This window comes from Alteromonas sp. HB246098 (assembly GCF_054890645.1).
Genome location: NZ_JBTZUG010000006.1, coordinates 230,686 through 288,356, shown reverse-complemented (window position 1 = coordinate 288,356; position 57,671 = coordinate 230,686). Strand labels below are relative to the sequence as shown.

The 57,671-nt window shown below is 44.8% G+C and carries 47 protein-coding genes, 1 tRNA gene and 1 pseudogene (1 of these 49 running past the window's edge); 13 read left to right on the top strand and 36 right to left on the bottom strand.

Annotated elements, in window-relative coordinates; genetic code table 11:
- Positions 1-385 precede the first annotated feature (385 nt).
- From ACYTPF_RS14530 to ACYTPF_RS14445, 18 genes and pseudogenes are all read right to left on the bottom strand, one after another.
- On the bottom strand, positions 386-1,432 hold the full coding sequence (locus tag ACYTPF_RS14530; RefSeq protein ID WP_461852716.1) for a protein-glutamate methylesterase/protein-glutamine glutaminase: 1,047 nt from the start codon (positions 1,430-1,432) through the stop codon (positions 386-388).
- 2 nt (positions 1,433-1,434) lie between these two features.
- Positions 1,435-2,052 (bottom strand): chemoreceptor glutamine deamidase CheD, encoded by a 618-nt coding sequence (gene cheD, locus ACYTPF_RS14525; protein WP_461852715.1) that lies wholly within the window; start codon positions 2,050-2,052, stop codon positions 1,435-1,437.
- 8 nt (positions 2,053-2,060) lie between these two features.
- Positions 2,061-2,891: a CheR family methyltransferase gene (locus ACYTPF_RS14520; protein ID WP_461852714.1), complete on the bottom strand. Its 831-nt coding sequence runs from the start codon at positions 2,889-2,891 to the stop codon at positions 2,061-2,063.
- Entirely contained in the window at positions 2,891-5,803 is a 2,913-nt protein-coding gene (locus ACYTPF_RS14515; protein WP_461852713.1) for a methyl-accepting chemotaxis protein, read from the bottom strand. Before ACYTPF_RS14515 ends, ACYTPF_RS14520 begins: the two co-directional genes overlap by 1 nt.
- Before the next feature lie 104 nt (positions 5,804-5,907).
- Positions 5,908-8,214, bottom strand: a complete 2,307-nt coding sequence (locus tag ACYTPF_RS14510) for a methyl-accepting chemotaxis protein (RefSeq protein ID WP_461852712.1) — start codon at positions 8,212-8,214, stop codon at positions 5,908-5,910.
- A 4-nt stretch (positions 8,215-8,218) separates the two neighbouring features.
- The gene (locus tag ACYTPF_RS14505) at positions 8,219-8,722 is read right to left on the bottom strand and encodes a chemotaxis protein CheW (protein WP_179982088.1); all 504 of its coding nucleotides are present in this window, start codon (positions 8,720-8,722) and stop codon (positions 8,219-8,221) included.
- On the bottom strand, positions 8,719-10,662 hold the full coding sequence (locus ACYTPF_RS14500; protein ID WP_461852711.1) for a chemotaxis protein CheA: 1,944 nt from the start codon (positions 10,660-10,662) through the stop codon (positions 8,719-8,721). Before ACYTPF_RS14500 ends, ACYTPF_RS14505 begins: the two co-directional genes overlap by 4 nt.
- Before the next feature lie 38 nt (positions 10,663-10,700).
- Positions 10,701-11,066 carry a response regulator gene (locus tag ACYTPF_RS14495; protein WP_179982086.1) on the bottom strand — a complete coding sequence of 122 codons (366 nt, stop codon included), beginning with the start codon at positions 11,064-11,066 and terminating at the stop codon, positions 10,701-10,703.
- A gap of 65 nt (positions 11,067-11,131) precedes the next feature.
- A complete protein-coding gene (locus tag ACYTPF_RS14490) occupies positions 11,132-12,343 on the bottom strand; it encodes a methyl-accepting chemotaxis protein (RefSeq protein ID WP_461852710.1) in 1,212 nt (403 codons plus the stop codon).
- Positions 12,344-12,569: 226 nt separating this feature from the next.
- Entirely contained in the window at positions 12,570-13,616 is a 1,047-nt protein-coding gene (locus ACYTPF_RS14485; protein ID WP_179982084.1) for a protein-glutamate methylesterase/protein-glutamine glutaminase, read from the bottom strand.
- Positions 13,591-14,220: a chemoreceptor glutamine deamidase CheD gene (gene cheD, locus ACYTPF_RS14480; RefSeq protein WP_179982083.1), complete on the bottom strand. Its 630-nt coding sequence runs from the start codon at positions 14,218-14,220 to the stop codon at positions 13,591-13,593. The genes ACYTPF_RS14485 and cheD (ACYTPF_RS14480) overlap by 26 nt, the downstream gene beginning before the upstream one ends.
- A gap of 14 nt (positions 14,221-14,234) precedes the next feature.
- Positions 14,235-15,065, bottom strand: a complete 831-nt coding sequence (locus ACYTPF_RS14475) for a CheR family methyltransferase (protein ID WP_461852709.1) — start codon at positions 15,063-15,065, stop codon at positions 14,235-14,237.
- Between the two features lie 3 nt (positions 15,066-15,068).
- Positions 15,069-17,222, bottom strand: a complete 2,154-nt coding sequence (locus ACYTPF_RS14470) for a methyl-accepting chemotaxis protein (RefSeq protein ID WP_461852735.1) — start codon at positions 17,220-17,222, stop codon at positions 15,069-15,071.
- Positions 17,211-17,534, bottom strand: a pseudogene (locus tag ACYTPF_RS14465) (PAS domain-containing protein); the annotation flags it as partial. The pseudogene ACYTPF_RS14465 and the gene ACYTPF_RS14470, both read right to left, overlap by 12 nt.
- 489 nt (positions 17,535-18,023) lie before the next feature.
- On the bottom strand, positions 18,024-18,527 hold the full coding sequence (locus tag ACYTPF_RS14460; RefSeq protein WP_025256887.1) for a chemotaxis protein CheW: 504 nt from the start codon (positions 18,525-18,527) through the stop codon (positions 18,024-18,026).
- Positions 18,524-20,704, bottom strand: a complete 2,181-nt coding sequence (locus ACYTPF_RS14455) for a chemotaxis protein CheW (protein WP_461852708.1) — start codon at positions 20,702-20,704, stop codon at positions 18,524-18,526. The genes ACYTPF_RS14460 and ACYTPF_RS14455 overlap by 4 nt, the downstream gene beginning before the upstream one ends.
- 38 nt (positions 20,705-20,742) lie before the next feature.
- A complete protein-coding gene (locus ACYTPF_RS14450) occupies positions 20,743-21,108 on the bottom strand; it encodes a response regulator (RefSeq protein ID WP_461852707.1) in 366 nt (121 codons plus the stop codon).
- A gap of 56 nt (positions 21,109-21,164) precedes the next feature.
- The gene (locus tag ACYTPF_RS14445; protein WP_415858651.1) at positions 21,165-21,836 is read right to left on the bottom strand and encodes a methyl-accepting chemotaxis protein; all 672 of its coding nucleotides are present in this window, start codon (positions 21,834-21,836) and stop codon (positions 21,165-21,167) included.
- A 957-nt stretch (positions 21,837-22,793) separates the two neighbouring features.
- Here ACYTPF_RS14445 and ACYTPF_RS14440 point away from each other — a divergent pair.
- Positions 22,794-23,159 (top strand): hypothetical protein, encoded by a 366-nt coding sequence (locus tag ACYTPF_RS14440; RefSeq protein ID WP_461852706.1) that lies wholly within the window; start codon positions 22,794-22,796, stop codon positions 23,157-23,159.
- A gap of 33 nt (positions 23,160-23,192) precedes the next feature.
- Here ACYTPF_RS14440 and ACYTPF_RS14435 read toward each other — a convergent pair whose 3' ends face one another.
- The gene (locus ACYTPF_RS14435) at positions 23,193-23,702 is read right to left on the bottom strand and encodes a hypothetical protein (protein ID WP_461852705.1); all 510 of its coding nucleotides are present in this window, start codon (positions 23,700-23,702) and stop codon (positions 23,193-23,195) included.
- Between the two features lie 172 nt (positions 23,703-23,874).
- Here ACYTPF_RS14435 and ACYTPF_RS14430 point away from each other — a divergent pair, with 172 nt between their 5' ends.
- Complete coding sequence (locus tag ACYTPF_RS14430) at positions 23,875-24,168, top strand: discoidin domain-containing protein (RefSeq protein ID WP_461852704.1); 294 nt, start codon at positions 23,875-23,877, stop codon at positions 24,166-24,168.
- Here the strand turns inward: ACYTPF_RS14430 and ACYTPF_RS14425 are convergent.
- Positions 24,165-25,349, bottom strand: a complete 1,185-nt coding sequence (locus tag ACYTPF_RS14425) for an MFS transporter (protein WP_461852703.1) — start codon at positions 25,347-25,349, stop codon at positions 24,165-24,167. The genes ACYTPF_RS14430 and ACYTPF_RS14425 overlap by 4 nt on opposite strands.
- Positions 25,350-25,453: 104 nt before the next feature.
- Here ACYTPF_RS14425 and ACYTPF_RS14420 point away from each other — a divergent pair, with 104 nt between their 5' ends.
- From ACYTPF_RS14420 to ACYTPF_RS14410, 3 genes are all read left to right on the top strand, one after another.
- Positions 25,454-26,347 (top strand): LysR family transcriptional regulator, encoded by an 894-nt coding sequence (locus ACYTPF_RS14420; protein ID WP_461852702.1) that lies wholly within the window; start codon positions 25,454-25,456, stop codon positions 26,345-26,347.
- A gap of 104 nt (positions 26,348-26,451) precedes the next feature.
- Positions 26,452-27,606, top strand: a complete 1,155-nt coding sequence (locus ACYTPF_RS14415) for an MFS transporter (RefSeq protein WP_461852701.1) — start codon at positions 26,452-26,454, stop codon at positions 27,604-27,606.
- 213 nt (positions 27,607-27,819) lie between these two features.
- On the top strand, positions 27,820-29,613 hold the full coding sequence (locus ACYTPF_RS14410) for a polysaccharide lyase family 7 protein (RefSeq protein WP_461852700.1): 1,794 nt from the start codon (positions 27,820-27,822) through the stop codon (positions 29,611-29,613).
- 242 nt (positions 29,614-29,855) lie between these two features.
- Here ACYTPF_RS14410 and ACYTPF_RS14405 read toward each other — a convergent pair whose 3' ends face one another.
- From ACYTPF_RS14405 to mutY, 4 genes are all read right to left on the bottom strand, one after another.
- On the bottom strand, positions 29,856-30,035 hold the full coding sequence (locus ACYTPF_RS14405) for a DUF2986 domain-containing protein (protein WP_179982074.1): 180 nt from the start codon (positions 30,033-30,035) through the stop codon (positions 29,856-29,858).
- Between the two features lie 275 nt (positions 30,036-30,310).
- Positions 30,311-30,386, bottom strand: a tRNA-Phe gene (locus ACYTPF_RS14400).
- A 151-nt stretch (positions 30,387-30,537) separates the two neighbouring features.
- Positions 30,538-30,810, bottom strand: a complete 273-nt coding sequence (locus tag ACYTPF_RS14395) for an oxidative damage protection protein (protein WP_025256893.1) — start codon at positions 30,808-30,810, stop codon at positions 30,538-30,540.
- Between the two features lie 58 nt (positions 30,811-30,868).
- Positions 30,869-31,936: an A/G-specific adenine glycosylase gene (mutY, locus tag ACYTPF_RS14390; protein ID WP_461852699.1), complete on the bottom strand. Its 1,068-nt coding sequence runs from the start codon at positions 31,934-31,936 to the stop codon at positions 30,869-30,871.
- 132 nt (positions 31,937-32,068) lie between these two features.
- Between mutY and ACYTPF_RS14385 the strand changes: the two genes are divergently transcribed.
- From ACYTPF_RS14385 to arcA, 6 genes are all read left to right on the top strand, one after another.
- Positions 32,069-32,773 carry an alpha/beta fold hydrolase gene (locus ACYTPF_RS14385; protein ID WP_461852698.1) on the top strand — a complete coding sequence of 235 codons (705 nt, stop codon included), beginning with the start codon at positions 32,069-32,071 and terminating at the stop codon, positions 32,771-32,773.
- Positions 32,774-32,864: 91 nt separating this feature from the next.
- A complete protein-coding gene (gene trmB / locus ACYTPF_RS14380) occupies positions 32,865-33,584 on the top strand; it encodes a tRNA (guanosine(46)-N7)-methyltransferase TrmB (protein ID WP_461852697.1) in 720 nt (239 codons plus the stop codon).
- A complete protein-coding gene (locus tag ACYTPF_RS14375) occupies positions 33,584-34,666 on the top strand; it encodes a methyltransferase (protein WP_461852696.1) in 1,083 nt (360 codons plus the stop codon). The genes trmB and ACYTPF_RS14375 overlap by 1 nt, the downstream gene beginning before the upstream one ends.
- Before the next feature lie 146 nt (positions 34,667-34,812).
- Positions 34,813-36,237, top strand: coding sequence for a glycogen synthase GlgA (glgA, locus tag ACYTPF_RS14370; RefSeq protein ID WP_461852695.1), 1,425 nt, complete (start codon positions 34,813-34,815; stop codon positions 36,235-36,237).
- Positions 36,238-36,456: 219 nt separating this feature from the next.
- Positions 36,457-38,097, top strand: a complete 1,641-nt coding sequence (locus tag ACYTPF_RS14365; protein WP_461852694.1) for an ATP-binding protein — start codon at positions 36,457-36,459, stop codon at positions 38,095-38,097.
- A 160-nt stretch (positions 38,098-38,257) separates the two neighbouring features.
- Positions 38,258-38,965, top strand: coding sequence for a two-component system response regulator ArcA (gene arcA / locus ACYTPF_RS14360; protein ID WP_014996957.1), 708 nt, complete (start codon positions 38,258-38,260; stop codon positions 38,963-38,965).
- A 78-nt stretch (positions 38,966-39,043) separates the two neighbouring features.
- On the opposite strand, the gene ACYTPF_RS14355 is transcribed toward arcA, so the two are convergent.
- The gene (locus ACYTPF_RS14355; protein ID WP_461852693.1) at positions 39,044-42,154 is read right to left on the bottom strand and encodes a beta-galactosidase; all 3,111 of its coding nucleotides are present in this window, start codon (positions 42,152-42,154) and stop codon (positions 39,044-39,046) included.
- A gap of 104 nt (positions 42,155-42,258) precedes the next feature.
- On the opposite strand from ACYTPF_RS14355, the gene ACYTPF_RS14350 reads away from it, so the two are divergent.
- Positions 42,259-43,113: an AraC family transcriptional regulator gene (locus tag ACYTPF_RS14350; protein WP_461852692.1), complete on the top strand. Its 855-nt coding sequence runs from the start codon at positions 42,259-42,261 to the stop codon at positions 43,111-43,113.
- Here ACYTPF_RS14350 and pmbA read toward each other — a convergent pair.
- Positions 43,110-44,441 carry a metalloprotease PmbA gene (gene pmbA, locus ACYTPF_RS14345; RefSeq protein ID WP_461852691.1) on the bottom strand — a complete coding sequence of 444 codons (1,332 nt, stop codon included), beginning with the start codon at positions 44,439-44,441 and terminating at the stop codon, positions 43,110-43,112. The genes ACYTPF_RS14350 and pmbA overlap by 4 nt on opposite strands.
- A gap of 72 nt (positions 44,442-44,513) precedes the next feature.
- Between pmbA and yjgA the strand changes: the two genes are divergently transcribed.
- Complete coding sequence (gene yjgA / locus ACYTPF_RS14340; protein WP_269917653.1) at positions 44,514-45,071, top strand: ribosome biogenesis factor YjgA; 558 nt, start codon at positions 44,514-44,516, stop codon at positions 45,069-45,071.
- Positions 45,072-45,204: 133 nt separating this feature from the next.
- On the opposite strand, the gene ACYTPF_RS14335 is transcribed toward yjgA, so the two are convergent.
- The 10 genes from ACYTPF_RS14335 to ACYTPF_RS14290 form a co-directional block, all read right to left on the bottom strand.
- On the bottom strand, positions 45,205-46,122 hold the full coding sequence (locus ACYTPF_RS14335; RefSeq protein WP_461852690.1) for an acyl-CoA thioester hydrolase/BAAT C-terminal domain-containing protein: 918 nt from the start codon (positions 46,120-46,122) through the stop codon (positions 45,205-45,207).
- A 74-nt stretch (positions 46,123-46,196) separates the two neighbouring features.
- Positions 46,197-47,639, bottom strand: a complete 1,443-nt coding sequence (tldD, locus tag ACYTPF_RS14330) for a metalloprotease TldD (protein WP_461852689.1) — start codon at positions 47,637-47,639, stop codon at positions 46,197-46,199.
- Positions 47,632-48,450: a carbon-nitrogen hydrolase family protein gene (locus tag ACYTPF_RS14325; protein ID WP_179982061.1), complete on the bottom strand. Its 819-nt coding sequence runs from the start codon at positions 48,448-48,450 to the stop codon at positions 47,632-47,634. The genes tldD and ACYTPF_RS14325 overlap by 8 nt, the downstream gene beginning before the upstream one ends.
- Entirely contained in the window at positions 48,443-52,444 is a 4,002-nt protein-coding gene (locus tag ACYTPF_RS14320; protein WP_461852688.1) for a YhdP family protein, read from the bottom strand. The genes ACYTPF_RS14325 and ACYTPF_RS14320 overlap by 8 nt, the downstream gene beginning before the upstream one ends.
- Positions 52,445-52,470: 26 nt before the next feature.
- Positions 52,471-53,937, bottom strand: a complete 1,467-nt coding sequence (rng, locus tag ACYTPF_RS14315) for a ribonuclease G (RefSeq protein WP_179982059.1) — start codon at positions 53,935-53,937, stop codon at positions 52,471-52,473.
- Positions 53,934-54,524, bottom strand: a complete 591-nt coding sequence (locus tag ACYTPF_RS14310; protein WP_179982058.1) for a Maf family protein — start codon at positions 54,522-54,524, stop codon at positions 53,934-53,936. The genes rng and ACYTPF_RS14310 overlap by 4 nt, the downstream gene beginning before the upstream one ends.
- A 36-nt stretch (positions 54,525-54,560) precedes the next feature.
- Positions 54,561-55,037, bottom strand: coding sequence for a rod shape-determining protein MreD (gene mreD / locus ACYTPF_RS14305; RefSeq protein WP_118490591.1), 477 nt, complete (start codon positions 55,035-55,037; stop codon positions 54,561-54,563).
- A complete protein-coding gene (gene mreC, locus ACYTPF_RS14300) occupies positions 55,030-55,932 on the bottom strand; it encodes a rod shape-determining protein MreC (protein ID WP_461852687.1) in 903 nt (300 codons plus the stop codon). Before mreC ends, mreD begins: the two co-directional genes overlap by 8 nt.
- A gap of 37 nt (positions 55,933-55,969) precedes the next feature.
- Complete coding sequence (locus ACYTPF_RS14295; protein ID WP_118490596.1) at positions 55,970-57,013, bottom strand: rod shape-determining protein; 1,044 nt, start codon at positions 57,011-57,013, stop codon at positions 55,970-55,972.
- Between the two features lie 360 nt (positions 57,014-57,373).
- Positions 57,374-57,671 carry the 3' end of a DUF6701 domain-containing protein gene (locus ACYTPF_RS14290; protein ID WP_461852686.1) on the bottom strand. 3,425 nt of this gene lie beyond the right edge of the window, so only the last 298 of its 3,723 coding nucleotides appear in the window; the start codon falls outside the window, past its right edge — the gene reads right to left on this strand; its stop codon occupies positions 57,374-57,376.

Here is a 57,671-nt window from a genome sequence, read left to right as displayed (position 1 = left end):
GTAAGAATGAGCATATACTTGCTCTCAAATCTGTAAGGAATATAGCAGGCCTTTTTTTGTTATTAGGTACAGCAAAATATACGTAGTAATAAAACCTTGCATACTTTCCCGCCGCTATCACACATAAACCATTGTCTTTTATATTATTATGGCGACAATGCTTCACCTTACCATTCCACTTACGTATCGATTTTTATATTTTTACGCACTTCCAAGTAAGCCTATCCATAGTATCGGCTTCAGCAACAGCATTCTGAAGCAGCATTACCTACTTATTAAGCAATGCTATTAAAACACCTTAGCTTTTTAGGGACAAGGGAAGCATAACAATCCTTTTACATAAATAAGGGCTTAAGACACGTTTTATGCCCTATGCCTTGTAACACTACAAACGACTGCCGGCGGAAAGCTTTTCAACCGTTTGCATAACTGCGTTACCCATATCTTCAAGGCTAGTTATGTGCCTTGCCGCTCCCTTTTCGATGGCTACTTTTGGCATTCCAAAAACTATACAACTTGCTTCATCCTGACAAAACGTCTCACAGCCTGCGTTGAATAACTCATGAAGGCCGATAGCGCCATCACTCCCCATCCCCGTTAGCAATACGCCTATCGCGTTATTACCCGCGCTTTTACACAACGAATTAAACAATACATCAACAGAGGGTTTGTGACCCGAAACCCGCGCACCGTCAGTAAGCCTGATACGGTAATCTGCACCACTTCTTTCTATTTCCATGTGCTTGTCGCCTGGCGCTAAATACGCTTGTCCAGGAAGTAAGCGCTCGCCTCCCTTCGCCTCTTTCACCTGCATTTGACACACAGAGTCTAACCGCCGTGCATAGGTAGAGGTAAAGCCCGCCGGCATATGCTGCGTAATCACTGTTGCTGGGGCATTAGCAGGAAAGGTTCGCAGTACCTCTTTTATGGCTTCGGTGCCGCCTGTAGAAGCGCCTATTGCAATGAGCTTTTCTGTACCTGAGTAACTTATCTTATTTACAGAGGCTGCCTTGGCAGGCGACGCTTTTTTAACTTTTGAACGGGCGGCCGTTCGAATTTTATCAACGATTAACTCGTGATATTCTGCCATACCTTGTGCCACACCAATTTTTGGTTTAGCAACAAAATCAATCGCACCTAACTCAAGCGACCGCAAGGTGGCTTCCGCACCCTTTTCGGTCAGTGTAGAAATCATAACCACAGGGGTTGGCCTAGCATTCATTAGCACTTCGAGAAAGCGCAAACCATCTACTTTTGGCATTTCGATGTCCAGTGTTATGACATCGGGGGCCTTTTCAAGCACCAGCTTTTTTGCAACAAATGCGTCAGGCGCTGCGCCTACCAGCGTCATATCGGGTTCGCTTTTTATTATTTCGCTGAGTATTTGGCGGATAAGCGCTGAATCATCTACTACCAATACTTTTATTGTCATAACTAGTCCTCAAATAAATCTACGCTGCCGCTTGGCGCCTGCTTAGATAATTCCCAGCGGTGCTGACTTTCTCGCTCGATAATTGTTGCATTGTTAAGCTCGTGAATACGCTTCATCATCACGTGGCCGCTGCTTGGAAAAAAATACACCTTTCGCGCATAAACGTCGCACAAGTCGCTGGCTAAAATAGGTATGCCTTCGGTTTCTAAAAACTGAGTCACAAATTCTGCATTAAACTTACCTACATCGTTTTGAACAAAAGAAGGTACAACTTTACCGCCGCCAAAGACTTTTGCTTTTAGCCGGTTCTTTTGTGCGCCTACTTTAACGAGCTCATTAATCAAAATTTCCATGGCATGAACGCCGTATTTTGCCGCCATTCCTTGAACTTGCTCAAATTCACCTGCCGATTTGTTCACGGTAGGCAACATAAAGTGGTTCATGCCACCAAACCCCGTATAAGGGTCGAACAAGCAAGCCGCTACACAAGAGCCAAGCACCGTGACCAGCATTTTGTCTTTCGTGGTAACAAAATACTGACCGGGTAAAAGCTTTACCGCTTCTTTAGAAAAACGCTTGTCGTAATAAGTTATTGGCAGTTCAAAATTGGGTGACGCCACAATCTCTCCTAACCGACTGGGCGATAAATAGTTTTCCCCACCGGTCTAACAAGATTAGTATACATATTGAAATTTTCAGAATGTCCAGCCATGTATAACCCTGTTGGCTTTAACATACCCACCATTTTTTGTAGTACTTTTAGCTGCGTTGGTTTGTCAAAGTAGATCATTACATTTCTGCAAAATATAACGTCTAGCGGCCCCTTCACATCCCACTTTGTGTCGGTGAGGTTTAGTTTTTTAAACTGCACCATATTGCGAAGCTCATCGACCACTTTGACCTTTCCTTCATTAGTACCTTTGCCTTTGTGAAAGAACTGCTTTTGTCGATGTTGCGGTATTTTCGCTATCGAGGCTAAGGGATAAACACCGGCCCTGGCTTTAGTTAGCACTTTGCTGTCTATGTCTGAGGCAATGATCTTAACCGGTGTTTTAAAACTTCCGAAGGCTTCCGCTACTACCATCGCGATTGAATATGGCTCTTCACCAGTAGAACTGGCAGCACACCAAATATTGGTAACATTGTGCTGTCTTAGATAATCCGCCAACGCGGTAAAGTGGTGCGGCTCGCGAAAGAAGGACGTAAGGTTCGTGGTAAGCGCATTGATAAATTGCTCCAACTCCGATTCCGAGGTGTTCACTAAAGCAAGATATTCATTAAAACTACGCAAGTTTCTTGCCCTTATCCGACGGGCTAGCCTGCTGTAGACCATTGCTTCTTTGGCATCAGATAGATTTATTCCTGCCTTTCTAAACAACATCTTCTGCACGTTTTTGAAGTCCGCCTTTTCAAAGGCGAACTCCCTAGTGCTATCTTTTGTTGATACAGCCGCTGTCATTAGAATGACTCCCACTCGGCCTCGCTAGGCATAGCCGGTGTTAGCGCCTGGGCTTGAGACAATCGCTGAGCTGGCGCTGCAGATAAGCGCTGCTGTCGAGAGCTTCCGTGAGTAAGAGCCGCTATATGCTGTTGGTCACTGCTTAGCCCTTTTCTTACTTCAAATACTGAGACCCGTTCATTCAACTGCAGTGATTGCTGTTTAAGACTATCGGCCGCAGCTGCAGCTTCTTCCACTAGCGCAGCGTTCTGCTGGGTCATTTCATCCATCTGAACTACGGCTTTACTGACTTCCTCTATCCCCGCAGCTTGCTCTGCAGACGCCGCCGCAATTTCAGACATAATGTCGTTTACCCGTTTAATTGAAGTCACGACTTCCGCCATTGTCTCACCCGACTTCACGACTAACTGGTTGCCGCTCGCAATTTTACTCACCGAGTCAGAAATGAGCTCTTTAATATCTTTCGCAGCTTCGGCAGAACGCTGCGCTAGGTTACGCACTTCAGAGGCAACAACCGCGAAACCTCTCCCTTGCTCACCAGCGCGCGCTGCTTCAACCGCAGCATTTAATGCCAGTATGTTAGTTTGGAAGGCAATCCCATCGATAACGCCGATAATGTCTGATATCTCTTGGGCAGAATCATTAATCTGCGTCATGGTATCCACCACTTCGCCGATGACCTCCCCTCCTTGAGACGCTATTTTGCTTGCCTGCGCAGCAAGAGAGTTTGCCTGCTCGGCATTTTCGGCATTAAGCTTTACAGTACCGGTTAGCTCTTCCATGCTCGACGCAGTTTCTTCAAGACTTGACGCCTGTTGCTCAGTGCGGCTTGATAGGTCAGCATTGCCCGTTGCTATCTCGCCTGACGCTACATTAATAGTCTCAACCGCTTCATTAATATTGGTGATGGTGCCGCGCATTTCATTGATGAATTGATTTATTGCTTCGCCTAACACAGCAAAGTCACCATCTAATGCGTGGTCAATATTAACGGTAAGATCTCCTTCTGTAAGCCTAGTCATCACGTGCTTAATTTCATCAACTGCCTGAGTTCGGCCTGTAATGTCGGTAGCGAACTTCACGACGCGGAAGGGTTTACCGTTGTGATCTAAAATGGGGTTATAGGTAGCTTGTATAAAAATCTCTTTGCCGTTTTTGCCAACTCTGCGGTACTCACCAGAAGAATAGGTGCCACTGCGCAATGCATCCCAAAATGCCGCATACTCAGGGCTAGCCCGATATGACGGATCGACAAACATACTGTGATGCTTCCCTTGAATCTCCTCAAGGGTATAGCCCACTGTATTTAAGAAGTTTTCATTGGCATCTTGGATAATGCCGTCCATGTTAAACTCAATGACCGCCTGAGACTTTCCAATGGCGGCTAACTGCCCCTCAAAATACGCATTTTTAACCTTTTGTTCGGTAATGTTGCTGGCGTATTTCACCACTTTTACAACATTACCACTCATATCTAAAATGGGGTTATAAGTTGCCTGGATCCATACGTCAGACCCATCTTTAGCAATACGATGAAATTCCCCTGAAAAAAATTGCCCTTCAGCTAACTTTTTCCAAAAGGCCCGATACTCTTCAGATTCACGCTCTTGTTTGGTAACAAATATACGGTGATGTTTACCCTGGATCTCGTCTAGTGCATACCCAACCGTGGCCAAAAAGTTATCGTTAGCGCTCACAATGTTGCCATTAGGGTCAAACTCGATAACTGCTTGAGATTTACTTATTGCATCTATCTGCCCTGTGTTGAATGCATTCTGCAGCTTTTGTTCGGTAACGTCAGATGCATATTTCACCACTTTTGTTGGCTTGCCAAACTCGTCGAAGATAGGGTTATAGGACGCTTGGATCCAGAGCTCACTGCCATCTTTTTTTACGCGTTTAAATTCCCCTGACTTAAACTCACCCTTTTTCAAATCTCGCCAAAACGCCGCATATTCGGGGCTCATTTTATAATTCGGCTCGACAAACATACTGTGATGTTGCCCCTTTATTTCACTGAGGTCATAACCTGTTGTAGCACAGAAGTTTTCGTTGGCGTGTTGAATTACCCCTTCTAGGTCAAACTCGATGACAGCTAGCGATTTATCGATGGCGTTTATCTGGCCTTCATAGTCTACGTTTTTGCGCTTTTGCGCAGTGATGTCGGTGGCAAATTTAACAACGCGAACAATATTGCCCAACTTATCGTAGATAGGATTGTAAGAAGCTTGGATCCAAATTTTGTCACCGTTTTTCGCTACGCGACAATACTCTCCACTGCTGCGTTCTCCATTTCTCAGGTCTTCCCAAAATTGGTTATATTCTTCAGATACACCATAGTCTGGTAACACAAATAGACGGTGATGCTTACCTACAATATCTTCTTTTAAATAACCTGTTACTTTTAGAAAGTTGTCGTTAGCGTTTTCAACTATACCTTCTGGAGTAAAGGAAATAATAGCTTGGCAACGGTCAAGGCCCTCCAGCAAAGCTGACTTCTGCTGCAACTCCTGGTCGTTTATCCACTCCACCATTGTGCCAAGTTTCTCACCTTCTACGCTTTTGATTGTGGTGAGTTTTAGCGTAAACAACAGGTCGCCTATCGGCAGTAAAAAGGTGTCGCTACTATTACAGGTGCTGTATCGCTGGCTCAATTCTTTATTATTAGCAAAAAAGCTTGCGATAGAGGTGCCGGTCAATTCCTCAAGATTAATGTTAGGAAGTGAGCGAGAAAACTGTGCGCTATGCTCTGCTGCGAGCTGTCTAAATGCTTTGTTGGCAAAGGTTATCGTTCCCGATGCATCCACTAACATTAAACATGCTGTACTCTCACTCAACGCCTGCTCCTGAAAACGAGAAAGACTTTGAGCAGCCACCAACTCTTCATTGTGAAATATATTAAAAACACCCATAGCATCACCTATCATATTAGTAGCGCTACGTGTTTGAAGCGCTGAATAAAACTGCAAGTAATAAAAAAGGCGAACTCCCTTTTGAAGAATTCGCCTTTAATTAACTAAAAAGACTCCCATTCGTCGTTGTGCGGTACTTTAGGAGCTAACTTTTTATTCGTTTTTAGCATGGCTACGGAAGCCACTTTTTTCTCTGACACAGCCTGAGGCGCTTGTTGTGGTCTCGTTTCTGCAACAGCAGCTTTATCACCTATATTAAACGCCGACACACGCTCGGATAGATTACCGGATTGTTGTTGCAAGCTTTCAGCAGCTGCCGCGGCTTCTTCTACCAGCGCCGCATTTTGCTGCGTCATTTCATCCATTTGCACTACCGCTTTACTGACTTCTTCAATGCCTGAAGCTTGTTCAGAACTTGCTGCAGCAATCTCTGACATAATGTCGTTGACCCGCTTAATAGAGGTCACCACTTCTTCCATAGTATCGCCAGACTGATTGACGAGTTTATTCCCCCCGTCAATTTTGCTCACTGAGTCTGAAATAAGCTCTTTAATTTCTTTTGCCGCCTCTGCAGAGCGCTGGGCTAAGCTTCTTACTTCTGATGCAACTACTGCAAAGCCTCGGCCTTGCTCGCCTGCTCGAGCCGCCTCTACAGCAGCATTTAATGCAAGTATATTGGTTTGAAATGCAATGCCGTCGATAACACCGATGATGTCTGAAATTTCTTGGGCTGACTCGTTAATTGACGACATGGTATCCACCACCTGACGAATTAACTCACCGCCTTTTGTCGCAATATCGCAGCTCTGCGAAGCTAGGCTATTAGCTTGTTCCGCGTTTTCAGCATTGAGTTTCACTGTACCTGTAAGCTCTTCCATACTTGACGCGGTTTCCTCAAGACTAGACGCTTGTTGCTCGGTACGGCTTGAAAGGTCAGAGTTACCTGTGGCTATTTCAGACGAAGCAGTATTAATGGTTTCTACTGCTTGGTAGATAGAACCGATAGTGCCAGACATTTCACCGACAAACTGGTTTATGGCATCACCCAATATTTGGAACTCGCCTTGGAACTGTTCATCAAGCTCTGCAGTTAAATCACCACCAGATAAGCGGGTCATTACCTCACTTATTGAACCGATAATGCGGCGCATATCGTCAATGAAACGATTTATTGATGTGCCTAGATCTTTAAATTCGCCGTCAAACTCATGCTCAATGCGACAGTCTAAATTGCCCTGAACTAATTCATTCATGGCGGTCTTGATATCGCTTATGGCTTGCTTTCTGCCCGTAATGTCGATGGCATATTTTACTACGCGATGCGGTCTTCCATTTTGATCTAAAATGGGGTTATAAGATGCCTGGATCCAAATTTCCTTACCGCCTTTGCCCACGCGCTTAAACTCATCGGTAAACAATACGCCTTGGCGTAACTGCTCCCAAAATTGGCTATACTCAACACTGCGCTTGTATTCATCATCAACGAACATGCTGTGATGTTTGCCTACAATTTCATCTAAGTTGTAGCCAACAGTGTCGGTGAAGTTCTCGTTGGCGTTTAAAATTTTTCCGTCAAGATCGAACTCGATAACCGCCTGTGCTTTGTTTATTGCTTCAATTTGCCCTTCGAAATACGCGTTACGAAGCTTGTTTTCGGTGATATCGGTGGCAAATTTCACTACGCGAATGACCTTGCCATCACCACCAAATACCGGGTTGTAGGTCGCTTGGATCCAAACCTCCTTACCCATTTTGTCAAAGCGACAAAACTCGCCACTTTGCAGCTTGCCCGCTTTAAGGTCGCGCCAAAACTGTGCGTACTCTTCAGTACGAATATACTGAGAGTCACAAAACATCTTATGATGGTTGCCTACGATCTCGTTAAGGCTATAGCCAAGAGCATTCAAGAAGTTTTCGTTAGCGTTTTGAATTACGCCATCTGCATTAAATTCTATAACCGCTTGCGCATTGTTAAGCGCGTCTAGCATGGTGCTTTTGATAAGCAACTCAGATTGATCAACCCATTCAACCATAGTGCCTATGTTTTTGTTATCTTGGTCGAAAAGAGGAGTTAGCGTAAGTTTGAAGTTCAAGTCGCCTATGTTTATTGTAGAGGTCATCGTTGACTTTAGTTCTGCAAGGATATTACGTTGATGAGACGGGTTGCGGTGAAACTGATCGATGTTCTGTCCTTCAAGGTTGTCAGCAGAAAAGCTGGGAAGAACAGCCTGTAGCTTCTTTTCATTTTCTTTAAGTAGTGTTTTTACCGACTGATTGGCGTAAATAATATTTCTGTCTGCATCGGCCATCATGATGCAACACGTTGTGGCATCAAGCGCCTGTTTGTTTCTTAATGCTTGGTTAACGTCCGTTGCCTTCGTGAAGTCTTCTAACCACGTCATGATTCCCATTGTCTCAGCCCTCAACCGTTTGTGTTTTTGTTTCAACTAAGCCCAATTCGTTACTTGTAATTAAGCTCTCAATATTCACTAAAATAACCATGTGTTCGTCCACATCCGCCAGCCCGTGAAGGTATTTGCTATCGAACGCCACTCCGAACTCTGGGGGAGGAAGCATGTCTTCTTCCGAAAGACGTATTACGTCAGACACCCCGTCAACGACAATACCTACAATCCGCTCGTGAACGTTTAGCATAATCACGATAGTAAAGTCGTTGTAGGTGGCTTCGCCGACATTGAACTTAATCCGCAAATCCACGATAGGTACAATATCGCCACGAAGGTTTATCACCCCCTTAATAAAGCTTGGCGCATTGGCTATTTTGGTGACCTGCTCATAGCCGCGAATTTCTTTCACCGTCGTGATGTCTAAGGCGTAGTGTTCTTCGCCCAATACGAAACTTAAAAATTCATTCTCTTTCGACGCACTAACGGCTTGCTGTAATGCTGCTTCGCTCATAGTGAAACCTCTTCATTTGGGATATTGGTACAATTTGCTGCTACCGAATCGGCATCCAAAATCATCGCGACCTTGCCATCGCCCATAATGGTAGCGCCTGCGATCCCTGCGACTTTTTTGTAATGTTGCTCTAAGCTCTTGATGACGACTTGTTGTTGACCTACCAGAGAATCCACCAATACGCCGTAGCGTTTTTTACTGCTTTCTAGCAGTACCACTATGCCTCGAGTTGGTTCGATAATGCCGTCGTCTACCTGCATCAATTGCGTAAGTGACACCAATGGCCAGTACTGGTCTCTAATCCACAGCACCTTGTCATTACCAAGTGTTTTTACTTGGGAAGCTGTAGGCTGAAAAGACTCGATTACGTTAAGCAGCGGAATGACAAAAATCTGATCGCCAACTGACACACACATACCGTCTACAATGGCGAGCGTAAGGGGTAGGTGGATATAAAAGGCTGAGCCCTCGCCTTGCGACGATTCGATTTCAATGCGTCCGCCAATAGATTCAATATTTCGGCGCACTACGTCCATACCAACGCCACGACCTGATACATCAGTGACCTCAGCGGCGGTAGAAAAACCCGCTTGGAATATAAGCTGCCAAATTTCACTGTCTGGCATATCCGGCGTAACGGCTAACCCGTTTTGTGTCGCTTTATCTAAAATGCGCGCTTTATTTAAGCCTGCACCGTCATCAATAATGCCGATAATGATGCTGCTACCTTTTTGCTCTGCACTTAAAATAACGGTTCCCTTTTCGGATTTACCTGCTTCAAGGCGCTTTTCAGGGCTTTCGATACCGTGGTCAATGCTGTTTCTAACTAAATGAGTAAGCGGGTCGACCAGCTTTTCGATAAGGCTTTTATCAATTTCAGTGTTGCCCCCCTGAATAACCAAATCGACTTTTTTGCCTAGCTTTGATGAAAGGTCACGTACAACGCGAGGGAAGCGATTAAATGTCATGTTCACTGGCAACATGCGCATAGACATTACCGATTCTTGTATTTCACGGGTATTGCGCTGTAGCTCGTCTATCGCGAGCTGTAAACGTTCACCTACCTGCCCTTCAACTTCCTGGCCTACGTTAGAAAGCATGGATTGAGTAATAACAAGTTCGCCAACTAAATTAACCATGGCATCAATTTTTGTTGTATCTACACGAATTGATGCGGCTTCTTTTGCCACTTTAGGTTTGGTTTTGACTGGCTTAACGATAGGTTGTTTGGGGGTGGCTTGTGCCGGTGTAGATTGTGTTACATCTGGTTTAATAGGAAGGTTTTCTGGTTCGAAAAAGCCAAAGCCCTCATCGTTTTTGATAACTTCAGGCGCCGCTTTAGCCTGTTTCTCCGCTGCTACTTCATCATCTTCAAAGAGTCCAAAACCCTCAATTTCCTCTGCTTCTTTTTGATTTTGCGAAGTTTCAGAGGTGATGCTTTGCGTCTCAGTTTCTTCATCATCGAAAAAGCCAAAACCTTCAATCTCGTTGTCTGAAGTACCTTCAATATCTACGGTTTGATCACTAGGCTCATGCACGACTTCACCTGAAGCGCTAGCAAGCGTCTCTTCGAGTACTTTTATGCTTGCGTCAATCTGTGCTTGAGGAAGTTCTGTCTGCTCTTTATAAGCAGACATGGTGTCTTTGAGTACATCAAGGGTTTGCAGGAAAATATCAACAATTTCTGCCGTTACCTGAATCTCTTGGTTGCGCGCTTTATCGAGCAGGTTCTCCATGACATGTGTGAGGTTCATTAATGCGTCGAAGCCAAAAATTCCGCTTCCGCCTTTTATGGAGTGAGCCGCTCTAAAAATACTGTTTAATTCTTCGGGGTCGGGAGCATCCACATCTAAGGTCATGAGCAACTGCTCCATGTCTTGGAGGTGCTCATCACTCTCATCAAAAAACACACCGTGAAACTGGTTTACATCAATGGTCATGGTTAACTCCCACTTGCCCTATTAAAACCGACGTTCGATTAGCCCAACACTCGTTTCATCACATCTAACAGCTTGTTCGGGTCAAAAGGTTTCACCATCCACCCTGTGGCTCCGGCAGCCTTACCTTTAGCCTTCATATCGTCGCCAGCCTCTGTGGTAAGCATCACAATTGGCGTCGAACGAAAATTAGATAACTCTCTTAAAGACTTAACCAGCGTTAAGCCATCCATGCGAGGCATGTTCTGATCGGTCAGTACAAAGTCGAAACGAGCCCCCTGGCACTTGTCTAGCGCATCTTGCCCATCTTGCGCCGTAGTTACGTTGTAGTTCGCTGACTTGAGGGTCATTTCAACCATCTGACGAATAGATACAGAGTCGTCAACAATCAATATGCTTTTGCTCATAATTCAATCACCTTTTGAATTGTCAAAATTGCTCTTACCTTGCTTTGTAGAGATTTTCGTTACCGCTAAAAAAGCTCTACATCACCCGCATCCATAGAAGTCGCAGAAACTGGGTTATGGTCTGCTTGCCCTTTTTCAGTAAGCGAGTGTTGATAGTTTTCTAGATTTTCTCGCACACGACTTGCGCTTTCTGCGGACAGCTGTGAAAGCTGCTCAATAATGAATTCAATGGTCTCTCGGGTATACATGAGGTTTTGGCCATTTATATCGCCAAACTGAAGGCCGCGAATGGCGGCTGCTGTAGAGTCGGCAAGCTGTTGCCTGATGGCTTCAAGCTCGCTTGCGCCCTGTATATCAGCTTCTGCTTTTTTGATAATGCCTTTGAGCTGTTCGCTAATCGCATCTTTTGCGTTCACCACGTGAGAAATGTCCTGAGACGCAACGACTTCAGCAGTTTCCGTTAGTTTATCGATAAGCGACTTGATATTTTCTATTTGGGTTTTAATTACGTCACTGAACTGCGTAGAACGGGTAGATAGCGCACGGACCTCGTCTGCGACAACAGCAAATCCACGACCGGCTTCACCAGCACGCGCAGCTTCGATAGCTGCGTTAAGCGCTAGTAGGTTGGTTTGTGAAGAAATATCATCAATGCCGCTTAACGCTTCAATCACGGTAGGCATGGCTTGCTGAATAGTTTGAACTTGGGTTTCTAACGCTCTTGTAGAGTCGGTCATTTGGGTAGTTGATACGATAAATTGCGTTAGTGTTGCATCGGTGTCTGACGCGAATGAACGCATTTTGTCGGCGTAAGCGCAGTCACTGTTATCATCGTCTTTTAGCAAATTGTTTATGCTAATTTCTTGCTGGCCAAGCAGGGATTGAAGAGAAATAAAGGATTCGCTTAACGTAGCCACCGCATCGCTCTGCGTTGAAAAAATGTCGCTAATATTTGATGAGGTGACTGATAATATGTTGTTCGCTTCGGATACTGCAATACTGATTGAATCAGAAGCTAACGAAGCCTCATGAGAAGGAGAGTAGTACTCTGTTGAATCGTTAGCGTTAGGCGTTGCTGTTGCCTGACTTAAATTAGTTACTCTTAGTAGTACGAACAGCAGAAAAACCACACAAGCGGAGCTAAGCACGAGTCCTAAATGCGATACTGACGTAAAGGATAAAGTCCAGCTCCCTAACATCGTTAAAAACGCCACAACGAAAGCATTGCTCTTGCTAGAGAAAAAGTTATCCAAATAATTTGCTGCAATGGCGACCACGATTTCACCTCGATTGTAACTACCGCGTTAACAACTGTACAAAACACGATCAAATTATGGTCTAATTTTTACCTCTAACAATTATACTTTTGAATATTTTTGTTAACTTGTTACTTTGGTGACATTTGCGACAGGCAGTGGTAAGGGTACGCCCATCGCGTATGGAATCTACAATAAGGAAAGTACCTGGAGGATTTGTAAAAGCACCAGAAGATATAAAAACTACTTAAAGCCGACTACCCGCTCCTAATGCTTCGAGTGTATCAAGTATAGCGTCTGAAATTTCTTCTAAGGGTTTTATGAAACTTGCAGCTTTCATTTCTACAGCGGTTTTAGGCATGCCGTATACAACACAGGTTTTTTCATCTTGGCAGAAGGTGACAGCGCCTTTAGTGTGCATATTCTTTAAACCTTTTGCCCCGTCGCGCCCCATTCCGGTAAGCAATACACCCACTGCATTTGCCCCTGCGTGCTCAGCAAGTGAATCGAACATGACGTCAACCGAGGGCTTATGCCCTGATACCTTAGGGCCATCATCAAGGCTCAAGCGGTAATCGGCACCACTTCTCTCTACTTTTAAATGTTTATTACCTGGTGCTAAATAGGCAAAGCCTGGCAATAAGCGCTCTCCCCCCTGCGCTTCTCGCACCGTTATTTCACAAAGGTTATCAAGACGCTTAGCATAGGTGGTGGTAAAACCCGGAGGCATATGTTGGGAAATAATAGTTGCTGGAGCATTGCGAGGAAAATGCATGATGACATCTTTGATCGCTTCGGTTCCTCCAGTTGAAGCGCCTATTCCAATAAGCTTTTCAGTGCCGGTATAGCGCATGGAAGCGTGCTTAGTGCAGCGAGTTTCGGTGGGATGGCTTAACTTTGAGTGGGCCGCTGCCTTTATCTTTTCAACGATAACTGCGGCATATTCGGTCATACCTTGCGCCACACCTAATTTTGGCTTTGCCATGAAATCAACCGCTCCCAATTCTAGGGCGCGCAACGTTGCATCGGCGCCTCGTTCAGTGAGCGTGGAAATCATTACCACTGGGGTTGGCATCGCCTTCATCATCACTTCTAAAAAGCGAAGCCCATCTACCTTTGGCATTTCAATGTCTAGGGTAATAACATCGGGCCTAAACTCTTGTACCATCCGCTTGGCTACGTAGGCATCGGGTGCTGCGCCAACTAATGATAACCCTGGCGCTTTAGCGACGATTTCTGACAAAATTTGTCTTATTAAGGCAGAGTCGTCAACGACGAGAACTTTTATAGGCATGTGATTGTTCCGAAAATGAAATAACACCCGTCTTCGCTTGCTCAGAAAGTAGAACACGATGCGTAGATTCACGCTCGTAAAGCGTAGCATTATTGAACTCGCGAATTCGCTTCATATACACTTTTCCGTCTGCCGGAAAATAGTAAATTTTTCGAGCATAGGTAGACATCAAATCACTGCTAACAAGGGGAATATTTGCATTATCTAAATACTCTAAAACAAACTCTGCATTTACTCGCCCAATGTCTTGTTGCACAAACCCTGGTAAGACTTTTCCGCCGCCAAATGCTTTAGCCACCAGCTTGTTACGACGCGCGCCTAAATGCACGAGTTGGTCTATCAGCATATTCATAGCGTGCACGCCGTACTTTGTGGCTAAGCAGGCGTCGAGATTGGTAGTAAAGTTGAGATCGGGCAACATGAAGTGGTTCATGCCCCCAATTTTTTTTTCTTGATCGAAAATGCACGCCGCAACACACGAACCAAGGATAGTTACCAAAGCTTTGTCTGCGGCAGTAGCATAGTATTGCCCCGGCAGGAGTTTTACCGCTTCTTTTTGAAGGCGATTATCAAAATAACGTATGGGGTTTTCATCCTGACTCATACTACAAATTCCCTTTAAACAACGGGTCGATAAACGGTTTTCCCCATGGGCGCCACCAGTTCAGGGTACATAGTGAAATTTTCAGAGTGCCCTGCTACGTACATGCCGTCCCTACACATTAACTTCACCATACGCGCTAAAATTTTACGCTGCGTAGGACGGTCAAAGTAAATCATAACGTTGCGGCAAAAAATTACGTCTATCGGCGCATCTAAACACCAGTTTGGCGACATTAAATTGAGTGGTTCGAACTGCACCATTTTTCGTAGCTCATCTACCACCCTTACTCTTCCGATTTGCGAACCTTTACCTTTGTAGAAGAATTGGGTTTTATAATCGTAAGAAAGCTGACTAATACTGTTTTGGGCATAAACACCCTGGCGGGCCTTCTGCAACACTTTACTATCAATGTCTGTGGCAAGTATTTGTACGTTGGGCGTAAAGGTGCCAAACACGGACGCCACCGTCATCGCAATACTGTAAGGCTCTTCACCCGTGCTGCTCGCAGCGCACCAAATACGTTTAGTTTGCGGTCGCTTTCGAAGAAAATTTGCTAGCGCTTCAAAGTGATGTGGCTCCCTGAAAAACGCAGTCAGGTTGGTGGTAAGCGCATTGATGAAGTGCTCCATTTCATCGTCATTGCTTCCAACATAAGCTAAGTATTCTTTAAAGCTATTTATTTCGAGCGTGCGCAGCCGCCTCGCAAGGCGGCTATAAACCATCGCGTCTTTCGAGTCGGCTAGGTTAATGCCTGCTTGTTTAAAAAGCAGACCTTTTACCCGCTCGAAATCTCTTCGGCTATATGAAAATTCCCTTTGCGCGTCCGTGCTTGGTATGGCTGTCATACACTAAAATGCCTCCCAATCCGACGCATCAGGCGCGGCTGGATTCAGCGCTTTAATTCGCTGCTTTGGCACTTCGCGCTCTTTAGGTAACCCACTGCTACCATTTAACGAGCGCACCTCAGAGATCTGTTCCGGCTTTCGACTATTTCCTACTTTGAAAACAGATACCCGCTGCGCGAGTTCACCCGACTGCTGCCGCATACTGTCAGCGGCTGCCGCTGCCTGTTCAACTAAGGCAGCATTTTGTTGGGTCATTTCGTCCATTTGAACCACCGCATTGCTCACTTCCTGAATGCCTGTGGCTTGCTCCGATGACGCAGCAGCAATTTCAGACATAATGTCGTTAACACGCTTTATCGCTGTGACGATATTGGCCATGGTTTCACCAGACTTATTCACCAATACATTGCCATCGCCAATCTTTTCCACTGATGCTGAAATTAGCGCCTTAATGTCTTTTGCCGCCTCTGCAGAGCGCTGGGCCAACGTTCTTACTTCAGAGGCAACAACTGCAAATCCGCGTCCTTGTTCGCCCGCTCTTGCCGCTTCAACGGCTGCGTTTAGTGCAAGTATGTTTGTTTGGAAGGCAATGCCATCGATTACGCCGATAATGTCGGAAATACGCTGGGCTGAGTCATTAATTTCACCCATGGTATGCACCACTTGTTCAATAACTTTGCCGCCCTCAGATGCTACGTCAGACGCCTGACTTGCCAACCCTTTTGCTTGGTCAGCATTCTCTGCATTTAGCTTCACCGTTCCCGTTAGTTCTTCCATGGCTGAGGCAGTTTCTTCTAAGCTTGAAGCCTGCTGCTCGGTACGGCTAGACAGGTCGGCGTTACCCGTGGCTATCTCGTTTGAAGCAGTATCGATGGTTTCAACAGCAGTGTGAATTTTCACAATGGTGTCGCGTAGTTCGCCAATAAAGTGATTGATGGATTCACCGAGTACTTTGAAATCACCATCTAGTGGCTCATCTATTGTTTTCAATAAATCGCCTTCTGTTAAGCTCGCCATAATAGATTTGATGCTTTCTACTGCTAAGGTTCTACCTGTAACATCTGTCGCGTATTTCACTACTCTAAACGGCTTGCCGTTTTGGTCTAAGATGGGGTTGTAAGAGGCTTGGATATAAACTGGCTTTCCTGATTTGTCGAAACGCTTATACTCGCCGCTGGCATAAACCCCTTGACGCAATTGCTCCCAGAAGGCTGCGTATTCGGGGCTATTTTTAAAGGCAGGATCTACAAAAATACTGTGGTGCTTACCTTTTACTTCGTCAAGGGTATAGCCCATCGCGGCTAAAAAGTTGCTGTTCGCGTTTAAGATTACGCCTTCGAGGTCAAATTCAATGACAGCCTGAGACTTACTTATGGCGTTCAACTGACCTTCAAAATAAGCGTTTTTCAACTTGTCTTCAGTGATGTTGGTTGCGTATTTAACTACTCTGAACGGGTTACCGTTCATGTCTTCTATTGGGTTATAAGAAGCTTGGATCCATACGCTATTACCTGACTTGCTTACTCGCTTAAATTCGCCAGAGAAGAATTTGCCTTCTTTAAGTTCAGACCAAAAACGCTGGTACGATTCTGTTTGTCTATTTTCTTCATCTACAAATAACTGATGATGCTTACCTTTAATTTCGTCTAGGCGGTAACCCATAGTGTTGAGGAAGTTGTCATTAGCGGTAATGATATTGCCATCTACATCAAATTCGATGACCGCCTGAGATTTACTAATCGCGTTAATTTGCCCTTCGAAATACGCGTTTCTTAGCTTATCTTGCGTTACGTCGGTGGCAAATTTAACTACTTTAAATGGCTTGCCAGTACTGTCAAAAATGGGGTTGTAAGACGCACGGATCCATATCTCTTTGCCGCCTTTGGCAATGCGTTTGTATTCACCCTCGGTATGCTCTCCTGCTTTTAAACTCTGCCAAAAAGCAGCGTATTCTGCACTTAGCTTATACCTTGGGTCGACAAACATACTATGATGCTGCCCTTTAATTTCTGACAAACTATAGCCCATTGCGGCAAGGAAATTTTCGTTGGCGTTTAAAATATTTCCCTCTAGGTCGAACTCGATTACGGCTTGAGATTTGTTAATGGCGGTAATTTGCCCTTCAAAATCTGCATTTTTCTGTTTTTGTGCAGTAATGTCAGAGGCAAATTTAATGATGTAATCCACCTCGCCGTTGTCGTCAAACACAGGGTTATAGGTAGCTTGGATCCATACCTCTTCGCCTTGTTTATTGATTCTGCAAAACTCACCGCTGTGTACGTCTCCGCTTTTTAGCTTTGTCCAAAACGCTTTGTACTCATCGCTTTGTGCGTAGTCACTATCTACAAAAATACGATGGTGCTTTCCTACTACTTCAGCCTCGCTATAACCCATGGCGGATAGAAAGTTGTCGTTAGCCGATAATATTTCCCCATCTGTAGTAAAGGAGATCACAGCTTGGCTTCGCATAATGGCATCGACCATGCCTTTGTTACGTTTATTTTCTGTGTTGTCCTGCCATTCATTGACGAAAAGCTGAGTGCCGTTTTCGTCCGCTGTTATTGCAGATGTACTTACACAAAAGCTATGTTCAGCAAGTGAAACAAGCTGCTTGTTACCACCTGTAGAATGGGTGAGTAAATAAGACGGATTTTCTGCTGTGCTTGAACTGACTGTAATATCGTCAATGTGCTTTCCTGATAATGTGGATTCGCCACCGCCGACAGAAAAGTCTTTAGAGTAGGCTTTTGCCATATGCAGGAATGCCGGTGTGCAGTAATGAATAACCCCAGACTTGTCGATAACCAACAAGTTTGAAGTACTCGCCTTTAAAATATTCGACTTTAATAGCGCGTCGTGCTTCGCTATTTTTAATTCTTCGCCGTTAAGAAAATTAAATACGCCCATAACTAATATTTCCCAATGTCAGGTGTTTCCGTTTAGTGAAGGACCTTGTAACTACGCGTCGTCGTTAACGCTATCAGGTGCAACTAAACCCAGCTCCTCGCTGGTTATTAAGCTCTCAATGTTCACCAGAATGACCATGTTTTCATCCACATCGGCTAAACCGTGTAGATATCTGCTGTCAAAGGCTACGCCAAACTCTGGTGGCGGAAGTACTTGCTCTTCAGACAAGCGAATAACATCGGATACACCATCTACCACGATGCCAACAATGCGCTCTTGAATGTTCAGCATTATCACTATTGTGAAGTCGTTATATGTGGCCTCTCCAACGTTAAACTTAATACGCAAATCCACGATAGGAACTATGTCACCACGTAAATTAATTACGCCTTTTATAAACGCTGGCGCATTCGCAATTTTGGTAACTTGTTCGTATCCTCTGATTTCCTTCACTGTTGTTATGTCCAAGGCGTAATGCTCATCGCCAAGCACGAAACTTAAGTATTCTTTGTCTTGTCCGCCAGTAACCGCTTGATGCAAGGCAGTTTCACTCATGAAAGTAACTCCTCTATTTGGCTGGAGGTGTAGGTTGTAGCGATGGAGTCTGCATCAATGATAAGTGCGACTTTTCCGTCGCCCATAATGGTTGCCCCCGCTATTCCAGCCACTTTACGGTAGTGTTCCTCTAAACTCTTAATGACCACCTGCTGCTGGCCCACTAGTGCATCAACCAAAATACCAAAGCGCTTTTTACTGCTTTCAAGTAACACCACAATGCCCTCTGTTGGAGAAAGTGCTGCATCCTCTACTTCCATAAAGTCGTAAAGAGGCACTAAAGGCCAATATTGGTCTCGGATGTAAAGTACGGTGTCGTTACCCAAGGTTTTAAGCTGCTGTTTTGTGGGCTGGAAAGATTCAATAATATTTAAAAGAGGAACAACAAAGATTTGCTTACCTACTGACACACACATGCCGTCGACAATGGCAAGCGTAAGCGGCAGGTGGATGAAAAAAGCAGAGCCTTCTCCAGCGCTCGATTCAATATCAATGCGTCCGCCAATTGACTCGATATTGCGACGCACCACATCCATTCCTACCCCTCTGCCCGATACATCGGTAATAGCTTCGGCAGTTGAGAAGCCAGGCTGGAAAATCAACTGCCATACTTCTGAGTCAGGCATATCGTCTGATACGGCAAGCCCGTTGCTTCGCGCTTTATCAAGAATTTTATCGCGATGAAGGCCACCACCATCGTCAATAATACTGATGATAATACTGCCGCCCTTTTGCTCGGCACTTAAGATAACCGTGCCCTTTTCCGGCTTGCCAGCAGCCGTACGCTTTTCTGGCATTTCGATGCCATGATCAATGCTATTGCGCACTAAGTGAGTAAGCGGGTCGACAATCTTTTCAATTAGGCTTTTATCGATTTCCGTACTGCCACCTTGAAGTACCAGTTCAACCTGTTTACCCAACTTTCCTGCTAGGTCTCTTACTAAACGGGGGAAGCGATTAAAAGTTGCAGTTAGCGGAAGCATGCGCATAGACATGACCGACTCTTGAATTTCTCGGGTGTTGCGCTGTAACTCATCAATAGCAAGCTGTAGCCGCTCGCCAACTTGCCCATCAACATCTTGGCCTATCATAGATAGCATTGACTGGGTGATTACCAGTTCGCCCACCAGATTAACCATGGCGTCAATTTTCGTGGTATCTACTCGAATTGAAGCCGACTCTCGGGCGGTGCTTTTTTTCGTAGAAGGTTTAGTTTTCTTTTTATCCGTTGCAGGCGTAGAGCCAGCCCCCGTTTGTGGTGCTTTAACACCGTTAGATGTTGTTGCCGAGTTTTGTGAGGTCTTGGCGCTTTGCCTTTGCTGATCGTTAGTTGTGTTTACTGCAGTATTTATGTGGCTAGCCGAAGGTACGTCTTCGAAAAAGCCAAAGCCTTGGCCTTCCTCTTTGTTACCACTTTCAGCTTTTCCGGCTTCTGATTTTTCCGCTTGAGACTCGACAAGGTTACTTTGGGTTTCTTCATCATCAAAGAACCCAAAACCTTCATCAGCTTGTGGTGACGATTGGGTAGTTTCGCTTTCTTGAAGGTCGCGGTTATCAGATACGTCATCAAAAAATCCAAAGCCATCATCGTCTGCTTCGCTGCTTTCGCTAGATTGATTGTGAACAGGCTCTTCATCGAAAAAGCCAAAACCATCGTCAGTAGCTGAACTGGCCTCAGAAGGCTCATCATCAAAGAAGCCGAAGCCATCATCCTGTTCACTTTCGTTTTGCGCGTTTGCGCTTACTTCAGTTGACCCATAGTTGCCATCTGATTCAGCATCAGTGGGTTGCCCGTTAATAACACCGTTGAGTATTTTTATGCGCTCATCGATGCCTTCTTGTGGAATTTCAGTTTCATCACGGTAGGCGTTTAAGGTGTCTTTTAAAACGTCTAGAGTTTCTAAAAGAACATTTGCAATGTCAGCTGTGACGCTAAGTTCATTGTTACGAGCCTTGTCGAGTAAATTTTCCATCACATGCGTTAAGTTCATCAACGCATCAAAGCCGAAAATACCGCTACCGCCCTTTATGGAATGGGCTGCTCGAAAAATACTATTGAGTTCTTCTGGATCAGGAGACTCGACGTCTAAGCTCATCAATAGCTGTTCCATATCGTCGAGATGCTCGTCGCTCTCGTCGAAAAACACACTATGGAACTGTTCAATGTCGATGCTCATTCTGAATCCTTCCAGACTTAAGGTATTAGAAGATAGGCTTAACCTAAGACACGCTTAGTAACGTCAAGAAGTTTGTTTGGATCGAAAGGTTTTACCATCCAGCCAGTTGCGCCTGCAGCTTTACCTTTCGCTTTCATATCATCGCCCGCTTCTGTTGTAAGCATGACAATTGGGGTTCTGCTGTAGGCCCCTAAACCACGCAAACTTTTAATAAGCGTAAGGCCATCCATACGAGGCATGTTTTGATCAGTGAGTACAAAGTTAAATTGCTGCCCCTTACATTTATCCAGCGCTTCTTGACCGTCTTGGGCTGTGGTGACGGTATATCCGGCGCCCTTTAATGTCATCTCTACCATTTGACGAATCGACACTGAATCGTCGACAACTAAAATATGTTTGCTCATATGCTCACTTCTCCAAAATATGTCATTACTGACAGTGCTTCCTGTCCTTTCTTAGCTTAGAACAATTCAACTTCTCCAGCGTCCATAGAGGTTGCAGACACCGGGTTGTGATCATTTTTACCTTTCGCAGCGAGCCCTTTTTGGTACTCATTTAATGCGCTGACAAAACGCTCAATATTGCTGGCATCTAACGTTGCCAACTGTTCTTTAATGAACGAAATCATGTCTTGGGTATATTGAATATGCTGGCCATTTATATCGCCAAATTGCATACCTCGAATAGCTGCGTTTATCGACTCATCAAGCTGTGAACCTATATCTTCAATCTGTTTTGTAGTTACAAGATCCGCTTCTGCTTTTCTAATGATTTCGGCCAATTGATCACTAATGTGTGATTTAGCATTAACAACCTGAGATATATCTTGCGAGGCTACAAATTCTGCAGTATCGGTGAGTTTGTCTACCAAACTACGAATGTTCTCAACTTGGGTTTTAATGACGTCACTAAATTGTGTAGAGCGGGTTGATAATGCGCGTACTTCATCAGCTACAACCGCAAAACCTCGACCTGCTTCGCCTGCCCTTGCCGCTTCTATCGCAGCATTTAGAGCCAATAAGTTGGTTTGCGCGGCGATATCATCAATGCCGCTAAGCGCGTCAATAACCGTAGGCATGGCCTGTTGGATAGTTTGGACTTGTTCCATAAGGTGCTTTGTTGAAGAGGACATTTGCTCGGTTGAATCGATAAATTCGGTTAAGGTTCCGTCAGTTTCTTGTGCGAACGTACGCATGCGTTCTGAATATGATTGTGTTTGCGCACTATCAACGCTCAATAACGCGTCAATGCATTGAATTTGCTGTGCAACAAGGGCTTTTAAGCTGCTAAAGGCATTGGATAAAGTTTCAACGGCGTCATCTTGGGTAGACTTGATGGACGATAAATTGCTGTCGCATGTGCTTAAAGACAGAGCAAGCTCATCGCTCGCTTTTTTGATATCAGCACTACCCGCTTGTTCGCTTTGCCCTAGGGAGTCGTTATTTGGATAGATCTCGTCAACTTCATCCGCACTTTTGCTATAAGCGAAAGCACTAAAGACAACTACGCCTGTTAGTACCGCAAGCGCTGTGAGCGCGGACACAAAAAAGAACAAAGCCCAAGAAGCAGCTATGCCTACTACACAAAGTACATATATGCTCTTTAAAGCCCCTTGCTGTATTGAGGGTAAGTTACTAGATGACAAAAAAACTCTCCTTGAAAAAACACTGCGACTTAACTTCAACAGTACTCTTTCATAATTAAGCACGTTACTTGGTTCACGAATTACAAAGCGCTGGGCACACTATACGAGCGCCCATAGATAAAAAGCCTAGCGCAAAGGCAACATAACGTTGTTAGCTAAGCTGGGTAACAACGTTATGATTAGCTGGCTTTGCACACATGAGGTAAGCGTAGTACCCATTTTGAAAAGTAGGCAAGAACATGCATAAGTTTTTTATAAAAAAAGCGCTCTTTGGCTTTAACTGCGTCTAAAAAGCGCAAACTAGTTCTTATCAAGCTTGTTTTCAGAGTATTTGGCTTCGTTCCACTATGCGACAAGTGCGCGACTATGCAGGGTGCTCTTTCTGAAATTGAAACATTCAAGTGTGCCTATGACACACGCCACTCCCTAGTAATTTAGCCATAAATGCCATTATTAATTTTTGATTTCGAAAGGTGCTTAGCACCGAACAATAGTGTAGGTGAAGGCATATTGTTACCTCTATTCAATGCCATCGAGTCAGAAAAACGTAACGATTTAACTCCCTTTTCAAGTCAAGAAATGCGTCTGGCTTTGTGGCGTAAGCCTTTGGACTATATGGTTAAAAAATATAAACCAGCTACGAATGAAGTATGGGTTATTGGAGACTGTGAGGAGTCTGAAATTAGTGCAGATAATAGTTTAGGTACGAAAACGGTTCAGATACTTCGGACGGGCGTTAATAAGCCACTAAAAGCACAGCTCCATGTGTCTTCGCGTCAAGAGTTTGTAAGTTTGGTACAGATGTCGTAGCGCTTGCGGATCTATTTATATGAGGCTGGTCAATTATGGATCCAGACTATCAGCATCAGGCAAAGGTGTGTATTTGTATCCAGTCAATACCCAAACTCCATCCACATAAGTATAAGTCCACTCCCTGCTTCCATCAACTCTAGTCTGCTTGACTGTTTGCTTATCACCTTCTTTCGGTGCTGGATCAGGATTTGGGACACTGTTAAGAGTTTCAAGGGAACTTTCGGCTCCTTTATTAGACTCTCCTACACCCATACAGAAATGTTTCTTACTTATCAAAGTATAAGGTTTTTCAAGGTCAAAAGTGTTAGTGCTAATTGCTTCATACATTGCATCAATCAGCCCAGAACTAAGAGTAGGGGTGCCTTTTTCTTCTACCACTTCAGTACTACAAACCGTTTTTGCTAAAGTGGAACCAGGAAATGCAATAAATGAAACAACGAAGAGTGATACATAAGTACCTAATTTGACTACTTTTGGCGGCTTCGAACGTGCTCGATGGCATTTATTCGATGATAGAAAATTATGAATATACTTTGGCATTATAATTAAAACTCCCTCTTAATCTAAATTGTGAAAGTCCACAACTAAAGCCTAATCGTAGCCCATGCAAAACGCAAAACGCATTAAATCAAACCTCAACGATTAAGTGCATGAAATTGCTTAGATTAAAAATCAACAAGTGCACCACTCGCTAAGTTAAGTACCCTTTCGTATGCCCTTAGGCGGAAACTCTGTTTCAATTAATACCGCGTTTGACGATGGTAGCGGTCATGGTAGTTATCCTGCGACCAATGTTATTGACGGTAATACCGACTTTTCATCACGTTGGGCAGGTAGCGGCTCGCCGGTGAATTTAACGGTTCAGCTTAACGAAACCACTAGGGTATCAGAAGTTGGCATAGCCTGGGGTCGAGGCGATACGCAGGCATACACGTTTGAAATATACGCACGCCCAAGAACTAGCGGCTCTTGGACGAAAGTCTTTGATGATGTGAGCAGGTTTTAGTCGCTATTTGTACCTAACTTGCTAAGAAGTGTTGAAAATAGTGTTGATGAGAAAGCGCCAATAGATACGCAAACTGCCACTGCTGAGAAAATAAAAAACACCAGGTTTAGATTTACAGGAAGAAAGTCGATAATTGACGTGAAAAATTGTCCAGCGAAGACTGCCATCGCAAAGAAAGAGAGATTCTTACCTCTATTTTCCTCATGGCTTATTTCTACAGTCGCATGATTGAGTAGTGGTATTGATAGGCCAAAGCCTGCACCCGCGAACGTCGCTGCTAACATTATTGCCTGTATTTCACTAAAACTCCCGAAAACGAACAACGCTGCGCCAAAGCAAAGAAATGAAAGCGAAAGTGTTCTTTTCTCTTTTATCGCTTTAACAAACCTAGGCAATAACGAAGCTGCAACCACAGCAACCAGTGATATATACGACAATATGTAACCGATATGCGCTTCCGAGTAGTCAAGCGCTTCAAGGTGTTGAGGTAAAGAGACAACCATACTGAAAAATAGCGCCATCGCGCATACAGCAAAGCTAAGAATGGATTTGATACCAGAAAAACTGGACACAACGTCTTTCGCTTTATGATCACTAGTGCGATTTCTCGACGTTAATATTTTTTGATTACTCGGTACGGAAAAAACAACTAGTAGCGCGCATACTGCTGCAATGCCGTACAGTAAAAACGCCGCCTTCCAATGAGCCTGCGCTAGTATCCCTCCAATAAAAAGAAAGATTACGCCACCGAGCTCGATAGCCATTCCTTGCTTGGCAATCATTTTTAAGCGCGCTTCCCCTGTGTACCATTGAGATATCAGCGCCGTTCCTGCAGCCATAACACCGGCAGCAAACCCGCCTAATATTATGCGATTTGCAGCAATAAGAATTTCACTGCTAAGCAACACAACAGATAGGCCTAGCAAGCAGTAGCTCCATAAGCTTAATAACAGCGTTTTTCTTGCCCCGTGTTTATCTATCCATCGCCCAAAAAGCGGAGCGAAAATGATAGCTCCAAGTGCAGGCAGCGTGATGAGTAACGATGGGTATTGAGTAAATTGTAGCCCTTTTGCGATAGCAATCAGCCCCGGAGCAACAGCTGCCCCAACCATAATTGTAAGGGTGGCGCATAAGAGCAATGTAAACTCACCAGTGCGCGAAAGGTTATTAGAGGTATTCATAAAGTGCTCTCTTACTAGTTAAACTGTTTAGCGATGCTAACGCCTTGCTAGCAATCCTTTAAATGATATTATTCAACCTCACTAATCTCTAAATGGCATAAATCATGAACTTTAAGCACCTGAAAACCTTTATTGAAGTCGCACAATGCAAGAGTTTTTCAACCGCGGCTGCTCGGCTACACACAGTGCAAAGTGCAATAAGCCGCCACATTAACGCGCTGGAAGAAGATTTAGAGGTTACTTTGCTGTTACGCAATACACGCACCGTGGAGCTAACTGAGGTGGGGGAAAATTTCCTGCTACATGCGCAAGCTATTGTTAAACACTGTCGTGACGCAAAAGAAGATGCGAAATTAATACAAAGCGGCCAAAAAGGTCTATTGAGAATTGGTTACCTTAGTTCTGCATGCGCTCACTTTTTGCCAGACATGTTGCGGCAGTTTTCAAAGCAACACGAAAATGTAAAAGTAAAAATTATTGAAATGACTGTTGCCGAACAACTTCAGGCCCTTAGCGAAAACGCCATTGATATTGGCTTTTCCCGTCCCGTTCCTGATGCTTATAAACCACTACTCGAAGAAAAGCGGGTGGCTTACGATCCAATACAAGTTGTAGTTTCAGATAAACACGAACTACACACATTAAGTGAAATTTCACCAGATATGGCTGGAAAGTATCCGCTAATATTGTTTTCCCGAGCCCACGCTACCAATCAGTTCGATAACATTATGGCTTTGTTTCACGAAAGAAATTTAGGTGTAAATGTAGTAAGTGAACCTCATTCCATGCAGGCTTTGTTAACAGAAGTGGCCAGTAGCAATTGTGTTGCACTCGCTCCTAGCTGTATACAAAACTTACAAACAAATGGCTGCAAATTTATTCCTTTAAATCCGGGTATGAATGTAGAACTCTGTATGCATTGGTCTACCCAAGCATCGGCTACTACCAACGCTTGGTTAACTTGGTACAAAGAGAACGAAGATATATTTAGGCTATAACTATATCTATGCATTTATAAGATAAGTCATCCACAATAATATCATTTCTAGTATAAATTAAAGGCACGTACAATTTTTCTATCAATAGGATACGGGAGATTGTCTTGCAGCCCACATTTTCAGAACTCACAAAAAAACAACTTTTTCTTTTAGCATGCGCTGTTGCCGCTACTGCAGCTAACCTTTATTACACCCAACCTATACTGCCTTTAATAGGCGAAAGCCTAGGGGTTAAAGAAAGTGCGCTGGGCGCCATTCCTGCCCTTGCGCAAATAGGGTATGCCATAGCAATCATTTTCATATCACCGTTAGGCGATGTCGTAGCAAGGCGAAAAATCATTGGGGTGCTCTCGGTATTGCTTATTATTGGAGCGAGCGCCGCATCTGTTTCAAGTCATATCATGATGCTTGGTGTAGCGTGCGTGTTAATTGGCTTAAGTGCCAATATTACTCAGCAGATTATTCCCTTAGTGGCGTCGATGATGAGTGGTGATAAAAAAGGGCCTGCCATTGCTACCGTTATGACGGGGCTTACCGTAGGCATTTTGCTCTCTCGTACCATTAGCGGCACTATAGCGACTCACTTCGGGTGGCGCGCGGTTTTCGTAATGTCTGCGCTTCTGGCTGGATTAGTGGGCCTAATGCTGTATCTCATTTTGCCCAATCAAAAGCCTGACCTTTCTATGTCGTATACGTCGCTGTTAAAAAGCTTGCTACAACTTTTTAAAAAATATAAGACACTTCGAAAGGCTACCTATACTGGCATGATTTGGTTTGCTGCTTTTAACGCATTATGGGCTACATTAGCGCTACACGTAAGCGAATCACCCTTCTATTTTAATGCCCAACAAGCCGGTATGTTCGGCATAGTTGCTTTAGCCGGTGTCGCAGGTGCCAAATTAGCGGGTAGATGGGTAAATAAATTGGGTGCAGCACAAAGCGTTTCCTATTCAGTGTTAGTTATCATCGCAGGGTTTGCCCTTTCAGTTTTTACCCAGAACATGCTTTGGGGGCTGGTCGCCAGTATCGTACTTATCGATTTTGGGGTGTTTAGCGCTCAAGTTGCCAATCAAGTCAGAGTTTTTTCCATAGATGCACAAGCACAAAGTCGTGTGAACAGTATATATATGCTGGGCTATTACATTGGCGGCGCTGTAGGCTCATCTGCCGGTGTGAAGCTTTATTCTCAATTTGGGTGGAACGGTGTTTCAACGATTGCGTGTGGTGTTTTGCTCATAAGCCTTACTATTAATCGATAAACTAGACACAAATTGGTAATACCAATAAGTTTTAATAGAAATATGACAAGATAAAAATAATCAACATTTTCATTTATTTATACGTGATAATAAAAATAAATATCATTGTTGTTTTGATCTATTCCAAATATGCACTTACATTATGTTAACCAATTTTATACAAATTGGTATTAAATTGGTTATACCTTTTGATAATTAAGTAAGGATTTTATAATGAAAGTTGCCTTTACCCTACCGTGTGCATTTTTAGCTATAGCCGCTACTAATGCACACGCAGCAACCTTTGTAATGGAAAAAAATAACACTGCGTTTTCTATAGATGGAAACGGTGGAGCGGTTGTTGGACAACAACCCTATTTATGGAACACGAATCTCAACAATGTTAACCAGCAGTGGGTGCAGATTAGTCATGGAGATGGCTATTACTCATATAAAAAACAAGATACAAACCTTTGTTGGGACGGTGGTAGCGGCGGCTCTAATGGCCAAGCTATAACTTTAGAACCTTGTGATGCATCGAATTACGATCAGCATTGGGAAAAAATAAAGGTGATCAGCGGTACAGAACTTTATCGCTTCCAGAAGCGCAACGCCTCTGGCTATTCGATAGACGGCGGGAACGGCGCAGCACGACAACAGCCGTTGTATCTATGGTCTTCTAGCAATAGCAATGTAAACCAACAATGGGAACTAACTCGAACAGACGCAGATTCACCATCTACGGGCAATGCTGGAAGCTCTGTTTCAATTAATACCGCGTTTGACGATGGTAGCGGCCATGGTAGTTATCCTGCGACCAACGTTATTGACGGTAATACCGACTTTTCATCACGTTGGGCAGGTAGCGGCTCGCCGGTGAATTTAACGGTTCAGCTTAACGAAACCACTACGGTATCAGAAGTTGGCATAGCCTGGGGTCGAGGCGATACGCACGCATACACGTTTGAAATATACGCACGCCCAGGCACAAGCGGCTCGTGGACTAAAGTATTTGATGACGTGAGCAGTGGAAATACTTCTAATATTGAAGTGTTTGATATTGATGATATTGCCGCTCAACAAATTCGCATTAAAACTTTTTCTAACACTGCAAATTCAACTTGGACGAATATCACAGAAGTTGAAGTCTATGAAGGTGGCTCTGTTACGCCGCCAACTTCGAATCCGTCATTAGATCCAAGTGCGCCACCGTCAACTAATTTCGATTTGTCTCGTTGGTATCTAAGCATTCAAACCGACGATGATGGCAATGGAAAGGCAGATTCAATTAAAGAAGACGAACTTAACGCAGGCTTTGAAGACAGTCGCTTCTTTTATACGGCTAACGACGGTGGAATGACGTTTAGGAGCGAAATAGATGGTTATAAAACATCAACTAACACTAGCTATACTCGTTCTGAGCTTCGGGAAATGCTACGGGCAGGTGACACATCTATAGATACTCAAGGCGTTAATAAAAACAATTGGGTATTTAGTTCTGCTCCCTCTTCTGCACAAAATGCGGCAGGCGGCGTTGATGGTAATATGAAAGCTACTGTTGCTGTTAATCACGTCACCACGACGGGCGATAGCGGGCAAGTAGGTCGTGTAATCATAGGGCAGATACATGCAGATTCAGATGAGCCTGTGCGCCTTTACTACAGAAAACTACCTGGGCATGACAAAGGCTCGATTTACTTTGCCCATGAGCCTGGTAATGGCAATGCCGAGCAATGGTATGAAATGATTGGTTCGCGCTCTAGCTCAGCAAGCGAACCTAGCGACGGCATTGCACTAAATGAAGTGTTCAGCTACGAAATTGACGTAACGGGCAACACCCTTACTGTTAAAATATTACGCGAGGGTAAACCTACGCTAACTGAAGAAGTGGATATGAGTAATAGCGGCTACGATGTTGCAGATGACTACATGTACTTTAAAGCAGGCGTTTACAATCAAAACAATACGGGCGATGGGGATGATTATGTTCAAGCGACCTTCTATGCGCTTGATGTAACGCATGACTAAATAGCCTACAAAACATAGCCAGCTTAACTACAAGCTGGCTATTTTCTTTCTCTCTGTTCTTGCAATTCCAAAAAGCGCAAGGCTCGATAGTGCGCTACTTCGTGTTACCCGGGTAGCACTCCAAAATGGATAAAGGTGTGTCGCCATGACATACGTATTCGAAATTATTTACCCCAGCTGGACAGAAAAAACGATCCCATTGTTTTAGCTGAGTGAATTCATCACCATATTTGACCGCAATATTATCTGTCGACTGGTTTAGTACTTTTTTCGGTCCCAGACAATTCATCGTGCTCTTGTTCTGCAAGCTTTGCCCGTTCAGCTTTAGAGATGTACGCTGGCTTATTGCTTTTATGAAGTTTAGCCTTAGCTTTCTTATCTTTTTTCTTAAGCTTAGTGAAGATTTTCTTACGACGGTTCATGCTCTGTTCTTTAACTTTTTGCACTCAATGCTCGCATTATACGATGCACACCGCTAAAGCCGCCATATGTGTTTTCGCGAGCACAAATTTCAAAATAGAGGAAAGTGGTTTGGGATCAAAAAAGCCCTCGCATTTCTGCAAGGGCTCTCTGAATAATGGTGCCTCGACCCGGGATTGCAACGCGCGGCGCAGCCGCAGGGGCACGTTAGCGTGTGCTTGGTTTTCCAACCGCCGGGATCAAAAAAGCCCTCGCATTTCTGCAAGGGCTTCGATGATGGTGCCTCGACCCGGGATCGAACCAGGGACACGCGGATTTTCAATCCGCTGCTCTACCAACTGAGCTATCGAGGCTGAAACTTGTTAGCGTTCTAGGCGTTTACTGCCTGTCCTGCTGTGGGTGCGTATTAAACGGTTTTCGCCTTCACAAGTCAACCGTTTTTCTCGCTTTTTTTGCGCTTTTATTACTGTTTGCACATTGTTTGCTCAAAAAACGCTTTTTTGCTTATTTTTCAGGCGGAACATAGCCTTCAATCGTAGGCTCTACATCGTCAAACAAGTAGGCCGACATTTTTTCTTCCAAAAATGAACGGGCATTCGGCTCCATCATATTTAACTTATGTTCGTTAATTAGCATGGTTTGTTTCTTTTGCCATTCGGCCCATGCTTCTTTAGAAATGTTGTCGAAAATACGCTTACCCAGTTCACCCGGATAAAGTTGGAAATCTAAGCCGTCTGCTTCTTTTTGAAGCTTGCGACAAAATACCGTTCTTGCCATGTTATTTCCTTTCGTTCGCTATCTGCTTAGCAATTAATACAAGGCTACCTTTACAAGCCTAACGCATTAACTGCTGAATTATCTTGGTTGTGGGTGCCGCTAAACCAACTTCAATAGGCTCGTTCAACGAAAACCACCGATATGCCGTTTCAGCTACGCGCTTTGTTGGAGCAGAGTTTACCACGGCCACTACTGGGGTGATATCTAAATGAAAATGACTAAAGGTATGGCGGAAGCCTTCAAGCTCTCGGGTCTCTTCAACAGTGATCCCCCGCTTGTTAAGCTGCTCAATACCCTCTTCTATTGCGCATACCTCGATAAAACCATACAAACCGCCCCAGAGGCCTGTTGAAGGACGCTGTTCTAAATACACTTGGCTATTGAACTGTGCCACCATCATAAAAGTGGATTTTTCCGGTAGCGTTTTTTTCGGTTTTTTGCCCGGGTAGTCGGTTTGCGCACCTTGAGCGTAGGCAATACAGTCGGCTTGAAGCGGGCACTTGTCACACTTTGGTTTGCTTCGCGTACAGATCATTGCGCCCAAGTCCATCATCACCTGAGTATACTTGGCACAACGTCCACCTTCTGGGTTGGTAGGCGTGTTTTTCTCTGCCACCTCCCAAAGTTGGTTTTCCACTTTTTTCTGCCCCGGCCACCCGCCTATTGCGTAGTAACGCGCCAGCACACGCTTTACGTTGCCATCTAAAATAGGAAAGCGCATATTGCGAGACAGCGACAATATGGCACCCGCAGTTGAGCGACCTATTCCGGGTAAATCCATGACTTCTTCAAGGCTGTAGGGAAATTCTCCGTCATACTTATCCACCAGCGTATTCGCAGCTTTATGTAGGTTTCTTGCTCTTGCGTAGTAACCAAGCCCTGTCCAATGATGGAGCACGTCGTCTTGAGATGCTTTCGCCAACTCATGTACAGAGGGGAATGACGCCATAAAACGTTCAAAATAAGGAATTACCGTAGTAACTTGGGTTTGCTGGAGCATAATTTCCGACACCCATACCTTATAAGGCGTTACGTTTTGCTGCCAAGGTAAATGTTTTCGCCCATACTTGCCAAACCATGCGAGCACTCGCTCCGCAAAGCTTCCTGTATATTTTTGTTCTGTCATAATCATCTATATGGATATAGCTACTGCTTATTCTTTTACTAATAAAGCTTTATGCTTTCTGTCTAGCGACCATTCATTAACTAGCGCGCTATGGTAGCATGTAACTAGCTAGTTTAATGTTAAGGAGCACACGTGTCTGTGCAGCACCCTGTTTTGTTTTTTCCCGGTACACTCTGCGACGAGCGCGTATTTCTACCACTATGGCGCTCATTGAATATTTCACAGCGCAGATATGTGCCGCTTCAATGGGCGTCGTCACAAGAAGAAATGCTGGCATTAAGTGAAGACCGTATCCTCGATGACGAAAAAGTGCACCTTGTAGGTTACTCCATGGGCGGGTTTATTGCGGCACTAGTCGCACAGCGCAATCCTGCCAATGTAGCCTCTGTTACTCTGATAGGCTACAACCCAGAAGGTTTGTCAAAAGAAGAAATTGCCAAGCGTAAGCAGCTGACTACCATGCTTAAGCAAGGAAACTTTAAACCCGACAATGATGCCTACCTCTCACGGTTTATTCACCCTTCACGTTTGGACGATGAAAATGTGGCAGGCGTTGTTAAATCAATGGCTCAGGATTTAGGTAAAACCACACTACTTAACCACACACTCGCCACAACGCCCCGAGAGAGTACCGTAAAATCACTGGCGAAGATCAATGTGCCTGTAACCTTTATTACCGCCCAGCAAGACGCAATTGCTCCAGCAGAAGCAATAAAGCAACTTAAAAGTGGGTTACCCAAAGCTGCTTTCCACACTGTTAGTGATGCGGGGCATATGTTGGTACTTGAGCAGCCTAACGCCGTAGCGTCTATTATTGCTAAACAAATTAGCGTATAAAATTACAGCATTTTTACCACTATAGCGTTGCATAAGCCGTGGGTAAGTGGATAATGCGCCACCAGAAAATTGGGTTAGAAAGGCATTGCAAATGAGGCAATTCAAAAGTCAGGCGGAAGCAGAAGCCGCTGGAGTATACGTAAGTAAAGTAAAGAGCTTCGTTAAACGCGAAGGCAGACTTACCAAAGCACAAGAAAAAGCACTAGCAGATTACTGGCCAACCAAAGGCATAGACTATGTGGACGCGCCCTTATCGTTGCCAGAATTGTTTGGCCGAGACGCAGATGTGGTTGTGGAAATCGGCTTTGGCATGGGTAAGTCATTAGTTGAGATGGCCGCAAACGCGCCAGAGAAAAATTTTATTGGAATTGAAGTACATCGCCCCGGAGTTGGCGCATGCTTAGCCGATGCTAGTGAGCAAGGTGTCGAAAATTTGCGTGTAATGGAGCACGACGCCGTCGAAGTGCTTAAGAATATGATTCCAGATGACTCATTGTCGCGCCTGCAATTGTTTTTCCCAGACCCGTGGCACAAAAAGCGTCACCATAAGCGCCGTATCGTTCAGCCCGAATTTGTTGAGTTAGTTCGCACCAAGTTAGCTATTGGCGGCTGCTTTCATATGGCGACCGACTGGGAACAATACGCTGAGCATATGTTAGAGGTCATGACCAACGCCGACGGTTACACCAACACTGCAACTGACGGTGACTATGTGCCTCGACCGGACTACCGTCCAATCACCAAGTTTGAAACTCGCGGTCAAAAGCTAGGCCACGGCGTGTGGGATCTAATTTTCGAGCGTACTAAGTAATGATTTTATCTCCTCAAAGCCAGCTGTTAGAACGTAATATCGCGCTTTTTGATGAAGGCCAGTGGGCATTTATTAACCCTGCTGACGCGTATTTCCTAGACGCTCTCAAATCGCATAACGTAACGGTTCTTCACCAGTATTTCGATATTTTTTCGGAGTGCGTACGCGTCATACCCTCTGTGTCGTTTGATAGCAGAGACATTACACGCACAGGCTTTGAGGTGACGCAAAAGGTTGGCAATCATACCCATATTTTTGCGCCTTTCTTGGCTTTAGAAAAATCTCACACTGACGTGATGATTTTCTTACCTAAAGCAAAAACCCATTTTCAAATGTTACTGCGAATGGCCGCAAGTATGGTTGGCCAACATGGCAGAATACATGTGGTTGGTGAAAACAAAGGCGGTATTAAAAGTGCCGCTAAGTTAATGCAACAATATGGCCCTACGCAAAAAGTTGATTCGGCGCGCCACTGCAGCCTGATTACCGTTTTAGTTGAAGAGCCTCACCTTGCTTTTGAGCCCGATGCTTGGCTTGATATGAATACCTACCACGTTGAAGGTACAGCTTGGGATGTGGCCTCTATGCCTGGCGTTTTCAGTTATAAAGAACTGGATGCGGGAACAGAGCTTCTGCTTGAAAAGCTTTCGACGTCACTAAGCGGTGAAGTACTAGATTTCGCGTGTGGTGCTGGCGTTGTTGGTAGCTACATTATGCTTAAATACCCGCATTTGAAGCTGCATCTTACCGATGTGAGCGCGCTTGCGGTGTATTGTAGTGCTTTGACCCTGGCTGAAAACGGATTGTCAGCAACCCTATATGCTGCGGATGGTTTGCATGGGCTTTCCCATAAAGTTCAGCATATTGTCACCAACCCACCGTTTCACACTGGCATTAAAACCGACTACACCATTACGAAGCGATTTATCTCAGATGCAAAGGCAACCTTAAGCCGTGGTGGCACTATGCAAATGGTGGCGAACCGATTCTTACCCTACCCTGGTTTGCTCGCCGAGCACTTCCAAACGGTTTATACCACGGCACAAACTTCTCAATTTTCTGTTTATCAGGCAGCTTTATAATTAAAAAAGCCATTGGCTTATGCTAACTTAGCTTTTCTACCTGTTGCTTATGCCATTGTGGATACTTCACAGTGGCACTCAGCGCTTTTCGTACACTTAACTTAAGCATTACGAGTGCACTACATGTACGCTCTGGGAGATTAACTGTGAATATTGTATTTGCTATTTCAGAAGTTGAAGAGTTGGTCAAAACTGGCGGACTTGCTGACGTTGGCAAAGCGCTCCCTCTCGCACTACATAGTATGGGCGAAAGCATCACGATAATAATGCCTTATTACCAAGTACTGGCAGAGCAATTGAACCTGCCCACGGTAGCCGAGCAACAAACCCTGTTCACTGAAGGGCAAGTGTACCACTTCGATATTCGCTACATGCAATGGCATGACATTCCAATTTACTTTGTAGACGCGCCTGACTACTTTATGCGTGAAGGGCTATATGCCAATGCCTTTGAAGCATATGAAGATAATGGCGAGCGCTTTAGTTTATTCAGCGGCGCTGTTCTTCAAACGCTTAAAGCGATTGATAAAAAGCCGGATATTATTCACTGCCATGATTGGCACACGGCTATGCTTCCGTTTTTACTTACCCACGACAAATCAGGGTATTTCGATAGCACCAAAACAATATTCACTATTCATAACGCCGCTTTCCAAGGCGTACACAAACTAGAAACCATCCCGTTTCTTCGACATCACCCAAACATCTTGGCGCAAGTACACGGCGGGTACATCAACATGCTGCAAAGCGGTATTGAGTTTGCCTCGAAAGTGACGACTGTAAGTCCTAACTATGCAAGGGAGCTGCTTACCGACTTAGGTAGTCACGGACTTCACGAACGTCTTGTAAATCGTCAAGCCGATTTAAGCGGTATTCTAAATGGTTGTGATTACACCCAGTGGAACCCCGAAACAGATACGTTTCTGCCTGAGCACTACAGTGTAGATAACCTTCATCCAAAAACCGCCTGTAAGCGGGTTTTGCAGGAAAAGTCAGCACTGCCTGAGAATAGCGACATTCCGCTTATTGGAATGGTATGCCGCCTTACAGAGCAAAAAGGTTTCGGGTATATACTGCCCATTTTAGACGACCTGATTAAGCATAATATCCAAATGGTCATTGTAGGCACTGGCGATCCAAAGGTATGTATGGATCTTGGTGAGTTTGCCCAACAACATTCTGACAAGTTCGCTTTTATTAACGGGTTTAGTTCAGAGCATGCTCATTTAGTAGAGGCTGGCGCTGACTTTTTCCTTATGCCTTCACAATTTGAACCATGCGGATTAAATCAAATGTACAGCTTGGCTTACGGCACTATCCCTATTGTGCGCTCAGTAGGAGGGCTTAAAGACACGGTCATTGACTATAGCAACGATAGTGAAGGTACAGGTTTTGTGTTTGATGAACCTACGCCGCATGCTTTGTTAGCTTGTATTCGACGTGCTCTGCTGGCTTTCTATGAAGATAAGGGCAAGTTCAGGGCAATGCAGCAACGGGGGATGAGAACCCGCTTTACGTGGGAAACGTCTGCCAAACATTATCAGCAGCTGTATTTATCGGCGACTAATTAGTCGCTATTGTTGTTGAGCTTTTATCGTTCCCCCCCTTATTGGAACACTGACTTTACTATAAGCAGTGGCGATATAAGCGTATAAAAAACCGTAGCGAAAATAGGTAATAGCTCTGTAACCTTCTACATTAATTATTGTTTATAAGCGCCTTTCTTTTTGCCTACTTTTGCGCCACTATTAAAAAACGGATGACGTGAACGGACAGTACACAAGGCAGGTATGACGGATAAGGCAGTAAAGCTTTCTATAAAAAGCCTCTTTCTTTGGGTGGTAATGTCTATTATCACCTTCTCAATTGCAGTGTTGTCGGGCCTTGCTGTTTATACCCAAATAAAAACCTATCGCCATGAGCTTGAATCTAACGCAATGATGCTGGCTAAGTTGGTCGCTAGAAGCTCATCTACCTATCTATATGATGAAACCCCTGAACGTATAGAAGTTGCGTTAAGCAACCTTACAGCTGCAGAGCATGTACTCAATGCTCACGTGTACAAAGCCCAAAATGGCACATCTCAGCCAGAAATTTTTGCCTCGTACAATAAAGAGGGGCAGCTTTTATTAGGTGGCAAGGAAAACCAGTTAGCTTCCATGGTTATGAATCCAATACTGGCTGATAACGGGCATTACCTTGAACTGAGTGCAAAAGTGTTCGACCCAGAGACCAACATCCAGTTAGGTTGGGTATATTTAAGGGTTTCCTCAGACAACTTTAACCAACTGGTAGGGAAGTCAATTTGGCTAAATTTAGCAGTAGCTTTAGTGCTATTAGCCATAAGCCTTTACTCTGCACTAAGAATGCAGCGCTTTGTAACTGGTCCGGTGAAAAGTATCGCCAATTTTTTACAACGCACGTCCCGACAGCGTGACTATTCAGCTCGCGCTAAGGGCTCTAGCATTAAAGAGCTCGACATTTTAGCTGATTCGGTGAACGTATTGCTGCTACGCATGCAAGAATACATGCAAAAACAAAGACAGGCAGAGGAGCAGCACAGAAAACTTAATGCCAGTCTTGAAGATATGGTCAGCCATCGAACAACAGCACTAAAAGACGCGAACCAAGAGCTTATTCAAACATTAGAAAAGCTGCACCAGTTTCAGCGGCAAATCGTGCAGAATGAAAAAATGGCGTCCCTCGGTGATATGGTTGCCGGTGTCGCACATGAAGTTAATACACCAATAGGTTTAGGCGTAACTGCATCAACCATGATGTTAGACAGGTTGGCTGTTATTCAGAAAGACTTTGAGAATAAAACGCTAAAAGCCAGCGCAATGAAGCGCTTTTTGGATGAGAGTAATGAAAACCTGAATATTATTTACCGCAATTTGAACAGAGCTGCCGAGCTTATTAGTAGTTTTAAGCAGGTTGCCGTAGATCAAACCTCAGAATCTAGTAGAAGTTTTTGCGTTGTACAGCTAGTTAATGAGATACTGTTGTCATTGCAGCCTCGACTCAAAAAATTAAAACACAACATCAACGTAAATTGCGACCCTACCCTTAGCGTTGAAACGAAGGCTGGCCCAATAAATCAAATTTTGATTAATTTAATAATGAATTCGGTTATCCATGGGTTTGAATCTATGGATAAAGGCACCATTGATATTAGTGCCGAGTTGGTTAGCAATGATAAGCTCAAGCTTGTTTATACCGATAACGGAAAAGGCATTTCCCCGGAAATCCGCAAGCGGATTTTTGACCCCTTTGTAACTACTAAACGTGGGCAAGGCGGTTCAGGATTGGGAATGCACTTAGTATACAACTTAGTTACGCAGGCCCTTAATGGTTCAATATCGATTACCAGCGAGGAGGGCAACGGGGTAGAATTTGTCATTATCTTCCCTGTTGTTAATGCGAAAACATGAGAATAGTTGTATAAAGTATGAACTTTTCTTGATTTTTATTGGCTAATCCCAATACCTTAACAGTAAGAATATTCACAAGTTACTTGCAATCAAGTATATGAATATTAAAATTTAACCAGTTAGTTGCTTAAATCGTATTTTAGAAAGAGTGTAAAACACCATGCAGACGCCAAATGTGTTAATTGTTGAAGATGAGGTGGTAACCCGTACCACGCTTAAGAGTTTATTTGAAGCGGAAGGGTATAATGTATTTGAAGCCGAAAATGGTGATCAAATGCATGATTTCTTCGAGAATCACGCTATCAATTTGGTTATCATGGATATCAACCTACCGGGCAAAAACGGCCTGATTTTAGCGCGTGAAGTACGTGATCGTAAAAACGTTGGCCTTATCTTCCTAACAGGCCGTGACAACGACGTTGACCGCATTCTAGGTCTTGAAATTGGCGCAGACGACTATCTGACTAAGCCATTCAATCCTCGTGAATTAACTATCCGCGCGCGCAACTTACTGTCTCGTACAACAAACTCTTCAGAAGATGACGATTTACCAAGCCGTGTAAGCTTTAACGGTTGGACCCTTGACGGTGACAGCCGTTCATTGATTTCTCCTAACGGTAAAGAATTCCGTCTACCTCGTAGTGAATTCCGTGCGCTTCACCTTTTCCTAAGCAACCCAGGTAAGATCCTTACCCGTGAACAGCTAATTATGGAAATGACAGGTCGCGAGCTTCGTCCAAATGACCGTACGGTTGACGTTACTATTCGTCGTATTCGTAAGCACTTCGAGTCAGATCCAACAGATGAAGAATTGATTGTAACTATCCACGGTGAAGGTTACCGTTTCTGCGGTCAGGTTGACGGCTAAACCGCTGCCTGAACGAATATTGAGTTAATAAAAAAGCCGCTATCATGTAGCGGCTTTTTTGTGCGTAATGGTATCTGACTAGCTAGCAGTAGCGCTAAAGTAAACCGAGTAGCGATAGCGCTTTTCTTCCAATAAGAAGGCTTTGTGTGTACTTGGGCTCCACGAGTCATCGCCGCCCACGCCCATGTGAGCATGGTCAATATAGACAAACACACAATCTTGAAGGGCTAAATCACAGGTATGTTTTGCCTTATCCAACTGTACTTGCCCATATTCACTTACGCTGAAGTGGAACTGCCCGCTGGCAGTTAATTCACCAATGGCTAGCTTTTTACAGTGACTACGCAAGCCATTATCCGTTGGGAACACGTAGCGCGTTTGCATAGCATTAATAGGTAAGGTGTAGTGGCCATAGCGCGCCGCTGCTTTTCTGTCTGGGTAGTTTTCAAACGGCCCGAGCCCCTGCCAAGTAACCGACGTACGCTCTTCGGCTATAGGCACTGCCGTTTGCATACCAATTCGCGGCATTGGCGGTAAACCATCGTCTAACAACACCTCTACATCTACTGAAAGCTTGGCTTGTACATCTAGGGTATAAACCCACTTAGTTGAAGCCATTAGCTTTTGACCATAGTGATACTCGAATAACGACGTTATGCGTACGTCTTGCGCGCCCTGTTCGACGTTTATACCCGTACAAGTGCGTGACCATTCGCCTATACCAGCACGACGCCAGCGGGACTCCCAGGCGTTCGGATCGGGGTTATCGACTTCACTTACCCCAATATCGTTATCCAGCGGCGCTCGAAAGAAATTATCCTCTAACGGCGCGCTTAGAGTTTCATTATTCCCCTGCAGCCATGACGTTAACAGCCCACTTTCACTGTTGAAGCTAAATACGTTGTTTCGGACATTTACCAGTAGCATCCCATCTTGGGCCTCAATAACTAGTTCACTTTTGTCGTCTTGCTCATTGAAAGAAAATGGGACCATACCGCACATATTGGTTAGTGCTAACTGCGCGGTGTCCATAACATGCCCTGCACCCGCCCACGCGCAGTCATTCGCTGTTACAACATCAATATTTAAATGATACTCAGCCCCTGCTTTAAACGTAATTTCAGGGGTTAGGGTCAGCATTTGTGCTTGTTGCGGACCTATATTGATTTCGAGCTCGCCCGTTGCTTCAGCAATCGGTTTTCCGTTTTCTAGTACTTGCCAACGCAACAACTCATTGTCTGTGCGTCTAAACAGGTAATCACTACTTACTGTAAGCTCAAACTTGTTGTCTTTTTCAACCAGCGAAAAGCTTAAGTGCTGCTGACAGTATTTTGCTTCAAACAAGTGGGGATGTGGCGTTCTGTCTGGGAACAGCAATCCATTAATACAGAACTGACGATCGTTATCGATATCACCAAAGTCGCCACCGTAAGCCCAGTAAGCTTCACCACTGTCAGTGTACTTAGTTAACCCTTGGTCAACCCAGTCCCAGATAAAACCGCCTTGAAGACGCGGATACTCTTTAAATGCTTTCCAATATTCATCAAAGCTGCCCAAGCTGTTACCCATAGCATGGGCATACTCACATAAAATAACGGGGCGGTTTTCACCCGGCATCGACAACCACTTTTTAATGGCCCATTTAGGTACAGCATCGTCCTTAACGTCAGTATCAACTCTTGCGTACATGGGCGCAATAATGTCGGTCGCCGTAGTGTCGGCACCACCACCTTCATATTGCACAGGTCGTGATGGGTCAAATGACTTGGCCCAGCCATACATGGCGTCGTGGGTAGGCCCATGACCACACTCGTTACCTAACGACCAGATGATAATACAAGGGTGGTTTTTGTCTCGCTCGACCATTTGGGTGAAGCGCGCCATGTAAGCACCGGCCCAAAGTGGGTCGCGAGAAAGTCTTCCCATTGGGAACATACCGTGGGTTTCGATATTCGCTTCATCTACCACATAGAGCCCATATTCATCGCAAAGCTCATACCAGCGAGGGTGATTTGGGTAATGTGCAGTACGCACGGCGTTGAAGTTGTTTTGCTTTAATAGCTTAATGTCTTCAAGCATGTCATCTTCATTGATGGCATGGCCTTTAAGCTGATGGTGCTCATGTCGGTTAACGCCGCGAATAAGAACAGCTTTGCCGTTAACCAATAGCTGGCCATTTCTCATTTCAATATTTCGAAAGCCAACATTGTAGGCTTCAAAGTCCACCGTGTTACCACTCTCATCAATAAGGGATACCACAATACGGTACAAGTTTGGTGTTTCCGCGGTCCAGTGTTTGGGCTCTTTCACATCTAATGTTTGGAAAACCACATCATCCCAACCGCCCTTTTCATCAATACGCTTATTGTTGGTACCGGTAATAACTTGCTCGGTAACAGCGCTATCGCCATCAAAAAGCTGGATGCCCACTTTAAAGGTAGATGGCGCATTGATAGCAGTACGAACTGAAACCGTAGCGTCGCGGTAACACGCATCAAGCTTTGGCGTAACGAACACGTCCTGAATGTGATGTTGAGGTTTAGTGACTAAATTAACGCCGCGAAAGATGCCGCTGAGCCACCACATATCTTGGTCTTCTAAATAGCTACCGTCAGACCATCTGATCACCATAACAGCCAAGCGGTTTTCACCCTCTACTAAGAGGCGGGATAAATCGAATTCAGCAGGCAAGCGACTATCTTGAGAATAACCTACATACTCGCCGTTACACCAAAGGTGAAAGGCGCTATTTACGCCTTCAAACACAATGTGGTTACGCTGCTTTAGTTCATCATTGGAAACGTTGAACGTAGTGCGATAGCAACCCGTTGGGTTATCGCTAGGTACTACAGGCGGATTTACTGCAAACGGATATTTAACGTTGCAATAAATAGGTTTGTCGTAGCCCTGTAGCTGCCAGTTGGACGGCACGGTAATAGGCTGCCAATTTTCAGATTCATCATTACTCAACGTTTTAGTAAGTAGGCTTTCAGGTACGCTTTCTGGGGCATCAAACAAACGAAAATCCCATTGGCCATTTAAACTGCGCTTTTGCGCATTGGTACTGTACAGTGCATCTTCTAGCGTTTTGTATCCGTAATGTGGACTGTGGGCACTGATGCGGTTTCTTTGAAACACAACTGGGTTTTGCCAGTCTTTTTGAGCGACTACTTGGGAAACATTAAGCATGTCATTTCCTTTACTTTTTCGTTAAACGAAATATAGCTAACTTTCTACAGATCCTTTATGCTCTAAACTTACATCTATTTATCCAAAACTATCATTTTACATTTATGCAACCTATCTTCAGAGACATTGTAGATATTGGCCCCAACTGCTTCGAACGCTTTATAGATAGTAGTAACGCGCCAGAAATCAGCAGCCTAGACATTGAACTGGCAGGATGCTCTAACTTATCAGGGAACTATACGGTGGGGCGTGTTTCTCCGCCTAACCATACCTTGTTCTATAGCATAAAGGGGCAAGGAAAGTTTCGCGTTCCATCAGGCGAACTACAGCTAAATGAAGGGCAGCTTATTATTTTACCTGCTGGACAAAGCTTTGAAGTTTCCATTATCAGCGAGCAGTGGGACATAATTTGGGTAAATTTAGCTAATACCGAGCGCTGGAAGTCATTTAGAAAAAGCGATGCCCTAGTTGTAGATAACGCCATGCTAGAAGGACTGCATCACGCCATGGAACTTGTGTACTTGGAACGCGACCTTGATAGCCGTCGCGCTGCCATGCAGTTTGTTTCTCGTTACCTGTGCCGCATAGCAGATGCTCCATTAGGTAAAAAGCATGCCAGTGACGAAAAGGAGCGGCGCCAAATAAGCCGGGTACATGCGCTGTTTTCAGTAGTTGATAAACAGCTACAGTTTGACTGGGATATGAAAAGCTTAAGTGAAAAGGCCCATTACTCTGCCCCCCACCTTCATAGGTTGTGCTTACAAGTGTTTGGGCGAAGCCCAAAACAGCACGTTATTCATTTGCGGATGGCACGGGCCAAAAGCTTATTGTTAAGCACGCAGTGGCCCGTTTCCTACATTGCAAGCTATGTGGGCTACACAAATGTATTTACTTTCTCAAAACGCTTTAAGAAATCGACAGGTCTCTCTCCTTCAGCGTTTCGAGAAAACGCGAGCTAGCTGCCCGCTATCTTCATTTGGTCGATAAGCACAGAGCCAGTCTGAACACTGCCGCGCACATCTTTTTCAGCACCAATAGCCACAATGCCTTTGAACATATCTTTTAGGTTACCGGCAATGGTTACTTCATGGACTGGGTATTGAATAATGCCATTCTCAACCCAGTAGCCCGCAGCACCGCGCGAGTAATCACCGGTTACACCATTAACGCCCTGCCCCATAAGTTCGGTCACAAATAGTCCTGTGCTCATTTCTTTTAGAAGCTCGGCGTCGCTATGTCCTGTATCGCCTACTAGCCAATTGTGAATACCACCAGCATGACCGTTAGACCGAGTATTTAGCTTACGCGAAGAGTACGTCGTATAAAGGTATGTGGCTAATTTACCGCCATCGACTATTGTCATATCTGCACAGGCTACACCTTCGTTGTCGAAGCTAGAGCTTGCTAAGCCGCCTTTAATAAACGGGCGTTCTTCAACGTTAAGCCATTCTGGGAAAACTTGCTCGCCAAGGCTATCAAGTAAGAAACTAGAACGACGATAAAGGCTGCCACCGCTGATAGCACCGACATAGTGACCAAACAAGCTAGATGCGATGTCGCGGTGTAAGAGTACAGGTACGTTCGCCGTGTTAATTTTACGGGCGCCTAAACGGTCTACAGTTGCTTTTGCAGCGTCAATGCCTACAGCACTTGCTGATTGCAACAAATCGGCCTTACGGCTTACCGTGTAGGCATAATCGCGCTGCATATCGTCATCTTGTGCGCCAATAACCATACAGCTTAAAGAATAGCGGCTACTAGGGTAGCCTGCGTTTATACCATGGGTGTTGCCATAAACGCGCATACCTAAATTTGCGTTATACGAAGCGCCATCTGAATTGGTAATGCGCGAGTCGTAATCCATTGCTGCTTTTTCAGCCTCAATGGTAGTTTTAATGGCCTTTTCAGTATCTAATTCTTCGGGGTGATACAGGTCTAAATCTGGGAATTCAGTAGCAATAAGGTCAGCATCGGCCAAACCAGTACAAGGATCTTCACTGGTGTAACGTGCAATATCTACGGCTTTTTCTACCGCTAATGTTAACGCTGCTTTGCTTAAATCAGCAGTAGAAGCACTGCCTTTTCGCTTGCCTACGTATACGCTTATACCTAAGCCACCGTCGTTGGTAAATTCAACGTTTTCAACTTCTTGCATACGTGAAGATACGGCGATGCCCTGCACTTTCGACATGCTGGCTTCAGCTTGCGTTGCGCCTTTTGAAACGGCTAATTTTAGTACATCATCTACGACATTTTGAATGTCGGCTAACTGCTGCTCAATTTGCATAGTAAGTTTCGCTGTCTTAATTCGACTGTGATAGTTACAATTTAGCTAAAGTGTAACACTAATGAGTTTGAAATGAGTGATCAGAAATACAATTCTCCTGAAGATCCTTACTTCGAAGATGCGCAAGCAGATGAGTTCGAAGAGGAAGAGTTTGTCAGTAAAACTGAGCTGAAGCGTCAAGCAAAAGAGCTTCATAAGCTAGGCGAAACCTTGGTTAACTTAACCGATGCACACATTGCCACTATTCCTATGGATGAAGAGTTGGCCGATGCCGTTGCTATTGCCCGTAAAGTTAACAAGAAAAAAGATGGTTATCGACGCCAGCTTCAGTTTATTGGTAAAGCTCTGCGTAATCGCGATACTGCCGATATAGAAGAAGCGCTAGCAAAACTAACGCATCAACACCAAGCAGCAAACGCGGCTTTTCATGCGCTAGAGAAAGCCAGAGAAGCGGTAATTGAGCAGGGCGACCCAGCTATTCAGAAGTTGATTGAAGCGCACCCTGAACTTGATCGCCAGAAGCTGCGTCAATTCCACCGCCAAATTAAGAAAGAGCGCGAAAAGAATGCGCCACCCAAAGCGTTCCGAGAGTTGTTTCAGTATTTGAAAGACGTTATTCACGAAGATTAACAAAAGTGCTTCCACACTAAATTAATGCGGCTTCTCAGCATGGGAAGCCTGCTTTTTCGTAAACATTGCAAACGACAAGCAGGAAGTATTAACAGCTATCTACTTATTCCTGATTAAAGTTGCCTTTTACACTTTAATTGCCATCTTCTTGTTGGCAGCTAGCTTTAAAATGTTTGTTTAAAAAAGCAATAGCGTGACCGTGATATTCGTTTTGAGGCACAAAATGGTCACCATCCGGTGCCATAATATGCTCGTACGGATAAGCAAATTTGTTTTCCCCAAGTCGCTTAATGACTTTCTCTGACATTTCTGCAGATGGCCAAACATGATCATTTTCACCAGAAACTAGTAATACTGGGCCCTTTATATCCTCGACGCGAATTACTGCATTAACTATGTCCCTCTTCCCCTCTTCAAGCGCGACTTTATATGCTTCGCGAAAATCTCCGGTAAGCATGCTAGGGATAGCGCTATTTGGTATTTGAACAAAGGGGATGTCACGACCATTGTATTGAAATGAAGCGGTAGATGCTCCAGTCCTAAAAGAGGGGCTTGCAAAAGAAACATGGCTACCTGCGAACGCGACAGCACCGTCGATGTCGGGATATAGTGACGCTAGTAGCAAAGCCAACTCTGCTCCCTTAGAGCCTCCCATCACTGCAACACACTGAGAGTTAATAAAGGGCAATTGCTGGGCCTCTATTACTTTTTCGTAAATTGCATCTAGTGATATACGATCAAGTTCTTCAGGTAAGCCTGGCATCTTGAAATACCCTATCGCGAGAACGGCATACCCCGCATCTAAATATTTATTTCTTTCAGATGAATTAGAAGCCCTCGACATACTATTTCCACCTTCGCTGCCACCAAAATAAACAAGCAGCGGGCGGTTTTGTGACTCATCTGTGAAAAGCTCTGTGTTTACACTGCCATAGTTTACAATAGGTTTTGTGCTATCGAAGGAAAGCTGAATAAAGAGAGCATATCCAACAGCAGAGAGCACTAGTAGCAGTGCTGAGAAACTAAGCCATTTTAATAGGCGGATAATCACCGATAATTCCTTTTATCTAGACCGAAAAACTGTAGTGGCTTACGCTTGTGTAAGCCACTGACATGGCGAAGTTATTATGCCGTACCGCCCACTGTTAGCTCGTCAATTTTAAGTGTAGGCTGACCTACGCCCACCGGTACGCTTTGACCGTCTTTACCGCATACACCCACGCCTTTATCTAGCGCAGTGTCGTTACCAATCATTGAGATTTTTTGCATAACCTCAGGGCCGTTACCAATTAAGGTTGCCCCTTTAACTGGTGCAGTAATTTTACCGTTTTCGATAAGGTAAGCTTCAGCGCTAGAGAACACGAATTTACCAGAGGTAATATCTACCTGACCGCCAGCGAAGTTCGGCGCGTAAATTCCTTTGTCGATAGAGGCGATAATTTCTTTCGGATCGTGCTCACCTTCCAGCATGTAAGTATTGGTCATACGAGGCATAGGCAAGTGAGCGTAAGATTCTCGACGGCCATTTCCGGTAGGTGCAACGCCCATTAGCTTGGCGTTGTGTTTATCCTGCATGTATCCCTTTAAAATACCGTCTTCAATTAGCACGTTATGCGCCGTTGGGGTGCCTTCGTCATCAACCGATAACGAACCGCGACGGTCGCTTAATGTACCGTCATCAACAACCGTTACACCTTTGGCAGCTACGCGCTCGCCAATGCGACCGCTGAAAGTTGATGCACCTTTACGGTTAAAATCACCTTCAAGACCGTGACCCACAGCTTCGTGAAGCAATACACCAGGCCAACCGTTACCTAATACCACAGGCATAGCGCCTGCTGGTGAGGCCACTGCCTGCATGTTAACCCGCGCCATATGAAGTGCATCATCGGCTAATTGCTCATAATAGGGTTTGCCATCTTCATCTTGCTTAAAGAATGAGTAAGCATATCGCCCACCAGCTCCCGCTGAGCCGCGCTCGCGTCTATCACCTTGTTCTAGCAATACTGAGCAGTTTAAGCGCACAAGCGGACGAATATCTGTGGCCAACGTACCGTCGCTACCGGCAACTAAAATTTCTTCATATACGCCGCTTAAACTTACTACCACCTGATTGGCAGACGGCTCTTGCTTACGGATATAAGCATCTACTGCTTTAAGCAATGAAATTTTCTCGGCATCTTGCATCGCAAGAATAGGATTATTTTCGGCGTAGCGCGCTTCAACGCTCTTGTGACCCAAGCCAGCAACTTGTTGGGTACCGCCGCTTGGCGCAATACCGCGGGCCGCTTTGCACGCTTTAGTTAACGCTTCTTCACTTATTTCATCAGAATAAGCGAAACCCGTTTTTTCACCGCTAATAGCACGTACGCCTACGCCGCGCTCAATGTTATAGCTGCCTTCTTTGATAATACCGTCTTCCAAAACCCAACTTTCGTGTTGGCTCGACTGAAAATACAAATCGGCATAGTCGGTGTCGTGGCGATGAATGGTCGCTAGCGCGCTCTCTAGCTTTGTAATATCTAGGCCTGAGTCAGATAATAAATGACGCTCAACAGATTTAGACAAAGTGACTCCTGAATCGGTTATGTTCGGCAACCGGCATATTCTGTTTAATGGTTTCTCTTGCTGCAATATCTATGTTTGCCGATACCAGCCCTGTTTTTGAGGCTTGTTCGGCTAGGGTTTCGCCCCAAGGCGATAGGATAATACTATGCCCATAGGTTTCGCGACCGTTAGCATGAACGCCACTTTGATTTGGCGCTACCACGAAGCACTGTTTTTCAATGGCTCTGGCTTGCAACAACGCATGCCAATGGGCCTCTCCAGTACGCTGGGTAAAGGCCGCAGGCAACACCAAAATATCGATATCGCCCATTGCAGTAAATAACCCTGGAAAACGTACATCATAGCACACCGCAAGCCCAATGTTGCCTATTGGCGTTTGAACAGTGACGACTTCGCTTCCTGCTTCAGTGGTAGCCGACTCTTTGTAGCTGCCTGTGTTATCGTTTACCGATACGTCGAACATATGAATTTTACGATAGTCAGCCAAAAGCTCGCCACTTGGACCAAATAACATGCATGCAGCAGAAAACTTAGCGGGGTTTTCGGTTTTAACCGGAAACGTTCCTGACACTATGTAGCATTGGTGCTGCTTAGCAAGTGAGGATAAACGACGCTGTATTGCACCATCACCTTTAACTTCAGCGACTTCAAGTTGACCCTTATCTTTTCCGCCAAAGCAAGCGAAGCACTCTGGCAACACCACTAAACTGTCCTTTTCTATATTGGCCGCCGCCATTTCGCTTGCAACTGTATCGAGATTCTCTTCTACATTTGGCGTAGAAGTCATTTGTAGTGCTACTAAATTAACCATCGATCACCTCCATTTTCAGCCTGCGTACGTCATCATCCGTTAATGGCCTGTCTTGCGGGTTCGCTGGAACAGGCGCATTTTGGGCAGGTAAGCTAATGTCTTTACTGTTACGTTCAACTTCATCGAACTTAGGTTCTTTTATGGTACCCGTTACGCGATAGTTCACATTTGAAATGACTTTCGCAGAGGTCAACACTTGGTCAATGGCAAGGGCAGCTAATGCGGTAGGCGGCGTTGCTAAGAAATACACAAGAAACGGAAGGTTACCGGTTACATTAGGCGCGAACGACACGTTGTAATTTAACCCACCCGTATTCAAGTCGGTGAAGCCGGTAATTTCTATTTCCCCTGCGCCGCCGTCAATTTCTGTATCGTCAGTATATGCTTTGCCGTTAACAATGCTTAAGGTGCCGCCCATATCATCGTAGAAAAAGCCCTTGGCAAAAACGTCACGAAAATCTAGGCTTAGCTTTCGTACTAACGAATTTAAACTGAACAAGGTAAATATTCGCGACCCCTTGTCACTCAACTCCGTAAGATAACCATCAGATAGTGACCACTCTACATTGCCATTAAGCTGTTCAAACCCAAAGTCCATTGGCGCATTTGGCCAGTTAATGTCGAACTGCACGTTTGCACTGGAATCTTTAATACCCGATTCAACGCCATACTCTTTAAGCATTTGCCCAACATCTGGAGACGTTAAGGTTCCGTTTAACGCGCTTTTAACCTCGCCGCCTACGTGCTTCCAATAGCCCGTTGCGGTTACGTTGCTTTCATCAGACTTCACTAAGAGCTGGCGTATGGCTAGACCGTCATCTTCTTTCGCTACGTCTAATGTTACTTCACCTAAATCAATACCATGCACGCCGCAAGACTGACAGTAAAAATAAATGGGCGGCAGCGTGTTGGGGTCAATATTATACGGTGACTCATCTTCCTCGCTTGCAGCATTGCTAGTAGTGGCTACCACGGCGTCATTATCATTATCTGTTGTCGCAGATGCTTCAGGGTCAATAGGTTTAGCTAACGACAAGTAGTCGGCATTTACTTCAATGCCTTGCTCATCTAAATCACTGTTGATGCGAATGGTTGCCCTGGCCTGAGGAGAGGCTAAGTCTAAAATCCAATCCTTGTTTCGCTCAGTGGCGTTCAGTTCTGCCTTCTTAATGCTATGGCCAGCGAAATTAAGCATGTCGGCTTTAGCAAATATACGCGATGGCGTGCCGAACAAATTCGTGCGCTTAGCTTCAGGAGCCTTTGAATCGATAGATGGCTGAACATTAGTTTGCGCATAGGTGTTTCCCGCATCTTTTCCTTTGCCTGAAAGCAACATGTCAATTGTGGTAAACCACTCTTGTACATCGGCTTGAGCCAAATTTGCACTGATACTAAAACCTGTTCCAATATTGGCAATATCGCTTTCACCCAGGGCCAAGTGCGCCCGCGAGAACTGCATTTCTTTGTGAGGAAGCACACCGTCAAAACGGATATTACTGCCAAGGGTGGCTTTGACGTTCGATGCTTTGCCATCGCCAGTACTGATTATCTGTAGAGGTAAGCTACTACCCGCTGAAGTATCGAAGGGAGCAGGTAATATACTTTGTGTTGCGGTTAAATCTGCCGTGAGATTTGCAGAGTATTCAAAGCCGCTTTCAGAAAGAGTTAGGTCTACTTTAGTGTTCCAATCACTTTCGCCATCAATATACGTGGTGAGATCCGTGTTTACATAGTTAGCCAACGGATGTACATGCCAACGCCCACCTAATTCTACATGAAGGTCGTAGGTGTCGCTCTGCCTGCCAGACAGCGATAAATTCACCGGCTGCTGAAGAAATTGCGCAGTAAGATCCCGTGCATCTATATCTCCGTTAGTAAATGACACATCACCCGACGCTTTATCAAACAGCATGTTAGTTTTTGTGATATAGACAGGGTTGTTAGATAAATGCGCGGTACCCGTTGCCACTACATCATTGCCCTTAAAAGGTATGTCTAACTTAATGTCAGCAGACAGCGGCCCACTAATTTGCACATCATCGTTCAATACCTTACCCAGCGAATTTTTTAGGGATGAGTCCATCATCAGCGCCGTAAGCGCCTCGCCAGAACCTGTGCCGGTAGCATAGATTGCCAAGCGGGCCCCAGGCTTAAAACTAGGTATAGCAGCCGACATATTGCTTATATTCACATCAGCAAGAGTTGCACTTGGGCTTTCCATCACTAAGGCATTGTTCACAAAATACAAAGACAAATCTAAGTTATTGAGCGCAGGCCAGTTAGGCGCAAAAAGAAAATCCCCTTGTTTGATATCAACATAAGCCTGGAAAACACCGGTATTGTCTTCAAAGGGAAAGTCACTTGTGCGGCCATGCCACAGCACACGCGCATTTGTGATTTGACCTTCGCCAGTAAACGCGCGAGTGAGATATTTGTCGGTATTAGCCCCCATTAAGGAAGCCGGAAACAGGCTACTTACTTCATTTAAAGCCAGCGGGCTCACATCGACATACAGCGACATAAACCCCGTGGCTGTATTCAGTTTAAACTGCGGGTGCAAATTAACAGCATCACTATCTAGCAGCATATCGCTACCTTTTACTATCCAATGCTTTGCTGCTTGGCCTGCTTGTTCTGGATAAATATAAAAACGGGATTTGAACTGGTTTATATGAATGTCTTTTTTGATGACACCATCAGCGCTTAACACGCTATCCTGACTTTCTAAGTAAACGGCGCCATTATTTTTATACCAAAACAGATCGGCGTTGAGGGAAGAAAGGCCTGGCACCTTATCTGTTTTATCCCACTGCACATCTAGCACTTTAGCGGCCAAAGACGGTTGGCCATTGTGCAGCTGTATTTGCAACGTGGCTAACTCGCCTTTCGGATTTAGCCCACGTATTTCCTCTTCACTGGTATCATCCATAAAAAGGGGTAATAACAGTAAAAACGGGTTAATTTGCAGGGGCTTCATGGTGTTTATTAGCACATCACCGTTTGCACTAATGCTACCAATAAGATCTGTGGTTAGGGTTTCATTACTTGAAGCAAGTACAAGCTGGTCAACTCTAACATTCCACCCGCCTTGTTTACTTCCATTGTTAGGCAACGCCTGTAAGCTACCACCGCTGATGCCGGTTACCGTTTTTGCACGGCCACTTCCCCACTCTAAAAGGCTTTCACTTAGTTCAGCTTGTATACTCGTGATTTCACTTTGAGAAAAGTTCGTCCATACCTCAAAGTTTGCACGGCTTTGGGCTAACGGGCGCTTAGTTTTTATCAGGTCGCTTACCCAAGGAGAAATATCAAGTTCTTCGGCTTTGGCGTAGAACACGCCCTCAAACTCTTCTCGCGTGCCCGTTATATCAATAATGAAAGACGCAGAGTTAGCAGCTAAATCTGCAACTTTCAGTTGTCCTAGCCCTTGGTGCCTCTCTTCATGGTTGTTCCAGGATAAGCTCTCTATATCGAAGGAATTGGTTTCGTTAAGGTGGGTCACGGAAACCACACCGTCTTCTAGCGAGAAGCTTTGCAGTTGCTCTAGGAAAAGTCGCTCAAGAGCCTTCACCACGGGAAAGTTATTTTTGCCGTCACCGGAAAGGCGATCGGCATCAATATCGAGTTTTAAGCCTCGCAGTTCAAAACGGTTGGATGAAATAAGCTGATGGCGTAGCGATTCCCAAAAATCTAGCTCAACGTAGATTTGTCTAATGTCCAACGCCACAGGAGATGCATCGCTTTTAGCCAGCGACACAGAATTGAGCACAATGCTGGGGCCGCTGCGCTGCCAAACTGCATGCACACTTTTTATGGATAGATTTACACCATATTGCTCATTTATATAATTTTCCAACAAATGTTTGTTGTGCTCAATATGCGGCAGAGCATAGCGTGCAGCGCTCAATACAAGCGCGAAAAGTACAAGCAATACGGCAATTAGCAGCCAAAACTTCTTGAGTAGATAAGCGGCTACCGACGAAAAATTTGTCACATTTTGCCTTCGTATACGTTAATGCATTACATCATGACGACGTCGTACTTATCCTGATTGTACAGTGTTTCGGTTTGGACCTTGATCTGTTTAGACACAAATACTTCTAGTTCGGCCAGCATATGAGACTCTTCACCCATTAAGGCTTCTGCCACTTTTGGTGAGGCATAAACCACAAACTTGTCTGCGTCATAGGCGCGATTCACCCTTACAATTTCACGCATAATTTCAAAGCAAATGGTTTCAATAGTTTTTACTGTGCCTCGGCCTTTGCACACAGGGCATTCGCCGCACAGTATATGCTCAATGCTTTCACGGGTGCGTTTACGGGTCATTTCAATAAGCCCTAACGCGGTAAAACCGTGAATATTTATTTTGGCTCTGTCCTTGTTCGTCGCCACCTCTAATGAATGTAAGACACGTCGTTTGTGGTCTGGTTCAATCATATCGATGAAGTCGATAAGGATCATACCGCCTAAGTTACGCAATCTTAGTTGACGGGCAATCGCCTGCGTCGCCTCAATATTAGTGTTAAAAATTGTTTCTTCTAAATTTCGGTGGCCAACAAAGGCACCAGTATTGATATCGATAGTGGTCATGGCTTCGGTTTGATCGATGATCAAATAGCCGCCAGATTTTAAGTCTACACGACGCTCTAGCGCCCGCTGTGCTTCGTTTTCAACATCATATAAATCAAAAATAGGTCTATCACCTGGGTAATACTCGAGCTTGCCGTTCATTTCCGGCACGTACTCTTTGGTAAACTGGTGTAGTTCGTTAAATGATAGTTTTGAGTCGATTCGAATTCTGTCTAGCTCTGTGCCTACAAAGTCTCGCAGAACCCGTCGTGCAAGCGGTAAATCTTCATAAAGCACGTTCGACTTGCGCTTTTTCATGCGAGACTGAATTTTATCCCACAGTCTTCGCAAAAACGCGGCGTCTGACTGCAACTCATTTTTACCTACGCCTTCTGCGGCAGTACGAAGAATAAAGCCACCGTTCTCATCACAAAACTCTTGTACAAGGGATTTTAAACGATCTCTTTCTGACTCTTCTTCAATGCGTTGCGATACACCAACGTGGGTTACCGAAGGCATAAATACCAAATAACGACTGGGGATAGTGATATCTGTGGTAAGGCGTGCACCTTTGGTACCGATGGGATCTTTTACCACTTGAACCACAATATCTTGACCATCACGCACCAGCTCGCGAATGTCCTGCTTCTGTATATGACTTGCCGAGACTTCTTCGGCAATTTCATTGTGAATAACAATATCAGAAGCATGTAAAAACGCCGCTTTTTCTAACCCAATATCGACAAATGCCGCCTGCATTCCCGGCAATACACGACTTACTTTTCCACGATAAATATTGCCAACTAAACCCCGTTTAGTATGACGCTCAACGTGAATTTCTTGCAGTATTCCGTTTTCAATAAGCGCTACCCGCGACTCTGACGGGGTAACGTTAATAAGCAGTTCAGCACTCACGACACAACTCCAAATGCATTAAGTAATTGGCGGGTTTCGTATAGCGGTAGGCCTATTACGGCACTTGCACTACCGTTGATAGAGACCACAAATTCACCACCAATACCCTGAATAGCGTAACTCCCTGCTTTATCAGCAGGTTCTCCTGTTTCCCAGTATGCGTCAATTTGCTCATCCGTCAATGCTGCAAAAGTCACAGATGTGGTAATGACTTGGGTCTGTTGCTGAGCGTCATCGAGTACACAAATAGCCGTAAGTACATCATGAGTTTTACCAGAAAGCATGGTAAGAATGCGTTTTGAGTCGGCTTTACCTTCAGGTTTACCCACACTTCGCCCGTTAAAAGATATAAGCGTGTCGCTAGCTAAAATGACTTTGTCTTTCGTCATTGCACGCTTAGTCACTAGCTGTGACTTCACCGCTTGGGCTTTTTCAGTGGCAAGCCTTGCTACAAGCTCCAATGGTGATTCATTTTCACGGGGCGACTCGTCAATATCGGCAGGTTGTATTGTATGGGCTATGTTCATTTGCTTGAGCAAAGCAGTGCGTCGTGGTGAGGCCGACGCTAACACTACCGATTTTGTCATTGGCTTACCTTTGGTTTAATCGTGAAGGTGTTTATATTAAGAAATTGATAATTGTCTGCGCGTACGCCTAAGTAGCCAAAACACCCACGGCCAAAGCACCATAGACGTTAAGACTGGCCACAAGTAATCCACTTGGAAATAAATATCCGTTAAGAGGTGTTGAACCCAAAACGTCAATAAATGATATAGCGAAGCAAGTAGACCAATGATAATTGCCTGCTGCCATACAGAGTAATTTCTTAGCCTTTGGTAATTGGCAGCCAATACATAAACACAAATACTTAAACCAAAGCTGTGAATGCCCAAGGTTGTGCCAACCAGCACATCCATCGCAACACCAGTTAAAAAGGCCACACCTACATTTACTCTGTGGGGCAAGGCCATACTCCAGTATGCGAGCACAACTAGCACCCAGTCAGGGCGATACACATCTACTTGAGTGGGCAAAGGGACAATTTGCAGTACCAGCGCCACTAACAGACTCAACCAAATAACGAGGTTACGTTTACGCATCTGAAGACTCTTCCTCGTTGGTAGCAGGTGTATTTACCTTTTCATCCTTACCAGACTCAGACTTTTGTGGCGAATCATCCGTACGCCATAAAAGTAGAAGATGACGAAGTCTGTCTAAATTCGCCATTGGTGTAACTATCACCCGAGCAAAAGGACGACTTTCATCTCTCACTACCTGTTTAACTGTTGCTACAGGGTAACCTTCTGGAAATACCTTCCCCAGCCCCGATGAAATAAGAGTATCGCCTTCCTGAATGTCTACGCTGTGCGGTACATGTTCAAGATATAACTCGTTAAGTGCGCCGCTGCCGGTGGCAATAAAGCGGATATCATTTCGAAGGGAGCGCACTGGGATGGCGTGTGTCACATCAGCAATCAGCAATACACGACTGTTGGTTGACCCCACTTCCATCACTTGACCGACAATACCTTTTTCATCAAGCACAGGCTGCGACAAATATACCCCATCTATTGCCCCTTTATTGATGACCACCTGCTGGCTATAGGGGTTTTTATCTACCGCCATCAGCTCGGCAACCATTTTTTGTGAAGATAGACGCACGGGAGCTTGCAGCAGCTCGCGAAGCTGAGCATTTTCTTTTGCGATAACATCGTACTGTTGAAGTTTTTCGCTCATTAGTAACAGCTGATTATTCAGCTTTTGATTTTCAGCCAGTAACTGTTCTTTAGAGGTAAGGCGCTGGGCGCTTTCGCTAAGCATTAACCCGGGGAGGTTAGCAATGTATTGAAGTGGGCTCATCAGAGAGTTGAGGTACACCCGCGTAGATTTGAAGCCATCCATTTTATGATCAACAAATATCAGTGTTACTGACAACACAAGCGCCAGGGTAAGCCTGATATTTAGAGAAGGGCCGCGAGTAAAAATAGTATCCATGATACAAATAAGGCAACCTTACGGTTGCCTTTCCTGTTTATTCGTAGCTAAACAGGTCGCCACCGTGAAGGTCAATCATATCGAAAGCCTTACCACCGCCGCGTGCTACACAGGTTAACGGATCATCAGCGATAACCACTGGGATACCCGTTTCTTCCATTAATAGCCTATCTAGATCTTTAAGAAGTGCACCACCGCCGGTAAGTACCATACCGCGCTCAGAAATATCAGAAGCAAGCTCTGGTGGAGACTGCTCTAGCGCCACCATAACGGCAGAAACAATACCCGTTAGCGGTTCTTGAAGCGCTTCAAGAATTTCATTTGAATTTAGCGTGAACCCGCGAGGTACGCCTTCTGCTAGATTGCGACCACGAACTTCGATCTCACGAACCTCTTCGCCTGGATACGCCGCGCCAATTTCGTGCTTAATACGCTCAGCAGTAGCTTCACCAATAAGAGAACCGAAATTACGACGAATATAGTTAATGATAGCTTCGTCAAACTTATCACCACCAATACGAACAGAAGATGAATAAACCACGCCGTTTAGTGAGATGATAGCAACCTCAGTAGTACCACCACCGATATCTACCACCATAGAACCCTGCGCTTCTGATACAGGCAAGCCTGCACCGATTGCCGCAGCCATTGGCTCGTCAATAAGGTAAACTTCTCGTGCACCTGCTCCCAAAGCAGATTCTTTAATCGCTCGGCGTTCTACTTGTGTTGAACCACAAGGTACACATACCAATACACGAGGACTAGGACGCAAGAAATTATTATCATGCACTTGCTTAATAAAGTGCTGAAGCATTTTTTCAGTCACGTAAAAGTCAGCGATAACACCGTCTTTCATCGGGCGGATAGCGCGTATATTACCTGGTGTACGACCAAGCATTCGCTTAGCTTCTGCACCTACTGCCGCAACACTTTTCGGCCCGGCTGCGCGCTCTTGACGAATAGCTACTACTGAAGGCTCGTTTAGAACAATACCCTGGTCTTTTACATAAATCAGCGTGTTTGCTGTTCCGAGGTCGATGGACAGATCATTAGAGAACATGCCTCGAAGCTTTTTAAACATGAAGTGTGTATTCCTGTTTCTGTGTTAACGCGTATTTGCAAAGGTGAGATGGCGACGCTTTAACGTGAAGTCGATATTTATTCGCACACTTTAACAATGGGGGCAATTTTGGGCAAGTGATGCTGTCACTTAGAGCCAAAATAACTACTTTATTAACAAGCAAATTCGGCGTCTGCCTTCATTAAGGCTTAGAACCTACGCGTTAATTGATTGATTCCTGCATTAGACTCACTAGTGACCCCATGAAAAGTGGAAGGTTCAAAAAAAACAATCTACCTATTGGTCCGGTTTTTTTAAGTACTGAGGTCGTGATGGTGTTTTTAACGCACGGCGTTACGACCAAACCTACCCCTTACTTTTCTAATTGTTGATTTGTTCGCGCTTGTAAATGATATTGTCGTTCCCTCTGTAAACACCATAGGTTAGCGTGGCGCTAGGCGGATTGTCAGCTTCGCCATCTCCATCCCAATCCCACAGCAACCATGCATCAGGGGTATAAGTCACAGGATAATTACCAGCCCCGTTTGGCGATGATAAACGCATGCCTTCGCCGGTGGTATACGCACCTTCACTTAGGGTTCCGTCTTCAGAAGAAACTAGCTCACCTGAGGCATCATTTATATTAGCATGTGCAAAATCCGTGCAGCTGTCATATGTG

Excerpts from the sequence above, each read along its gene's own strand:
- ACYTPF_RS14405 (WP_179982074.1), bottom strand. The coding sequence starts at position 30,035 with ATGAACCGTCGTAAGAAAATCTTCACTAAGCTTAAGAAAAAAGATAAG.
- ACYTPF_RS14420 (WP_461852702.1), top strand. The coding sequence starts at position 25,454 with ATGAACTTTAAGCACCTGAAAACCTTTATTGAAGTCGCACAATGCAAG.
- ACYTPF_RS14500 (WP_461852711.1), bottom strand. The coding sequence starts at position 10,662 with ATGACCATTGATGTAAACCAGTTTCACGGTGTGTTTTTTGATGAGAGT.
- ACYTPF_RS14430 (WP_461852704.1), top strand. The coding sequence starts at position 23,875 with ATGCCCTTAGGCGGAAACTCTGTTTCAATTAATACCGCGTTTGACGAT.
- ACYTPF_RS14365 (WP_461852694.1), top strand. The coding sequence starts at position 36,457 with ATGACGGATAAGGCAGTAAAGCTTTCTATAAAAAGCCTCTTTCTTTGG.
- mutY (WP_461852699.1), bottom strand. The coding sequence starts at position 31,936 with ATGACAGAACAAAAATATACAGGAAGCTTTGCGGAGCGAGTGCTCGCA.
- ACYTPF_RS14350 (WP_461852692.1), top strand. The coding sequence starts at position 42,259 with ATGCAACCTATCTTCAGAGACATTGTAGATATTGGCCCCAACTGCTTC.
- ACYTPF_RS14310 (WP_179982058.1), bottom strand. The coding sequence starts at position 54,524 with ATGACAAAATCGGTAGTGTTAGCGTCGGCCTCACCACGACGCACTGCT.
- ACYTPF_RS14520 (WP_461852714.1), bottom strand. The coding sequence starts at position 2,891 with ATGACAGCGGCTGTATCAACAAAAGATAGCACTAGGGAGTTCGCCTTT.
- mreD (WP_118490591.1), bottom strand. The coding sequence starts at position 55,037 with ATGCGTAAACGTAACCTCGTTATTTGGTTGAGTCTGTTAGTGGCGCTG.
- ACYTPF_RS14435 (WP_461852705.1), bottom strand. The coding sequence starts at position 23,702 with ATGCCAAAGTATATTCATAATTTTCTATCATCGAATAAATGCCATCGA.
- ACYTPF_RS14510 (WP_461852712.1), bottom strand. The coding sequence starts at position 8,214 with ATGGGAATCATGACGTGGTTAGAAGACTTCACGAAGGCAACGGACGTT.
- ACYTPF_RS14410 (WP_461852700.1), top strand. The coding sequence starts at position 27,820 with ATGAAAGTTGCCTTTACCCTACCGTGTGCATTTTTAGCTATAGCCGCT.
- yjgA (WP_269917653.1), top strand. The coding sequence starts at position 44,514 with ATGAGTGATCAGAAATACAATTCTCCTGAAGATCCTTACTTCGAAGAT.
- trmB (WP_461852697.1), top strand. The coding sequence starts at position 32,865 with ATGAGGCAATTCAAAAGTCAGGCGGAAGCAGAAGCCGCTGGAGTATAC.
- arcA (WP_014996957.1), top strand. The coding sequence starts at position 38,258 with ATGCAGACGCCAAATGTGTTAATTGTTGAAGATGAGGTGGTAACCCGT.
- ACYTPF_RS14505 (WP_179982088.1), bottom strand. The coding sequence starts at position 8,722 with ATGAGCGAAGCAGCATTACAGCAAGCCGTTAGTGCGTCGAAAGAGAAT.
- ACYTPF_RS14375 (WP_461852696.1), top strand. The coding sequence starts at position 33,584 with ATGATTTTATCTCCTCAAAGCCAGCTGTTAGAACGTAATATCGCGCTT.
- ACYTPF_RS14515 (WP_461852713.1), bottom strand. The coding sequence starts at position 5,803 with ATGGGTGTTTTTAATATATTTCACAATGAAGAGTTGGTGGCTGCTCAA.
- ACYTPF_RS14460 (WP_025256887.1), bottom strand. The coding sequence starts at position 18,527 with ATGAGTGAAACTGCCTTGCATCAAGCGGTTACTGGCGGACAAGACAAA.
- mreC (WP_461852687.1), bottom strand. The coding sequence starts at position 55,932 with ATGGATACTATTTTTACTCGCGGCCCTTCTCTAAATATCAGGCTTACC.
- ACYTPF_RS14295 (WP_118490596.1), bottom strand. The coding sequence starts at position 57,013 with ATGTTTAAAAAGCTTCGAGGCATGTTCTCTAATGATCTGTCCATCGAC.
- ACYTPF_RS14455 (WP_461852708.1), bottom strand. The coding sequence starts at position 20,704 with ATGAGCATCGACATTGAACAGTTCCATAGTGTGTTTTTCGACGAGAGC.
- ACYTPF_RS14445 (WP_415858651.1), bottom strand. The coding sequence starts at position 21,836 with ATGTCCTCTTCAACAAAGCACCTTATGGAACAAGTCCAAACTATCCAA.
- ACYTPF_RS14450 (WP_461852707.1), bottom strand. The coding sequence starts at position 21,108 with ATGAGCAAACATATTTTAGTTGTCGACGATTCAGTGTCGATTCGTCAA.
- ACYTPF_RS14425 (WP_461852703.1), bottom strand. The coding sequence starts at position 25,349 with ATGAATACCTCTAATAACCTTTCGCGCACTGGTGAGTTTACATTGCTC.
- ACYTPF_RS14355 (WP_461852693.1), bottom strand. The coding sequence starts at position 42,154 with ATGCTTAATGTTTCCCAAGTAGTCGCTCAAAAAGACTGGCAAAACCCA.
- ACYTPF_RS14325 (WP_179982061.1), bottom strand. The coding sequence starts at position 48,450 with ATGGTTAATTTAGTAGCACTACAAATGACTTCTACGCCAAATGTAGAA.
- ACYTPF_RS14485 (WP_179982084.1), bottom strand. The coding sequence starts at position 13,616 with ATGCCTATAAAAGTTCTCGTCGTTGACGACTCTGCCTTAATAAGACAA.
- ACYTPF_RS14495 (WP_179982086.1), bottom strand. The coding sequence starts at position 11,066 with ATGAGCAAAAGCATATTGATTGTTGACGACTCTGTATCTATTCGTCAG.
- ACYTPF_RS14530 (WP_461852716.1), bottom strand. The coding sequence starts at position 1,432 with ATGACAATAAAAGTATTGGTAGTAGATGATTCAGCGCTTATCCGCCAA.
- ACYTPF_RS14395 (WP_025256893.1), bottom strand. The coding sequence starts at position 30,810 with ATGGCAAGAACGGTATTTTGTCGCAAGCTTCAAAAAGAAGCAGACGGC.
- pmbA (WP_461852691.1), bottom strand. The coding sequence starts at position 44,441 with ATGCAAATTGAGCAGCAGTTAGCCGACATTCAAAATGTCGTAGATGAT.
- ACYTPF_RS14475 (WP_461852709.1), bottom strand. The coding sequence starts at position 15,065 with ATGACAGCCATACCAAGCACGGACGCGCAAAGGGAATTTTCATATAGC.
- ACYTPF_RS14440 (WP_461852706.1), top strand. The coding sequence starts at position 22,794 with ATGCCATTATTAATTTTTGATTTCGAAAGGTGCTTAGCACCGAACAAT.
- cheD (WP_179982083.1), bottom strand. The coding sequence starts at position 14,220 with ATGAGTCAGGATGAAAACCCCATACGTTATTTTGATAATCGCCTTCAA.